This is a genomic window from Kribbella hippodromi, from assembly GCF_039531045.1.
Classification (GTDB): Bacteria; Actinomycetota; Actinomycetes; order Propionibacteriales; family Kribbellaceae; genus Kribbella; species Kribbella hippodromi.
On the sequence record NZ_BAAAPH010000039.1, the window covers coordinates 1 to 49,921 of the forward strand.

Consider the following 49,921-nt stretch of genomic DNA (forward strand, 5'->3'; position numbering starts at 1 on the left):
GGTGGGGTGGGGGCGAAGGGGCGGGTGGGGAGGTTGGTGGGGACGGGTTGGGTGGGGAACCAGTCGCCGGAGGTTGGCAGGGTGGTGAGTTGGGCGGCGGTGGGGCGGGACTCGGGGGTCTTGGCCAGCATCTGGAGGAGGATGCTCTCGAGCGGGCCGGCCAGTTCGGGGCGGAGCTGGCTGGGTGGGACGGGAGGGGTGTCGACGTGCTGGTAGAGGACCGCGGTCGGGTGGTCGCCGGTGAACGGGGGGCGGCCGGTGACCAGCTGGTAGAGCACGCAGCCCAGCGCGTACACGTCTGACTCCGGACCGGCCTGCAGACCCCTGGCGCGCTCCGGCGACAGGTAGTGCGGGGTGCCGAGGATCTGGCCGGTGACAGTCAGGTCGTTGGTTTCGCTGCCTTGTACGTGCGCGATGCCGAAGTCGGCGACCTTGACGCGGCCGTCCGCGCCGGCCATCAGGTTGCTGGGCTTGATGTCGCGATGGACGACGTTCTCCGCATGCGCGGCGGCCAGGCCCGCGGCAGCCTGTTCGACGATCTGGATCGCGCGCGCCCACGGCAGCGGCCCGTCCTCGGCCAGTTCGGCGGCGACCGAGCGGCCTTCGACCAGTTCCATCACCAGGTAGAACTTGTCGTTCTCCTGGCCGAAGTCGTACACGGCGACGATGTGCGGGTCGCTCAGCCGGGCGGCGGCGCGGGCCTCGCGCTGGAATCGTTCGGCCGCGGCCTTGTCCGCGCCGGACTTGAGCATGAGTTTGACCGCGACCTCACGGCCGAGCAGTTCGTCCGTGGCGCGATAGACCTCTCCCATCCCGCCGCGCCCCAAGGACACGCCCAACCGGTACCGCCGTGCAATCAGCATCCATCCCCCGTACCCATGGCAATCTGCCGGCAATCCGCAGGTCCGGATGCCAAGGAGCAAGGTTACTCGGTGTACAAGCTGTGACCTGACGCGCGCCTGCCGTCACCACGTCCGGTGCCGGAAATGGTCTGCGCCACCTTGGCGTTCGTGAGCCGGTCGCGGCGGAGCTCGACCCAGAAGAAGACCGACGCGGCGAGACCGAGCCAGATGTAGCTGTTGCCCGGGATCTGCTGCCAGAAGTTCCAGTCGTACTCGTGATCGCCGCTGTACGGCGGCCACCAGATCGGGGCGAGCGCGAACATGGCGTACCAGAAGACCCCGACGACGACCCGCCGGCGGCCGTGCACGGCGGAGACGAGCGCGATGCCCATCGGCAGCATCCAGACCCAGTGGTGGCTCCACGACACCGGCGAGCAGAGCAGGCTGATCAGCCCGGTCACGGAGACCGCCGCCAGCCGTTGGCCGGCCAGCCAGAGCGCGCGCGACAAGTACAGCCCCGCGAGGCCGGTGACGACGGCGACGGCGAGCCAGATCGGGCCGCCGCCGGCCGGGTCACCGGTGAGCCGGACCAGGAATCCGTTCCAGGATTGATTTCCGGTGTACGCGAGCGCGCCGATCCGGCCCGTGTCCCTGATCAGAGTGGTCCAATACCGCCAGGACGTGTCCGGCGTGATCAGGAATCCCAGCGCGACCGTTCCGGCGAACGCGGCCGAGGCCCGGGCGAGCATCTTGTACTGCTTGGTGACCAGCAGAAAACCGAGGAATACCAGCGGCGTCAGTTTGATACCGGCGGCGATTCCGATCCCGATCCCCCGGCCGCGATGCTTGAGATCCAGCGTGTCGTACAAAATCAGCGCGCACAGGATCAGATTGATTTGCCCGTACGACAAGGTTTCGCGCACCGGTTCGAGCAGAACGGACGCGGCGAAAAGCGCGAGCAGTACGGCGAATCGCGGCCGCACCGTGAACGAACGCAAACCGATCGCCCAAATCAGCCCCAACGCGATCAGGGACACCGCGATCGACGCTCCGTAGGTGAGCGCCCACGGTAAGAGAGCGGCCGGAATCATGACTACCGCGGCGAAAACCGGGTAGGTGAACGGCAACGAAATCCCGATCGGGTGTACGTCGTAGAGGTGCAACGGATCTCGCAGCAGCGCCAAACCACCGACCCGGTAAACCTTCAGGTCCGCACCGGTGTGATCCCACCCGAACGGCAACAACACTCCGAGCGCGACCAGAACCAAGGCCGCCACCGCCCACTGACGACCACTCCCACCCTTCAGCACCGCCCGATGATGCCACCAGATCAATCACAGAATTCGATCAGTCCGGTTGCAATATTCCATCACTGAAAACTGACCGGTAATTCAACGTATCATCACTTCTCCCGCAACCCGGCGAGCGCGGTGACGGCGGCGAGAACGGAAACGACGGCAGCGGTCAGCAGGCTCAGGCGAACGCCCGCGGGCAGGCCGGACGGCGTATTCAGAAAGGCCCCGAAGACCGCGACGGCGAGCGCGCCGCCGAGTTGCCGGCTGGTGTTGAAGATGCCACTGGCAGTTCCGGCGCGATGCACAGGCACCGCGCGCAGCAGCAGTGCGATCACCGGCGGGATCACGGTCGGCCCGGCGAATCCGACAAGCACCATCAGCACCGCAAGTACGCTCACGGGCGCCGTACGCGGCAGGAGCGCGATGCCCGTGAGTCCGAGCGTCATCGACGTGAGGCCGAGCAGTACGACCGGACGCGCGCCCAACCGCTCCACAACGCGCGGACCGAACGGTGTCAGCACGAGCCCGACGAGCATCATCGGCATGAACACGATGCCGGTGCTCAGCGCCGACAAGCCGGCTTGCTGTTGCAGGTACAGGCTCATCACGAAGGGCAGCCCGTAGTACCCGACCATGAACGCGAAGCCGATCGCGATCGCGGAGAGCACAGTCGGCGACGTGAACAGATCGGGCGGCGTCATCGGATGATCGGCTCTGCGTTGGACGGCGACGAAGGCCACGATCGCGACCGCTGCCAGCCCGGCGGCGATCAAGACGCGCGGGTCGGTCAGCCCGGCGGCGCCGGCCTCGATCGCGGCGAAGGTGAGCGCGGCCATCGCGGTCACGGCGAGCACCTGCCCGGTCCAGTCGAACGGCACGCGGTGCCGGCTGGAGCGGGCCGAGCGGGTGAGCAGCGCCAAGGTCGCGATACCGACGGGGATGTTCACCAGGAAGATCAGCCGCCAGCTGAGTACGGTCAGCGCGCCGCCGAGCAACGGGCCGGCCGACGACGCGACAGCGCCGCCCATCGCCCACCACGCGACCGCACGAGCGCGGCACGCTGGGTCCGGGTACGCCTGCGCGATCAAGGCCATCGAGGCGGGCATGATGACCGCCGCGCCGGCGCCTTGGGCGAAGCGGAAGATCACCAGTGCCGTCAGGCCGGGGGCAAGTCCACAGGCGGCGGAAGCCAGTACGAAGACGGCCGTGCCGATTCCGAATGCACGTTTGGCGCCGATTCGATCGACCAGCGAACCGGCCGACAGCAGGAAAGCGGCGAACATCAAGGTGTAACCGTCGACGACCCATTGCAGGCCTTGGATTCCGCCGCCGAGGTCGGTGCGGATGCGCGGCAGCGCGACGTTCACGATCACCGCGTCCAAGGTGACGAGGAAGAACCCCAGGAGCGCGGTCAGTAGGGTCAGACCGGACGCTCGGGTGCCGATGGTCAGGGGTTCTCGAGTTGTCACGCTCTCAAGGCAATCGGTGTCTTTAGTGCGGTACCAGACCGTGGTGGTCCAGGTAATACCAGGACCCCCCTCGCGGGCGTACGGCGTCGGACCGTGGGAGATGTGCCCGCGAAAAGCGATGAGGTCCGTGAGTTCCTGGCGACGCGCCGGGCGAAGATCACGCCTGAACAGGCCGGGCTGAGTCATTACGGCGGCAATCGCCGCGTACCTGGGCTGAGGCGTGAAGAGGCGGCTCTGCTTGCCGGGGTCTCGGTCGACTATTACACGCGGTTGGAGAAGGGAAATCTCGCCGGGGTTTCCGACAGCGTTCTCGACTCGGTCGCGACCGCTCTCCAGCTCGACGAGGCGGAACGGATTTATCTGTACGACCTCGCCCGCACCGCGAACGCATCCGGCCGCCCGGGCAAACCCGGCGGGTCGGGCAAACCCGGCGGGTCGGGCAACTCCGGCGGGTCGCGGCGGCGGCGCGTACGTGAGGTTCGGCCGACTGTGCAGCGGATTCTTGACAGCATGGGTGGCATTCCGGCGTTCGTGCGTACCGAGCGGCTCGACATCGTCGGAACGAACGCGCTCGGGCGTGCCCTCTACTCCCCTATCTTCGACAGCCCGACCAGGACCAGCGCTGTGTCGCCGCCCAACATCGCCCGGTTCAAGTTCCTCGACCCCGCCGCCGCTGACTTCTTCGCCGACTTCGACGCGTCGGCCGACACCACGACTCAGCTGCTGCGGGCGGCGGCCGGCCGCAACCCGCACGACCGCGACCTCACGGATCTCATCGGCGAACTGTGCACTCGCAGCGAGGACTTCCGTACCCGCTGGGCCGCGCACGACGTCCGCGTGCACCGCACCGGAACCAAGCGCTTCCGGCACCCGGTCGTCGGTCTGCTGACGTTCGGCTTCGAAGCCATGGAGTTGTCGGCCGACTCCGGGCTCACGCTGACCGCGTACAGTCCGGAGCCGGATTCGCCGTCCGAGGAGGCGCTCAAACTCCTCGCCAGCTGGGCCGCGACCTCAGACCGGACCGATAAAGTGAGCCGGTGACGAACTTTCGTGGGCTGACGCCGGGGCAGCGGTCGCAGGTTTGGGTTGGTGGGCCTGAGCTGGCCGAACCGGAGCTGGTGTTCGAGTCCGGCGAGCTCCTGGTCGAGGCGCCGAACTGGTCGCTGGACGGTGCCGCGCTGCTCGTCAACGGCGACGGCGAACTCTGGCGCCTCACCCTCGACGACACCACGCTGACCAAGCCGGCGCCTGGCGACGCCGGGCCGCAGCCGGCGTTGGCGCGGGTGCCGTTTGATGGGCTGCCGGGGATCAACAATGATCATGTGCTTGATCCGGACGGGCAGCATATCTATCTGTCGGCGATGGATCGGCACATCTATCGCGGGAGTCTCGACGGTGGCGCCGTACAGCGGGTGACGCCGGATGACGGGAAGTGGCACTTCTTGCATGGGGTTTCGCCGGACGGGAGCCAACTCGCGTACGTCGAGATCGGCAACTTCCCCGAGCCGGGGCGGCTCGCGGTGCTCACGCAATCAGCCGAACCGGTCATCGTCGACACCGGCACAGCACACATCGACGGGCCGGAGTGGTCGCCGGACGGGAAGTGGATCTACTTCAACACCGAAGGCTTCACCGACGTCCCCGGGCACGCGCAGCTCGCCCGCACCCCGGCCGACGGCGGCGCGGACAGCGGCGGCTCGGGTGGCGGCGCGACGGTGGAGCAGGTTGTGGTCAGCGAGACCGTTGACTGGTTTCCGCATCTCTCGCCCGATGGGCAGTACGCCACGTACATCACCTTCCCGCCCGGCACGCTCGGTCACCCGGCAGATCTCGACGTGGAGGTGCGAGTGGTGTCCACCACGGACTGGTCAGTCCCCCTGCAGCGATACCAGGTGTTCGGCGGCCAAGGCACGCTCAACGTGAACAGCTGGTCCCCGGACAGCACCCGGTTCGCCTTCGTCGCGTACCCGATGGACGCACGATGAACGGCCGTACGCTCGGCTCCACCGGGCTGACCGTCACCTCGGTCTGCGCCGGCGGCAGTGGGATCGGCAGCATGCCGGCGGTCTTCGGATACGACGTGCCCACCCGCCAGGCGATCGACGTCGTGCTCCGCCTCTTCGAGAGCCCGATCCGCTGGATCGACACCTCCAACGGCTACAGCGACGGCGAAAGCGAGCGCCGGATCGGGCTGGCGATCAGCGAGTACGGCGGACTGCCCGACGACTTCCTGATCGCGACGAAGGTCGACGCCCGCGACGGCGACTACTCCGGCGTACGGGTCCGCGCGAGTGTTGCCGAAAGCAAGGAACGCCTTGGGCTGGACGATCTGCCCCTGGTCTACCTGCACGACCCGGAGTTCCACGACTTCGACACGATGCGGGACGCCGTCGACACACTGATGCAGTTGCGGGCGGACGGCGAGATCGGGCATGTCGGACTGGCCGGTGGAGACACCGCCGAGCTCGGGCGGTACCTGGATCTCGGCGGATTCGAGGTGCTGCTCGTCCACAACCGCTGGAGCCTGGTCGACCACTCGGCCGAGGCCCTCATCCAGCGCGCCACCGGCGAAGGCATCGCGGTGGTCAACGCGGCCGTCTACGGCGGAGGCATTCTCGCGAATCCGCAAGGCGCCACGAAGTACGGCTACCGCGAAGCGCCGCCCGCCGTACTCGAGGCTGTCGCGGCGATGGACAAAGCGTGCGGCGAGTACGGGATCGACCTGGCCACCGCGGCGCTCCTGCACTCTGTCAACAATCTACAAATCACCGCGACCGTCGCCGGAATCAGCAAGCCGACCCGGGTCGACCAGCTGATCACGGCGCTCCAGACCGAGCTACCGCCGGAGCTCATCACCCGGCTCGACGAGCTCCTCCCCGACCAGCAGTACTGGATCGAGGGCCGACGGTAGTCTTGCGCCTCATGAGCGCAAAGCCGGGTGGTGCTGATCGGGCCTGATCAGCACCACCTCGAAGCACCGCCCCACCGGACCGCCGGGTTACACGTTGTTGGCGACGCCTTCGTCGACCTCGACGCCGCGGGCGTTGGTGATGACCGCGTAACTGATGCCCGCGATGGCCGCGCCGACGATCGGCGCGACGATGAACAGCCACACCTGGCCGAGCGCGCTGCTGCCGGCGAACCACGCGACACCCAGCGACCGAGCCGGGTTCACCGACGTGTTCGTGACCGGGATCCCGACCAGGTGGATGCCGGTCAGCGCGAGACCGATCGCGATCGGCGCGAACCCCTTCGGTGCCCGATCGTCGGTCGCACCAAGGATCACGTACAGGAAGAACGCGGTCAGGACCACCTCGACGATCGCGCACGCCAGCAGCGAGTACCCGCCGGGCGACCGATCGCCGTACCCGTTGGTGGCGAACCCGCTGGCTGACGCGCTGAAGCCATCCTTGCCGCTGGCAATCGCCAGCAGCACCGCGCCGGCCGCGGTGGCGGCGACGACCTGGGTGACGATGTACGTCGGCACCCATTTCCATTCGATCCGCTTCGCCACCGCGAGCCCGATCGTGACCGCCGGGTTGAAGTGACCGCCGGACACATGCCCGACCGCGAACGCCATCACCAGCACGGTCAGACCGAAGGCCAGCGCCACGCCGAGATAGCCGACGCCGACCGGAACCTTGTCCGGCGTGAGCACGACGCCGGCCAGCACAGCGGCACCACAGCCGCCGAAAACGAGCCAAAAAGTACCCAGGAACTCCGCACCGATCCGAGCCGCAGGAGTGGATGAGTCCACGACCGCCTCCTTTGTCGATGTGCCCCGTGAAGTACAGACACCACATCACAGTACGACATCAATCGCGTACATTCAGTGAATTCAGTGCCACAACGCGAGCAGAACCTTGCCGGAGGCATCGGAGTCGGCGGCGGTACGGAACGCCTCGACGGACCGCGCGGGCGGGTACTCATGGGTGATGACGGCTTCGAGCCCGGGGTCCTGGTCAAGCAACCGGATCGCGTGGTCGAGCTCGTGGTTGAAGCGCAGCGTGCCGCGGAGTTGCAGTTCGCGGGCGATCAGCGGCGCGAGATTCACCGCGCGCGGCTCGTTCGGCGGGATGCCGACCTGGACGACGATCCCACCGCGCCGGGCGGCCTCCAGCGCCGCACTGATCGCCGCCGGGACCGCGGTGCATTCGAGGACGACGTCGTACGCCATCGACGGCAGCTCGTCCTTGCCGACCTGGATCGTCCGATGGACCCCGAGCTCCCGCGCGCGCCGCAACGGCCCGGCGAGCACGTCTGTCGTGACCACGACTGCCGCGCCCGCGGCCAGCGCCGCCGCGGCGGTCAGCAACCCGATCGCACCCGAGCCGGACACCAGCACGCGCTTCCCGCGCACTCCCCCGGCGATCTCGATCGCATGCAGCCCGACCGCGAGCGGTTCGGCCAGCGCGGCGCGGCGCAGCGGCAACGATTCGGGCAGCGTACGCACCATGCCCTTCGCCACGATCAGGTACTCGCTCATCCCGCCCTGCGTATGCGGCCAGGTCGACGCGCTGCCCAGGTACGCACCGTTCGGCCACAGATGCGGCCGATCCTCGATCCCCGCCTCGGGCGTACCGAACGTGGCCGGATGAATGGTCACGGGCGTACCCGGCGCCAACTCCCCCGCCGGATCGAGATCGACCGTGCCGGACAGCTCATGCCCCGGAACCAACGGCTCCCGAAGTACGAACGCGCCGATCGCACCGTCCTGGTAGTAATGCAGGTCCGACCCACAAATCCCGCCGTACGCCATCCGCACCCGCACTTGTCCGGGCAACGGGCGCGGCGTCGGAACCTCGATCTCGGCGAGCTCCAGCTTTCGCCGGATGACGATCGCCTTCATCGCGCCGGCCGGTGCTCGGCGAGCTGATCGCGCCACCACGGCGTTTCGACGAATCCGCGTTTGAGGGACAGCAGCTCGACCGACGCGTTCCAGCCGATCACGCCGTCCATCCGGGCCAGCGTCTCGGTGGTGAACTCGAACAGGCTCCCGGTCGACTCGGCGATCACCTCGCAGAGCAGCGCGTTGCCGTCGAGCGTGGCGCCGAGGTACCGGACCGAGCGGTGCCGGGTCAGCGCGTCGGCGACCGTACTGAGCTTGGCCGGCTCGACCGTGATCCACATCAGCGTCTCTGCCTCCAGGCCGAGCGCCGGCGCGGGCACGATCGTGAAGATGGCCACGCAGCCGTCGTTGATCATCCGTTCGAACCGCCGCCGGACCGTACTTTCGTTCAGCTCCAGCTGGTCCGCGATCGTCTGGAAGCTGGCCCGCCCGTCCTCGCGGAGTCGTTCGAGGATCGCCAGGTCGACCTTGTCGAAGTGGTCCGGCGAGCACAGCGGTACCTCGGGCGGCTCCAAGTCCTTGCCGTCGAGCACCTGCTTGTACCAGTCGTGCGAGACCTTGTAGACGTGCAAGAGCAGATCGCTGTACCACCGTTCGACGCCGTTGATCTGCTGCAGCTCCAGCATCGTCCGCGGGTAGCGCGTCGGCCCCGAGTTCACCACCAGTTCGATGCCGATGTCGTACGTCCCGGTGATCATCGACGCCCACCGGACATCCGGCCTGGCCACCAGCTCGGCGGCGACGTCCAGCTGCGTACCCGGCCGGCAGCCGATCCGGGTGAAGAAGGTCTCGACCGGGCCGGTGCTGCCGAGACTGGACAGCACCGCGACCTTGAGCAGGTTGTCGGCGATCAGCTGCTGCGCCCGGCGCGCCACCGTGGGCACGGACGTGCCGCAGACCGCGGCGATAGAAGTCCAGCTGGCCCGGCCGTCGGCCTGCAACTCGAGGATGATCCGCCGGTCGAGATCGTCAAGGGTCCTCATCGAACGGGACAAACCTCCGTCAGGAATCGCCGTACCGCTTCCGTCCATGCCTCTGCCTCCTCGATCTGCGGCGAGTGCCCGGACTTCTCGAACACCACCAGCCGGGAGTCGGGGATCAGACTAGCGATCTGCTCACTGCACGCCACCGGGGTGATCCAGTCGGTGCGCCCGACGGTGATCAGCGTCGGCGCCGTCACCCCGGGCAGCTGCGGCTTGAGGTCGAAGCTCGGCATGTTCACCGAGAAGGCGTAATTGTGCGCTTCGTACCGGTACGGCGTGGCCTCGACCCGCGCCTCGACCGCGGCCGGGTCGTACGCATAGTCGTACAGCGGCAGGATCTCGCGCCAGCAGTCCCGCAGGTCAGCGTCGTCGTGGACCGTGCCGGCGAAGATCCGGTCCAGCTTCTCCCGGTCGATCTCCACCCGGGCATTCGCGAGCGCGTTGGCCAGGGCCATTTCCTCGTTCGAGTTGTCCGGTGAGGTGTCGCGCAGTACGAGCGCGCGGACGCGATCGGGATAGCGGATCGCGTACTCCATCGCCATGAACCCGCCGTACGATCCGCCTGCCATGATGATCCGCTCGGCGCCGGCCCACTCGCGCAGACCGTCGATGTCGGCGGCCCACTGCTCGTGGCTGAACGTCCCGTTCCCCTCGCTCTGGCCGGAGCCCCGCGCATCGAAGACGATCACCCGGTACGTATCGGCCAGCCGCCCGAAGCTCGCCCGCGGCTCCGCCCGCGACCCGAGACCCGGCGCGCCGTGATGCGCGATCAGCACCGGCGCGCCCGCGGGACCGAGCACCTCCACCGCCAGCCGGTTCCCGTTGATCTCAACCATCGTCGCCGTGGAGGTGGCGGCGGCGAACTCGGGTGACACGTCGTTCATCAAAAGGCTCCTAAATGATGCAGTCGTCGAGACTTCGGGGGTACGAGGTGAGCGGTCGCGCGCCGTCCTCCGTGACGAGCATCGAATCCGAGATCCGGTACCCGGCATGCTCCGGGACGTAGATGCCCGGCTCGTTCGAAACGATCATTCCGGGCTCCAGCACGGTCGAATCCCCGGACTCCAGCCACGGCGGCTCGTGCATGCCCAGCCCGATCCCATGACCTTGCCGGTGGCGCAGGTACTGACCAAGCCCGGCCTCCCGGATGACCGCGAGACACGCGTCGTTGGCGTCCCGGCACTCCACGCCCGGTTTGATCGCCTGGCCGCCAAGCTCCTGGGCCAGCCGGATGGTCTCGTGATACCGGCGCTGCTCGTCGGTGGGTTCGCCGAGCACGAAAGTCCGCTCCCCCTCGACGAACCGGCCGCCGACCGCACAGCCGAGCGAGAGCATGAACGTGTCACCCGGCTGCAGCCGATACCCCGACGGCAGACCATGCGGGTACGACGAGTTCGCGCCCGCGTACACGAGTCCGCCCGCGAGTGGCGAGACCACGACCACCCCGGAGTGCTCGGCGTACATCGTGCCGGTGCCGACGCGGGTGACGTACGCGGCGAGCTCGGCCTCGCTGGGCAACTCACCGCCGTCGCGCACCGCGTCCGCGACCAGTTCAACACCCCGGGTCAGCATCAGATCGGTGATCCGCGCGGCCTCTTGATGCAGCGCGATCTCTTCCGGTTCCTTGATGTACCGGGCGACCGTGACGAGATCCGTCGGTACGAAATCTGTACTGGACAGTGCGGCCGATGCGGCGCTCAGGCGGGCGTACGAGATCGAGGTGGTGTGTCCAGTCCGGCGATGCGCCGGGCCGATCGCCCGTGAGAGCAGTTCGAAGGGCGGTGTCGTGCCAGGGTACTCCGGGTAGTCGACGAGCTCCGCCGCCGCGTCCTGCGATTCGGCGTGCTCGCGCTCCAGCTCCGGCAGCAGCAGTACGCACCGGCCGTCGGTGTCCAGCCAGACCGCGACCGGCCGCTCGCACGGGTGATGGAAGAAGCCGGTCAGGTACGCAACATCCTCCGGATCGTCCGTGAGGATCGAATCGAAACCGACGGCGGCGACGCGCGTACGCACCCGCTCTTGCAGGCCGAGGTAGAACGAGCGATCGAGACGCTGCGGGAAGGTCATCCGTTCCTCCGGGGGTTGCGGGCGTCGTTGTACGCGGTTGACAGCAGCGTCGACGCGAGGACGAGCAGGAAGATCGCCAGCGACGGGAACAGTGGCAGCCACCACGCGGTCGACATCGCGCCGGCCTGCTGCGCCTCGTACAGGATCCGGCCCCAGGACCAGGTGTTCGGATCGCCGAGGCCGAGGAAGGCGAGCCCGGCCGCGGACAGGACCGCGCGGGACGAGGTCAGGACCACCGACACCAGGATCAACGGCACGACGGCCGGGATCACGTGCCGGCGGATGATCCAGAACGGTGAACTGGTCATCAGCCGGGCCGCGTCCACGTACGGCAACCGGACGATCGCGAGCGCCTGGGACCGGACGACGCGGGTCACCTCGGGCCAGGAGAACGCCGCGATCACGAAGATGATCGTCAGCGTGCTCGGCCCGGCGAGCGCCGCGACGAGGATCATCAACGGCAGCACCGGCAGCGACAGCGTCAGGTCGACGATCACGCTGATCACGGTGTCCAGGGTGCGGAAGTACGCACCGAGTACGGCGAGCAGCGTGCCGAGGACGATCGCGATCAGCGAGGCGGCCGCGGCGACGAGCAGACTCTGTCGAGCGCCCCAGACAACTTCGGCGAAGACATCCAGGCCGAGACTGTCGGTGCCGAACCAATGATCGCCGGACGGCGGCGCGAGCACGGCGTCACCGTAGCCGGACGGATACCCGGCGAGCAGCGGTGCCGCGGCCGCGATCAGCACCAGCAGTGCGAGCACGATCAACGCCGCCAGCCCGAGCGGCTCCCGCCGGAACCGCCGCCAGGTCAACCATCCCGCCCGCGGCGCCGGCGGGGTCACTGCCGACTCGACAGCCATATTCATCAGGAACCTGCTTTCACACGCGGGTCGAGGAGGCCGTAGACGATGTCGGTGATCATGTTGACCACCACAACCACCGCGGCCAGCAGCAGGAACGCGCCCTGGAGCAGCGGGAAGTCGAGCCGGACGACCGCGTCGTAGATCCCGCGGCCGATCCCCGGATACGCGTAGACGGTTTCGATCAGGATCACGCCGCCGACCAGGTACAGGCAGATCTGCAGGCCGATCAACGTTGTCGTCGGCAACAAGGCGTTCCGGAGCGCGTGTTTCCACAGCACCCGCCGGTACGGCAGGCCGTTCGCGCGGGCGAGCACCACATAGTCCTCACCGAGCGATTCGATCAACGTGGAGCGTACGGTCAGCACGTACGCCCCGAGCTGGACGAGCACCAACGACACGGCCGGCAGGACCAGATGGGTGAGCACCGACAAGTACCAGTCGCCGCCGTACGTGCCATCCGTGTACGCGCCACCGATCGGGAACAACCCGAGTCGTAAGCCGAAGACGTACAACAACAAGATGCCGACGCTCGGTACGAACAACGACTGCCCCGTCACGGCCACGACCTGCACGACGCGATCGACGACCCCGCCCGCACGGGAAGCGGCCACGACGCCGAGCGGGATGCCGAGCAGGATCGTCACCAGCAAGGACACTCCGACCAGCAGCAATGTCCAGGGCAGCATCTCCATCAGCGAGTCCGTCACGCTGATGTTCTGGCTGAAGGAGATGCCGAGATTGCCCTGCACCAGCCGGCCGAGGTACTTCACGTACTGCACCGGCAGCGACTGGTCGAGACCGTACTGGTTCAGCAGCCGGGCCCGGATCTCGGGCGTCATGTTCGTACTCGCGATCGCGAGCGCGGGGTCGCCCGGCAGCAACCGGAGCATCAGGAACGTCACCGTCACCGCGAACCAGAGGGTGAGTACGCCCCGGCCGATCCGGCGGAGCACGAACGAGAACAACGACATCCGGGGATCTCCCGCCCTACTTCGCGGTCTTGGTGGCGGACGCGACCGAGACCGGGTTGACGATGGAGAGCAGTTCGCTCGGCTTGACCGAGAACCCGCTCCACTCGCTGCGATGCGCGACGAACAGGTTCTGCGTGTACATCACGTTGTCGTACACGTTGTCGTGGACCAGCTTCGCCGCCTGTTGCAGGATCGGCACCTGCTCCTTCTGGTCGAACGTCACCCGCGCCTTCTCGATCAGCGCGTTCAGCTGCGGATCATCGACGTACGAGTAGTTGATCGCGCCCTTCGGCAGATAGGTCAGCGCCATGTTCGTCGCCGGGTCGTCCATGATCGCGAAGTTGCCGGCGTAGATGTCGAAGTCACCCGCGTTCGTCTTGGCCAGGTACGTATTGCGTTCCAGGCCTTGCAGCTGAATCGTCACCCCGGCCTTGGCGGCACCGTCCTTGACCAGGTTCGCCCACTGGGTGGTGACCGGGTCCTGCAGCGAGTAGATCATCCGGAACGTCAGCGGGAACTTCCCGTTGCCATCGGCAACGTATCCGGCCTGCTCCAATAGCATTCGGGCTGCGTCCGGGTTGTACTCGTACTCCTTGAGCGAGTCGTCGTAGAACGTCTTCAGCACCGGCATGATCGGGCTCGAACCGGTCGACACGGCCTGGTCCTGCAGCACCACCTTGCGGATCGCGTTGTAGTCGACGGTCTGCGCGAGCGCCAGCCGGACCTCCTTCTTCGCCAAGGCCGGCTTGGTCATGTTGTACGTCAGATGCGCGTACCCGAGACCTGGTACTTCCTCGACCGTGATGCCCGGCGAGCTCTTCAGGTTCTTCACCTGCGCCGGCGGCAGGGTGTTCGCGATCGCGTCCACATCGCCGTTCTTCAGGCTGAGGATCTCCGCGTTCACGTCCGGGTACACGCGGTAGACGACCTTCGCGGCCTTCGGCTTTCCGCCCGGGACCAGTGGATAGTTGTCGACTCGCTCCATCGTGTAGCTCTGCCCGCGCTGAACGGTCTTCAGTACGTACGGTCCCGCGCTGACCCAGCCACCGTTCTTGCCGTCGTTGGCGAACGAGGCAACCGATCCGGCCGGTTCGAACACGTGCTGCGGTACGACGTTGCCCCAGAACCCGATCTCCGGGATCAGCGAGGCATCCGGCTTCGACAGCTTGATCTCGACCCGGGTGTCGGACACCGCGGTCGCCGACGCGAAGTTGGTCAGCTGGCCGTACAGCGTGCCGGCCGGCGCGTCCTTCTTCACCGCGTTCAGCGTGTACGCGACGTCCTTCGCGGTCAGCGGCTTGCCGTCCGACCATTTCATCCCGGGCTTCAACTCGTAGAAGCCGGTGGTGCTGTTCACGTACCCCCACTTCTCCGCCAGCTCCGGAGCCTTTTGGCCGTCCGCGCCGATCGAGAGCAGATGCGGGTACATCAGGTTGGTGATCCAGTAGTCGCTGCGGCTGTTGCCGACCAGCGGGTTGAAGTTGACCACGTCGGTGGTGGTCGCAATCGTCAAAGTCGGGTCGGCGACCGCCTGGCCGCCGGTCCCTGCGTTGCTGCCGCTGCCCGGCGCCTCGGGGGCGCAAGCCGCCAGCGCGGCGATCACTGCGGTCGCGGCCGCAACTGCGGCCGCGACCCGCGAACGAGGTGTCACACCCAGACCTCCTTCAGAACTCGTAGCGTGTTGCCCCCGACAACCTTGCGGATCTCGTCGTCGCTGTAACCGTGGCCGACCAGCCAGCCGATGATGTTGAAGAAGCCTTCGGCCGGGTTCTCCAGTCCGTCGACGTACGGGACCTTCTCGAACTCGACCCCGCCGTGCGCCTGGCCCAGCGACAGGTTCGCGGCGAACGCGTCGTGCAGTCCGACGTGGTCGCCGAACAGCGTGTCCGGGCCGAAGCTGACGTGGTCGATACCGACCAGGTCGACGCAGAAGGTGAAGTGATCCATCACCGACTCGAGCGAGTGCAGCGGGTGCTTGCGGGACAGCGTCGTGTGCGGCGCCGCCTCGATCCCGATCACGCCACCGCGCTCGGCGCAGGCCTTGATCGTCTCGTCGTCCTTCATCCGGTTCGTCGGCCAGACGGTGCGCGAACCGGCGTGCGTGATGAACACCGGCAGCGCCGACTTCTTGATCACGTCGAGGCCGGTCCGGTCCCCCGAGTGCGAGATGTCGATCGCGATCCCGAGCTTGTTCATCCGCTCGACGGCGCGGTCCCCGAGGTACGTGAGGCCGCCGTCGCCGCGTTCCTTCAGGCCGCCGCCGAGCAGGTTCGCCTCCGAGTACGCGATGCCCATCTGGCGGACGCCGAAGCCGTACAGCACGTCCAGCCGGTCGATCTCGTTCTCGATCGGGGTGGCGGCTTCGAGCGCGAAGATGTGCGCGACCCGGCCGGTCTCGGCGGCGTACTCGATGTCCTTGATCGACTCGGCCTTCATGACAAAGTCCTGGTGCGCCAGGTCGGCCATCCGGACGCCCAGGTCGAACAGCACGTCCTGGTACTTCCAGCCGGCGTCGGAGCTGATGCAGCAGGTGCCGTCCATCCCGTTGTCGAAGACCGCGGTCAGGCCGGAGCGCGACAGCCCTTCGTACCCGGTTGGTTCCCGGCCGCGACGGATGTGCTCGCGCAGGTCGGTCATGTCCTCGGGGAACACCTGCACGTGTTCGTGCAGCGAGATGACGGTTTCCTCGGCGAGCAGCCGGCGGGTTCGTTCTTCCTGCTCGGCGGAGAGTTCGAGGCCCTGGTACGCCGGGACGCGGCCGAGCTGCTGGGCGTACGTGAACTCTCGGTAGTCCTTGCCTGCCTCGAGGTAGTCGTAGGCGGTGTACCCGGTGTAGCGGGGAGCGGGCTCCAGCACGCTGGGCCTCCTGTCTGCGCGGATTTTCGGCGGTCACCGGTTGACGTTGCCGGTGAGATGCCTCAGAGTTTCATCACTATCCGGCGCCGATGTCAACGGTTGCTTCAAAACTCGGCATCTCGGCAATCTTCGTGAAACTTACCGGCAACACGGTGGTGTGAGGATGGAGCTTGTGAACGCATCTCCCGACGCTCTGCGGGTGCGTGGCCTGTCGGTCTCGTTCCGGATCGACGGCGCCCAGGTGGACGCGGTCCGGCACGTCGACCTGGACGTACCGCGCGGCCGGCTGGTCGCTCTGCTGGGCGAATCCGGCTCGGGCAAATCCGTCACCGCACGGGCCGTGATGGGCCTCAGCGGCAGCGCCGCGACGGTGACCGCCGACGAGATCAACCTGGCCGGTACGGACTTGCTGACCGTCGATCCGCAGACGTTGCGCGGGCGGCGGATGAGCCTCGTACTGCAGGATGCACTGTCCGCCTTGAACCCGGTGCTGACGATCGGCGATCAGGTCGGCGAACTGTTCCGCGTCCATCAAGGCGCTTCGCGACAGACCGCCCGGAATCGCGCCGCCGAGCTGCTCGGCCTGGTCGGAATCCCCGCACCGGTGCAGCGGCTGGCCGACTACCCGCATCAGTTCTCGGGCGGGATGCGGCAGCGCATCCTGATCGCGATGGCGATCGCGCTCGAACCCGAATTGCTGATCGCCGACGAACCGACGACCGCGCTCGATGTGACCGTTCAGGCCCAGATCCTGGATCTGCTCGCGGACCTGCGGTCACAGCTGGACATGGGCGTCCTGCTGATCACCCATGATCTCGCGGTCGTCAGTGAGGTCGCGGATCAGCTCACGGTGATGTACGCCGGTCGGGTCGTTGAGACCGGTGATGCGGATGTCGTGCTCGCGCATCCATCGCACCCGTACACGGAGGCTCTGCTGCGATCGGTTCCGCAGCTTGAGCAGCACGGTGGGGACCTGTTCACGATTCCCGGTTCGCCGCCGCATCCTGCTCGCGTACCTCATGGGTGCGCGTTCCACCCACGGTGTCATCGGGTCGTCGATCAATGCTCGACGGTACGGCCGGAGCTTCTGTCCATCGGCGGCCGCGGGGTCGCCTGCCACCAGTCGGAGGTGCTGCTCGGTGAGCAAGTCTGAGGTCGCGCAGGCAAGCGCCGAGGTGGTACTTGAGGCGGACAGTCTCGTCCGCACGTACGCGGTCGGTTCGGCGTTGCGGCGCGGGCGGGTCTCCGCTGTCGACAACGTGAGTTTGACGCTGCACCGCGGTGAGATCGTCGGGGTCGTCGGCGAATCCGGCTGCGGCAAGTCGACCCTTGCCCGGATGCTGGTCGGGCTCGAACGACCGGACAGCGGAACATTGTCGTACCTCGGTCGCGATGTGACTGCCGGCGGGCGGCGCGAACGCAAACTGCTGCGCGACGGGGTGCAGATGATCTTCCAGGACCCGTACGCGTCACTCGATCCGCGGATGACCGTCCTGGACATCGTGGCCGAACCGCTGGCGGCGAACGGAACCGGCACGCGCGCTTCCCGCCGCGACAAGGTCGGCTCGCTGCTGGAAGTGGTCGGGCTGGCGCCTGATCTGATGAACCGCTTCCCGCATCAGTTCTCCGGCGGGCAGCGACAGCGGATCGGCATCGCGCGGGCGCTCGCGCTCGACCCGGCCGTCCTGATCGCCGATGAACCGGTCTCCGCGCTGGACGTGTCGGTGCAGGCCCAGGTGATCAATCTCCTGGCCGACCTGCGCAAGCGGCTTGACGTCACGGTCGTGTTCATCGCGCATGATCTGTCGGTCGTACGCCATCTGGCCGATCGGGTCGCGGTGATGTACCTCGGGCGGATCGCCGAACTCGGTCCCACTGCCGAAATCTACGATGCGCCCACCAACCCGTACACGCAGGCGCTCTTGTCGGCGGTCCCGTCACCCGATCGCAGCGCCCGCGGCACGCTGACTCGCCGCCGCAAGCTCTCCGGCGAACCACCATCACCACTCGATCCCCCATCCGGCTGCCGCTTCAACCCCCGCTGCTGGCTCGCCGAAGACCGCTGCCGCACCGAAACCCCCACCCTCCGCCTCCTCACCACCCACCACACGGCCTGCCACTTCGCCGAATCCCTCACCTCCCCCTAAGGGTTCTCCACCCGCGTGGTGGGTTCTCCACTGGTACACCGGTGGAGAACCCACCACAGCAGTGGATATCCACGCGGGTTAGCGGCGGGGGATGTGGAGGAGTTGGTTGGGGGTGGTGGGGGTGGGGATGCCCGTCAGGGTGTTTTTGAGGGCGGTGGTGGTTAGGGCGGTGGAGACTGCGGCGGGGGTGCGGCGGGGGTTGTTGCTGAGGTAGAGGGCGGCGGCGCCGGAGGCGTGGGCGGCGGAGACGTTGGTGCCTTCCTGGGTGGTGATGCCGCCGCCGGGTGCGTCGGTGGGGATGTCCACGCCGGGCGCGTACAGGTCGAGGCCGGCGCCGTAGTTGCTGAAAGCAGCGACCTTGTCGGCGCAGTCCGACGAACCGACGGTGATGGCTTCCGCGACCCGCGCGGGTGAGGTCGTACTCACGTCGTGGGTGCTCGCGCCGGCGGACAGCACGTACGTGACGCCGGACGCGATCGAGTTGCGTACGGCATCGTCGAGCGCATCGCTCAACGTGTACCCGATGACGAAGTTGGCGACCGCGGGCTTCTTGGCGTGCGCGGTGATCCAGTCGAGGCCCGCGATGACTCCGGCGAGCGTGCCGCCGCCGTCCGCGTCCAGCACCTTGACCGAGATCAGCGTCGCCTTCTTCGCGACGCCGTACTTGGTGCCGGCGATGACGCCGGCCATCGCGGTGCCGTCACCGTTCTGGTCACTGCCGTCACCGCCGAACGCGTCGAAGCCGGCTTTGGCGCGCGGCGCGAGATCGGGATGCCGGTAGTCGATCCCGCTGTCGACGAGATAAACGTTAACCCCGGCACCTGCGCTCTGCGGATACCTGTACACACCGTCAAGCGGCAACGAAACCTGGTCGAGGCGATCCAACCCACACGGCACCGCCGAAGCCGCCGGCGCCACACCCGCCCCCGCCGCCGTCGCGGAGTGCGCCGCCGCCGAGCGCGGTAGCTGGTCGTGCGATGCGCTGTGCACCTTGGTGTTCTGTTCGACAAAGCGCACCGACGGGTCGGCCGCCAACTGCCGGGCCTGTTCTTCATCGGCCGCAACCAGCACCGCCGGCAACGCACTACTGAACCGTTCCAGCACCTGCGCGCCGTACTTCGCGGCGACGTCCGGCGGCGCGCCGTCCTTCAGCACCACCAGGTAACTGCCGCTGACCGCATCGGCACTACCTGCGTTGACGATCTTCCCCACTGGTTCGGCGTACGCCGGTGTGGTCGACAGGACTGTCGACGCCACGGCGAGCACCAAGGCGACAGTACGCACGACTTCTCCTTGTAGTGTTACAGGGCGGATTTCAGGGGGCGGATTCCACGACGCTGTCTTCTTCTGGGATCGCGTGCTCGCGGAGCCGGGGCTGCTTGGACCCGGACGGCCACTCGCGGAAGCGCCGGAAGACCATCGGGACGCCTTTCGCGGTCTCGAGGTCAGAGGTGTTCGTGAGCTGGACATGGACATGCGGCTGGGTCGAGTTGCCGGAGTTGCCGCAGCTCGCGACCTGTTCGCCGGCCGTCACCTGCTGCCCGACGACAACGCGCAACGAACCGCGCCGCAGATGGCACAGCGTCGCGTACGCCCCACTGTCCCGCAACGCGATCACCACATGGTTGCCGGCCAGCCCCGGCACGCCGTCGCGCAACCGGCCGGCCTGACCGAGCATGTACGGAATCAGCGCCAGCCGGGATCGGCGTGCTTCGTGGTCGAGCTCGCCGTCGTGGATCGCGACCACCGTGCCGTCGCCGGGAGCCAGCACCGGAACGCCGAACGCGAAGAAGAGTTCCGGTGGCTCGGTCGCGAACATCGTCCGCCAGTTGCTGCTTCCGGCCGTGCGGTGATGTTCGTCGACTCCGACGAAGTCGATCGCATAGCTGGAGCCGAACAAGTTCGTGCCATGGCTCGGCACCTGGCGGGCGGGGCTGTTGCGGACCGACCAGCGCCCGGCGAACGGCAACAAGATCTCGACCGCATCCAGACCAGGGCTCGGTGGGCGTGGCGGTCCGGCCATCGACTCCGCGGTCGCGAGCGCGGCCACCGTCGTACTCCCGATCGCGACCGTACGAGCCACGAACACCCGCCGGGACATGTCCGGATCCGTCGCGGTTGTTACCGATCCCGCAGGCGTGATCTCACCGCCGCGATCCACTCCCCCACGATCACCGGCGTCAGCGTTCTCGGCGCCGCGATCCGCGCCACCAGACTCTGGCCTGCGCGGTGATCGGGCCGCCCGGCGAGCCAGTGCGTTGCGAAGGATCGGTCTGATGATTTCGCCGATCAGCAGGGCGATCGTCAGGTACAGCAACGGGGTCAGCCACAGCACTCCCGGCACCGCGAGCACCCGCGACAACTCGAACGGCGCTTCATAGGGACCGGCTATCAGCACCGCGATCGTCGCAGCCAGCAACAATCCGAGCAGCACCGCTCCGGCCCGCCGCCACCAGCCGAAAGACACGTCGGCAACCAGTCGGCGGTACAGGTAGCGGTGCACGACGATCACCACGGCGAGAATTGCAACAGCGTTCAACAACAGGAGGGCCATGGGGCGGTATCCCCTTCTGTACAGGGCATTCGAAGCAGCTCGGCAGTTGCACGCGACCGGATTTGCCTGCCCGGCCGCCCCTGCGGCATAACTGAGTGTATGCCGCCCACCGCCGATTCGTCGCCCCCAGCCCGAGCCAAACAAGTTGCTTCGGGCCACAAAACCGTCTCACGTGGCAACGGCTCCGGCCACGCCGCCAGCGCGCTCTCGAAGCGCTTGGTCACCGACGAGTTGTGGTCGGTCGTCGCCCCGCTGCTGCCGTCCTTCAGCTCCCGGCCGCAAGGCGGCGGGACCGCGCCGATCGATGCCCGCACCGTCTTCACCGCCGTCGTCTACGTGCTCACCAGCGACTGCGCGTGGCGGCAGCTGCCACCCACGTTCAGCATCTCGCAGGCCACCGCGCACCGGCATTTCCACGCCTGGACGAAGTGTGGGCTGTGGTCCCGGCTGCGCAAGACCGTCCTCTCCAGCGGCGACCGCTGCGATCCGGCCTGGACGCTGGAGATCGTTGCCGCCGCTCTGGACCGGTCCGGAACGGCCGATCGAAAAGCGTGAATACTTTTCAGTAAAATGCCGCCACCAGCAATTTCGCAGTGACCACGTGAGACAGTTACGAAATGGGCAACAAGTTGCGTACGAAACAATCCTCCGGGTGATTTGAGAGTTGACGGAAAGCACCGACGCGTATCACGATACGGAGCGACGCCGGCTCCGCCCCGAGCTCGGTCCCCCCAGCCAAAGCCGCGTCACCTGTGCACTCCACAGGGATTGGTCATCGAGGACGCCCTATGACGATTGGATTCGTTCCGCCGCCGCCACCGTCGAGTCGCCGGCCGGCCGGGCCGCTCCGTGCCGCCAGTGCCCACAGCGATCTCAAGTCTTCCACCGCTCGCTGCCACGTCGGGCCGCGGGACCATCGCGGCCGTACCGCCTCCCGCCGGCGCCATCGGCGCGCCGCGTTCCGGACCGCCCGCTGGTCCGCGACGGATTGGGACACCGATCGGCATCAGGGCACGGACCGCAGCCTGCGGTAGGCCCGGGAACCTCCATTCGCAGTCACCGCGGAATTGCCTCGTTCGTCCCGCTCCGGACACTTCCGCGACCATTGTCTGCTCCTTTCCAGGCACAGATCTGATCACCAGATCGCTCGCACCGAATCGCATTCGTCCGCGGCCGGTCCGGGTGATTCTTCGGGCTGCCCGAATGCATCGGCACGCCGAAACCAGGACGTCTCGCCACCCTGATTCCGGAGGAATACGGCTGTGAGCACCCATGACGCCTCGACGTACCCGCTGACGCCCGCTCAGCAGGGAATCCTCTTCCAGTCCCGCGGCCGGTCCGGCCTTTACCACGTCCAGAACGTGTACGACCTGGCCGGCGACCTCGAGCTCGGTGCCTTTCGCAACAGCTGGGCGTACGCCATGCGCCGCCACGCAGCGCTCCGCACCGCCTTTCACGCACCGTCCGGTGACGAGCCCCGGCAGGTGGTCGGCAGCGCGGATCTCGTTCCGCTCGAACAGGTCGACCTGCGAACGCTCGCCCCGGATCAACAGGCCCGCGCACTCGCGGCCCGCCGGAAACTCGATCACGAACAACGCTTCGTACTGTCGAAGGCGCCGTTGTGGCGATTGCACATTGCCCGGCTGGAAGACACGCGCTGGCAGGTGCTGTGGAGTTTGCACTACGCGTTGCTGGACGGACCGAGTCAGGCGATCGTCCTTCGGGACGTCGAGCGGGCGTACGCGCGGCTGATCGCCGGGGAAGCCGTCGACGAAGGACAAGTGACGCAGTTTCAGGAATACGTCGACTGGTCCAGCCGACAGGATCTCCAAGAGGCGGAATCCTTTTGGCGCAAGGAACTCCGGGGCGCGGCCGCCGCGAGTCCACTGCCGTTCGAACGCAAGCCGGACACCGGCGAGACGCCGGCCTGTGCGGCGTACGCGCAGCAGACCGTCGTACTCGACGACGACGAGACCGCCGCGTTGCGCGCCGTCGGTCAACAGCATGAGCTGACGCTGCAGACGATCATCCAAGGCGTCTGGGCGACGTTGCTGAGCTGCTATCAGAGCACCGGCGACGTGATCTTCGGAGTCACCAACCCCGGCCGATCCGCTGACCTGTCGGGGATCGAGGACATTGCCGGCCTGCTCGTCAACACGCTGCCGTTGCGCATGTCAGTACCGCCATCGATGGGCTGGACGGGGTGGATGCGTGGCCTGCATCAACAGTACGAGGAAGTGCAGCGGCACGAGTACGCTCCCCTGCTGCGGATTCAGCAGTGGAGCGGGATCGGGCCGGGCGAGGAACTCTTCCAAACGGTTGTGACGGTCGAGAAACCACAGTCCGGCGGCCGGATGGTCAAGAGCTGGGAGGAGAGCCACGCGGCGTACCCGTTGAGCATCGTGGCGACGACCGGCGATCGCCTCACGCTGACAGTGCACTACGACACCGCACGGTTCGATGCGCCGGCGATCGCCCGGCTGGCCGGACATCTCCGTCAGTTGATGGCCGAGCTGGTCCACAAACCGCAGGCGTTGCTCGGTGAGCTAACGGTGCTCACGCCGGCCGAGTCGACCGAGATCGTCCGCAAGTGGAACGACACGGACACGCCGTACTCGCAGCAGCTTTGTATCCATCAACTGTTCGAGCAGCGGGTGGAAAAGGAGCCCGAAGCAACGGCTTTGCTCTTCCAGGACGAGGTGTGGACCTACCGACAGGTCAACGAGCGCGCGAACCAGGTGGCGCATCACCTGAAGGAGCTCGGACTGGGGCGCGGCGACCAGGTCGCGATCGTGATGGAACGATCGGCCGAGATGGTGCCGGCGCTGCTCGGGATCCTGAAAGCCGGCGCGACCTACGTTCCGCTGGATGCCAACGCGCCGGTCAAGCGCTGGCACTGGATTCTCGACTCGTTGCAGATCAAGTGCCTGCTGACACAAGAAGCTCTCGTATCGCGGGTCCGGTCGGCTGATCCGTTGCCGGCGCTCGCGCAGGTCGTCTGTATCGACTCGGCGGCTGTGCTCGATCGAATGCCGATCGGGAACCTGCCATTGCGCGGCCGGCCGGAGGACATCGCGTACATCATCTTCACCTCCGGCTCGACCGGGTCGCCGAAGGGCGTTGCGGTCGCGCACTTCCCGGCGGTGAACCTGATCGAATGGGTGAACAACACGTTCTCGGTCGGCGCCCGGGATCGGATGCTGTTCATCACCGCGCTGACGTTCGACCTGTCCGTGTACGACATCTTCGGCATCCTCGCGGCCGGAGGATCGATCCGCGTCGCGACTGGCGAGGACGTGCAAGAGCCGGCGAACCTGCTGGCGTACCTGACCGGTGAGCCGATCACGTTCTGGGACTCGGCGCCGGCGGCGCTGATGCAGCTGGTGCCGTTCCTGCCGACCGATGCTGATGGATCGATCGAACCGGCGTCGCCGGCGCTGCGGCTGGTATTCATGAGCGGCGACTGGATTCCGGTGCAGTCCCCCGAGCTGCTCAAAGCGGCGTTTCCGAACGTTAACGTGATCGGCCTCGGCGGCGCGACCGAAGCGACGGTGTGGTCGAACTTCTTCCCGATCGACGTGGTCGACCCGGCGTGGTCCAGCATCCCGTACGGGAAGCCGATCCAGAACGCGCGGTACTACGTACTCGACGGGAGCCTGCGTCCTTGTCCCCTGGATGTACCAGGCGATCTGTACATCGGTGGGCCTTGTCTGAGCGACGGGTATGCGAACGAGCCGGAGCTGACCGCCAGCAAGTACATCGCGTCGCCGTTCGCGACCGTACCGGGTGAGCGGATCTACCGGACCGGTGACCTGGCGCGATGGCGACCGGACGGGAACCTGGAGTTCCTCGGGCGAACCGACTTTCAGGTCAAGATCCGCGGGTACCGGATCGAGCTTGGTGAGATCGACAGTTTGCTGACCGAGCATCCGGTGGTGCAGGACGCGGCGACCGTGGTCCGCGAGGACGAGACCGGCAACCGGTCGCTGGTGTCGTACCTGGTGCCGCATCCGCAGCGCGCGCGGTCGGTGGTTCAGCGGCGGACGGACTCGCTGGCCGAGCGGCGGGTCGATCGGTGGCGGGAGGTGTACGACGCGTTCGATCCGGCGGCAGGCCTCTCGTCCGAGGACGGGAACGACTTCTCCGGGTGGAACAGCAGCTACACCGGGCAGGCCATTCCGGTTGAGCAGATGCGGGCGTGGCAGGACAGTACGGTGGCGCTGATCCGCGGGTACGAACCGCGGCGCGTACTGGAGATCGGCTGTGGAACCGGGCTGCTGCTGTTCCCGTTGGCGGAGCACTGCGAGCGGTACTACGGAACGGACTTCTCTGACTCTGCACTGGACGCAGTCCGAGCCCGGCTCACTGAGGAACCGGTCGTGTTGCATCGGTGCGAGGCCGATGACCTGAGTGGCCTCACCGCTGAACCGGTTGACACGGTGGTGATCAACTCGGTCATTCAGTACTTCCCCGGCGCTGACTACCTGCGTCGCGTACTGGACGGTGCGCTCGACCGGGTGACCGACGGCGGGCGCATCATCGTCGGCGATGTCCGGAGCTTTCCGTTGCTGGAGACGTTCCACGCGAGCGTCGAGATCAGCCGGGCGCCTGGTAGTACGACGCGCCAGCAACTGCGGCAGCGCGTGCAGCACCGCGTACAGCAGGAAGAAGAGCTGACCGTCGCGCCGGCCTTCTTCCGTGAGTGGGCGGCGCGTACTGGCCGGGTGTCGCGCGTGGAGGTCCGGCCGCACACCACCCGCGACGCCAACGAGATGGCCATGTTCCGGTACCAAGTGGTGCTGCACGTCGGCGAGCCGGGTGACGGTGCAGGCGAGGACGTTCCGGAGATCGACTGGAGCGCCGAGCAGCTCACGCTGGATGAGCTGTGTACGCGGCTGGCGACTGATCTGCCCGAGCGACTGCGCGTGGTCAACGTGCCGAATGCGCGAGTTGAGGAGGCGGTCGGCACACTGCGCTGGTTGAAGGGGGGTTCCGGGCTCGAGACCGTCGAGGCCTGGCGTGCGCAGTCCTTCGAACCGAAGGGCGTCGAGCCGGAAGACCTGCTTGCGGCGCTCGCGGCGCTCGGCTACCCGAGCAGAGTCGACTGGAGCCGTCATGGCGCGGATGGCAGCTACACAGTCGTGATCAGCCGAGGCGACTACATCGAAGATGACCTGGTGGCGGCCGTTGATGACTGGACAAGTCTTGCCAATGAGCCGCTCAAAGGCGAGATTCAGCAGCTGCTGTTGCCTCAGGTGAAGACCTACCTGGAGGAGCGGCTGCCGGGCTACATGGTGCCGAGTGAGCTAGTGGCGCTGGACGCGTTGCCGGTGACCGCAAGTGGGAAGCTTGACCGGAACGCGCTGCTGTTGCCGCGGACGCCGGCCGTCGCCGAGTCCGCCACTCTGGTCCCGGCACGCAACACCACCGAGGCGCTGCTGGTCTCGATCTGGGAGCGCATCCTGGCCCGGTCGCCGATCGGAGTGCTCGACAACTTCTTCGACCTCGGCGGGCACTCCCTGCTCGCGGTCCAGCTGGTCACCAAGATCCGCCAGGTCTTCGGCATCGAACTCCCGGTACGGCTGTTGTTCGACCTCCCCACGATCGCCGAAGTGGCTCTCGAACTCCAGCAACGCCAGGTGGCGGCTCTGCCCGTACCAACCCGCCCGCTCGTCGCCACCCCACGCGGCGGTCCGCTGCCTGCCACGTTCGACCAGCAGCGCCTGTTCTTCATCGACCGCCTCAGCCCGGGCACCACCTCGTACACGGTGAACTGGCTGATCCCGCTGCCGACGTACATCGAGCCGGCGATCGTCAGTACCGCCCTGCACGAGCTGATCAAGCGCCACGAGCCGCTGCGTACGACGTTCCGCGAGGCCGACGGTCAGGTGTGGCAGGTGATCGCACCGGACTGCCCCATCACCCTGCCCGAACTCGACTTCTCCGACCTGTCCGAGGCGGAGTGCGAGCAACGCGCCAAAGCCGAGATCCGCGAGTGGTGGGACCAGCCGTTCGACCTGTCCACCGGACCCCTGCTGCGCGCCGAGCTGATCAAGTTGTCCAGCACCGATCAGGTAGTGGTACTCAGCGCGCATCACACCGTGTTCGACGGCTACTCGATCGGTGTCTTCGGACAGGAGTTCCTCCAGCTCTGTAGAGCACTGGCCGACGAGGTCCCGGCTGCGCTACAGCCGCTTCAGGTCCAGTACGCGGACTATGCGGTGTGGCAGCAGCACTGGTTGCAGGAGGACCTGCTCGACTTCCACCTCGACTACTGGAAAGAGCAGTTGGCCGATGCGCCGGAGCTGCTGACGCTGCCGACCGACTTCCCTCGGCCGGAGGAGCAGCGGTTCACCGGTGAGTTCCTGAATCGGCAGTTGTCCGCTGAGTTGACCGAGCAGCTCGCGCAGCTCAGTCGCGAACACCAGGTGACGCAGTACATCACCATGCTGAGCAGCTTCGCGGTACTGCTGTCGCGCTACAGCGGGCAGGACGTCGTGGTGATCGGCGTACCGATCGCGGACCGGTACCGCGCCGAGCTGCAGCCGCTGGTCGGCTTTCTGGTCAGCACAGTGGCGCTCTGCGTCGACCTGCGCGGCAATCCGAGCTTCGAGGACGTGCTGGATCAGGTACGGCGGAAGCTGTTCGACGCGCAGAGCCACCAGGACATTCCGATCGAGCGGCTGGTCGAGGCGCTGCGCCCGGTTCGGAGCCTCGGTCACAACCCGGTGTTCCAGGTGATGTTCGCCGATGAGAGCCTGCCGATGCTGGATCACGCGTCCGCGCTCGCGCAACCGCAGCCGTGGATGCGTGAACTGGCCGAACAGGGCATGAGCGTCGGGGTCTCCCGGTTCGACCTGACGCTGATGATCCAGTCCGCGCCGGAGGGACTGCGGTTCGGGTTCGAGTACAGCACCGACCTGTTCGCGGAGCCGACCGTTGCCCGGATGGCCGACCACTTCGAGTTGTTGCTGCAGTCCGTACTGGTGCACCCCGAAAGTCGCGTACAGCACTTGCCGATGATCGATGCGGCCGAACGCCAACAGCTCACCGCTGCCGCGCAGGGCACCCGGACCGAGGCATCCGTCAAGCCGGTGCATCACCTCTTCCAGGACTGGGCCGAGCTACGCCCGGACCAGGTCGCTGTGGTCTTCGGCGACCACCAAGTCACATACGAGGCGCTCGAACAGCACTCCAACCGGATGGCTCACCTGCTGCTCGGCTGTGGTGTCGGCCGGGAGAGCCTGGTCGGGTTGTGCATCGCCCGCTCGGAGGAGCTGATCATCGCGACGCTGGCAGTACTGAAAGCCGGCGGCGCTTACGTACCGCTGGACCCGTCTTATCCGCGTGATCGGCTGGCGTACCTGGTCGACGACGCGGCGATGTCAGTGGTGCTCGCGCAGCAGTCCGCTGTTGACGTACTCCCTGACTCCGACGCGACGACCGTGACGATCGAGGACGCCTGGGCGGAGCTCGCGCAACTCCCCGCGACGCCGCCGGCGGTGGACAGCACTACTGACGACTTGGCGTACGTGATGTACACGTCCGGCTCGACCGGGCGGCCCAAGGGTGTTGCTGTTACGCACGCCGATGTCGCGTCCCTGGCGCTGGACAGCCGGTTCGAGAAGCACAAGTGCGTGCTGCTGCATTCACCGCAGGCGTTCGACGCGTCGACGTACGAGCTGTGGGCGCCGCTGCTCTCCGGCGGGCGGGTGGTGCTCGCGCCGCCCGGCGCGGTCAGCCCGGAGTTGTTGCGCGGTCTTGTACCGACGTACGCGATCTCGGCTGTTTGGCTGACTGCTGCACTGTTCCATCTGTTCGCTGAGGAAGATCCTGGGTGTCTGGCTGGGCTGGACCAGGTCTGGGCCGGTGGCGATGCGGTGCAGGCCGATGCGGTACGCCGGGTACGCGCGGCCTGCCCCGAGCTGACGGTCGTGGATGGGTACGGACCGACCGAGACGACGACGTTCGCGGCCAGCTTTCGGATCGCGCCGGACGATGATGTGCCTTCGCTGATTCCGATCGGGCGTCCGTTGGACAACATGGCTGGGCTCGTCCTCGATGCCGGAATGGAACCGGTGCCGGTTGGGGTCGCCGGTGAGCTGTACCTCGGTGGCGCCGGGCTGGCGCGCGGGTACTTGCGACGCCCGGATCTGACTGCTGAGCGGTTCGTCGCCAGCCCGTTCGGCGTCCAAGGCAGTCGGCTGTATCGGACCGGTGACCTGGCTCGGTTGCGCCCGGACGGGAACATCGAGTTGCTCGGGCGTGCCGACGACCAGGTCAAGATCCGCGGTTTCCGGGTCGAGCCCGGTGAGATCGAGGCCACCCTCGCGCAGCATCCCGAGGTCCGCGAGTGCGCCGTCCTCGTTCACGGCCCGACCAAGCGGCTGATCGCGTACGTCCGGCCGCGGGACACCCTCGTGATTGAGAACCTGCAGTCCTTCCTGAGCGAACGCCTGCCCGACTACATGGTCCCCGGCGTGTACGTCCCGGTGCCGGCGCTTCCACTCAGCCCGAACGGCAAGGTCGACCGGAAGGCCCTCGCCGAAGTCCCTTGGGAGGACCACTCCGCCGGCGGCCGCGAGTACGTCGCGCCGCGGACCGCCGTCGAACGGCAGCTCGCGCAGATCTGGCAAGGCGTACTCGGCGCGCGCCAGCCGATCGGTGTCCACGACAGCTTCTTCGCGCTTGGCGGCGACTCGATCCTCAGCTTGCAGGTGGTGTTCCGCGCCCGGCAGGCCGGACTGCATTTCGCCGTCAAGCACCTCTTCCAGTACCAGACGATCGCCGAGCTCGCTCCGATCGCCCAGCAACAGCAAGCACCGGACCTGCGAGCCGAGCAAGGGCTGGTGACCGGTCCGGCCGAGCTCACTCCGATCCAGCGCTGGTTCTTCGAGCAGGACCTCAGCAACCCCAACCACTTCAACCAGTCCGTGCTGATCGACGTACCGGCTGAGGTCGATTGGGAGCGTGTACTCCGCCAACTGCTCGAACACCACGATGCCCTGCGCACCCGCTTCCAGTACGACGGAACCGAGTGGAAGGCTGAGATCACCGGCCTCCCCGACGCAGTGCCCTTCCAGGTACACCAACTCGACGATCTGCCCGAGGTCGCCGCACAGGTCCAGGCCGACCTTGACCTCGCCGACGCGCCACTCCTGCGGGCCGTCCTGTTCACCGGCGAACAGTCGAAGCTGCTCCTCGTCGTCCATCACCTGGTCGTCGATGTCGTCTCCTGGCGCATCATCGTGGAAGACCTCCACACGTTGCTGCGCGACGAGCCCTTGCCGCCCAAGACGACCTCTTGGCCGCAGTGGGGCAGCAGACTCGGCCAGGCCGTCGTGCCCGGCGAGCTGGCCTACTGGACCGAACAAGCCACGCCCACCCGGCCAATCCCCCTGGACCGGCCCGCAGACAGCAACCCGATCGGCCGCAGCAGTGTGTACGAGGCCGTACTCGGCGTGGACGAGACCGACGCACTGCTGCACGAAATCCCGGCCACCTTCAACACCCAGATCAACGACGTCCTACTCACAGCGGTCGCTGCCGCGATCGGTGCCTGGACGCAGGACGATCACGTCCGGATCGACCTCGAAGGACATGGCCGCGAGGACCTGTTCGACGACGTCGACGTGACGCGTACGGTCGGGTGGTTCACGACCATCTCGCCGGTCCGGCTGCCGGTACCCAGTGACCTCACCCGCGGGCTCAAGCAGATCAAGGAACTGCTGCACGACCGGCCGCGCCGTGGCATCGGGGACGGGCTGCTTGCCTATGGCACCGACTTCGATCGGCCGGCTCCGGCGCAGATCAGCTTCAACCACCTTGGTCAGTTCGAGCATGCGCTCGGGTCGGCCGGTCCGGACTGGGACGCCGGCAACCAGCGCCCGTACCTGATCGACATCGTCAGCCACCTCCGCGACGGCCAGTTGCACGTGCAGTGGACGTACAGCCAGGCGCACAACGAACGCACTATCAAACGGGTTGCCGAGCAGACACTGGACACGCTCCGGCAGCTCACTGCCGAGACCACTCGGGCCGACGTCAACGGCTACAGCCCGTCGGACCTTCCGCTGAGCGGTCTGTCCCAGGCAGGTATCGACAGCCTGTGCAACGAGCTGCGGGTCCATCCAAGGTGGGCGGCCGCCCGGAGACCGCTTGAGGACTGCTACCCGCAGACACCTATCCAGCAAGGGCTCTGGTTCCAGAGTCAGCTCGCCGAGGGTGAGGGCGTCTACCACGTTCAGCTGATCCTGCGGTTCGAACACCCGAGCCTGGACCTCGCCGCGTTCCGCCAGAGCTGGTCGCAGGTCATGCGCCGGCACCCGATCCTCCGCACCAGCTTCTCCGGTGCAGACGCGGACCGGCCGCTGCAACTCGTCTGGGACACCCTCGACGTGCCGTTGCAGACAGAGGACTGGCGTACGGACGATCAGCTCGCCACCTACCTAGAACAGGATCGGGCACGGGCCTTCGTACCGGAGGATGCACCGCAGTGGCGCCTGCTACTGGCTCGCACCGGCGAGAGCAGCTATCAGCTGGTGTGGAGCGCGCACCACGCGATCCTGGACGGCTGGAGCATCCACCTGATCCTGAATGATGTCGCGCACTACTACGAGGCGAACAGGACCGGTGAGCGGCCGGCGACCCCGCCGTACCGTGACTACGTCGCCTGGTTGCAGCAGCAGGACCTGCAGGAGGCAGAGGCGTACTGGCGCCAGACTCTGGAAGATCTAGCGCCGCCGACTCCCCTGGCCACCCGGACCGCTGCAACCGGCCAGGCGCGAGCGGACCGTCGGCTGAGCCCTACGTTGACAGCTGAGCTTCGTGAGTTCGCACATCGTCACCAGCTCACGCTAAACACCGTGCTGCAAGGCGCGTGGGCGTTGCTGCTCAGTAGGCAGACCAACTCCACGGACGTCACCTTCGGCACCATCACCTCGGGGCGTCCACCCCAGCTGCCGAGCGTCGAGAACATGGTCGGTCTGTTCATCAACACGCTGCCACTGCGCATCCGTACGCCACACCAGTCCGGCGTACTCGACTGGCTGCATCAGCTTCAGCAACGCAACGTGCACATGCGGCAGTACGACTACACACCGCTCAACCAGATCCAGCAGTGGGCCGCACTGCCGGCCGGTACGCCGCTCTTCGACACGCTGTTCGTGTTCGAGAACTATCCGGTCGGCCGGGACGACACAGCGGCCTTGCAGTTCGAGCTGGTTGATTCCGAGGAGCGCAGCAACTACCCGCTGGCTCTGGTCGTGGCGATCGAGGAGACGGTCGCGCTGTCGGCGCAGTACGACACCGGGCACTTCGACGAGACCACGGTCAATCGCCTGCTGGCGCAGTTCGAGCAGATCTGTACGCAGCTGGTGCGGCAGCCGGCCCTCCGCCTTGGCGAGATCACTGTACTGACCGACGAAGAGCGGCGGCGCGTACTGGATCAGGGCAGCACCGACCTGACCACGTACCTGGACGGGATCGCGAGCGGCGAGGAGCGGTTCATCCTCGAACAACTGCTCGCGGAGGTACAGGCCAGTACCGATCGAGAGGAGTCGGACAAATGAGTGAATCCCTTGCCCAGCGAGTCGGGAACCTCTCGACCGAGCAGCAGACCGCACTGCGGCAGCGGCTCGAACAACTCCACCGTCCGGCGCCCTTCCACGAGCTGTTCCGGGAGCGGACCGAGCGCTACCCGGACCGGGTCGCCGTCGCGTACGGCGGGCACCAGCTGACCTACGGAGCACTGGACGAGTGGTCCAACCGGCTGGCGCACAACCTGCAGGCCCGCGGAGTGGGCCGGGAGAGTCTGGTCGGCCTGTGCATCTCGCGATCACTGGAGATGGTGATCGGCCTGCTGGCCATCCTCAAGGCCGGTGCCGCGTACGTACCGCTCGACCCGGCCTACCCGCGCGAGCGGCTCGAGTACATGGTCACCGACAGCGCTACGTCGCTGGTGCTGGCGCAGCGCGGCACGGTCGACGTACTGCCGGCCAATGCAGCCGCTGTGCTGACCATCGAGGAGCTGTGGGAGCAGCTCGACCGACTGCCCGGTGAGGCGCCAGCGTCGGACAGCAGCCCCGACAACCTCGCGTACGTGATCTACACGTCCGGCTCGACCGGCCGGCCCAAGGGTGTGGCCGTGACGCACCGCGGGTTCCGTGCACTAACCCAGTGGCAGCAGCGGAACTACGGCTTGGAGACACCGCAGCGGGTACTGCAGGGGACCTCACTGAACTTCGACATCTCGGTCTGGGAACTCGCCATGGCCCTGCTGTCCGGCGGCACGCTGGTCCTGCCGCCACCGGACCTGCCGATGATGGGTCCGGCGCTGGCCGAGCTGTTACTCGAGGAGTATGTCGAGAACGTCAGCCTGACGCCCTCCGCGCTGTCCACCCTGCCCGAGGACTCGCTGCCGTCGGTGCACTGTCTCACCGTCGGCGGCGAGGCCTGCCCGCTCGACCTTGTCCGCGCCTGGGCGAACGGCCGCATCTTCGTCAACGGCTACGGCCCAACCGAAACGACTGTCGGCGTGTGCCTCGCGCAGTACACCCCGGAGCTGGAGCGGATACACATCGGCCGGCCGCTCACCGGGACAAAGCTGTACATCCTGGACGACAGCCATCAGCCGCTGCCCGAAGGCGTCGCGGGCGAGCTGTACGTCGGGGGCGCCGGGGTGGCTCGTGGGTACCTCGGCCGGCCGGATCTGACCGCTGAACGGTTCGTCGCGGACCCGTTCAGCGGCGACGGCGGACGCCTGTACCGGACCGGTGACCTGGCCCGGATGCTCCCGGACGGCAACCTCGAGTTGCTCGGGCGGGTCGACGACCAGGTCAAGATCCGCGGCTTCCGGGTCGAACTCGGCGAGATCGAGGCGACGCTGGCGCAGCATCCGGACGTACGCCAGGTTGCTGTCCTGCTGCACGAGCAGAAGCGGCTGATCGCGTACCTCAAGCCGCGGGACACACTTGATGTGGACGAGCTGCGGTCGTTCTTGAGCGATCGGCTGCCCGAGTACATGATCCCGGCCGGCTTCGTCGCGCTGGACAGCCTGCCGGTCACGACGAACGGCAAGATCGACCGGAAGGCGCTGACCGCCGTACCCGTTGACCCTGCGGCCGCGAGCCGGGACCACGTCGCGCCGCGGACTCCGGTCGAGCAGCACCTCGCGGAGATCTGGCAGTCGGTACTGGGCCTCGATCAGCCGGTGGGAGTGCAGGACAGCTTCTTCGCACTCGGTGGCGACTCGATCCTCAGCCTGCAGGTGGTGTTCCGCGCGAAGCAGCTCGGGCTGCACTTCACCGTCAAGCAGTTCTTCCAGCACCCGACCATCGCCGAACTCGCGCCAGTCGTGCAGGAGCGTGCCGCGACGACTCTCGACGCGGACCAAGGACTAGTCACCGGTCCGGTCGAGCTGACGCCCATCCAGCGCTGGTTCCTGTCGCAGGAGCTCACCAACCGCAATCACTTCAACCAGTCGGTACTGGTCGACGTACCTGCCGGCGTCGACTGGCCCCGGGTACTGCGCGGTCTGCTCGAACAGCACGACGTACTGCGGACCCGCTTCCACCAGGACGGTGACGACTGGCGGGCCGAGATCATCGACGTACCCACTGAGCTGCCCTTCCAGGTGCACGAGCTGGACGACCTCACGGACGTCGCCGGACAGGTGCAAGCCAGCCTGGACGTTGGCGAGGCACCGCTCATGCGGGCAGTCCTGTTCTCCGACACCAAGCTGCTGCTGGTGGTCCATCACCTCGTAGTCGATGTCGTCTCCTGGCGCATCCTGCTCGAAGACCTGCGTACGCTGATCAGCAACGAACCGCTGCCGCCGAAGACCACCTCCTGGCAGCACTGGGCCGCTCGGCTCGCACGGCACGTACCAACTGATGAGCAGGACTACTGGACAGCACAGACCCAACCAGTACGACCACTCCCCCTCGACGGACCCACCGAACAGAACACCGTCGACCGAAGCCGCGTCATTGACACGGTTCTGACTGTCGCTGAGACCAACGCGCTGCTGCACTCCGTTCCGGCCCGGTTCAACACGCAGATCAACGACGTACTGCTGACTGCGGTGGCGGCCGCGGTCGGCGTCTGGACACAGGACAGCAGCGTCCGGATCGACCTCGAAGGGCATGGTCGCGAGGACCTCTTCGACGAGGTGGACGTGACCCGTACCGTCGGCTGGTTCACCACGGTCTCGCCGGTACGGCTGCCTGTCACCGACGGGCTCAGCGACGGCCTCAAGCAGACCAAGGAGGTGCTCCGGAAGCGCCCACGCAACGGCATCGGGTACGGACTGCTGGCCGACCGCACCGACCTGCCCGCGGAGATCAGCTTCAACTACTTGGGCCAGGTCGACCAGTCGTTCGGATCGGTTGGACCGGATGAGGACGGGCGCAACAACCGTCCGTACCTGATCGACATCATCGGCCACCTCCGCGCCGGCCGGCTGCGGCTGCGGTGGGTCTACAACCACGGCGCACACCGCCGGGCCACTGTTCGGCGGGTAGCAGACCATGCCCGCGACGTGCTGCGCCAGCTCGGTGAGGAGGCGACCCGGCCGGAGATCCACGGCTACTCCCCCGCTGATCTCCCGTTGAGTGGAATGAACCAGGACGCCGTCGACACCCTCATCGGCGAGCTGCGGGACCACCCGGCGTGGACCTCGGCGCCACGTCCACTGGAGGACTGCTACCCGCAGACACCCATTCAGCAAGGACTCTGGTTCCACAGCCGGTACGCGCAGGGTGAAGGCATCTACCACGTTCAGTTGATCGTACGGATCGACCACGACCTGGATGTCGCCACCTTCCAGCAGGCCTGGGCGTACGTGATGCGCCGCCACCCGATTCTGCGCACCAGCTTCCGCGAGATCGATCAGCTTGTGTGGAGCACCCTCGACGTACCGCTCCGGACCCAGGACTGGCGTACCGGCAATGCCGACGAACTGCTCCAGGAGTACCTCGGCCATGATCGCGAGCGCGGATTCGTACCGCAGGATGCGCCGCAGTGGCGGATGCTGCTCGCCCGTACCGCGGAGAGCTCCTACCAGCTGGTGTTCAGCGCTCACCACGCGATCCTCGACGGCTGGAGCATCGGCCTGGTCCTGAACGACGCCGCCGAGTACTACGACGCGCTGGCCGCCGGTAGCCACCTGACGAACCTGCCTGCCCTTCCGTACCGCGAGTACGTCGCCTGGCTGGAGCAGCAGGACCTGCACCAGGCCGAGACGTACTGGCGCGAGGCCCTCCAGGGACTCGAACCACCCAGTCCGCTCGGCTCCCGCAGCACCGACGGTCCGGAGGTTTCGCAAACTAGAACCGACTTCTTCCTGACCGCCAGCGAGAGCACCCGCCTCCGGGACTTCGCGCAAAAGCACGGGCTGACGCTCAACGTCGTACTGCAAGGTGCCTGGGCGCTGCTGCTCAGCCGGTACACGCGGACGGATGACGTGGTGTTCGGGACAGTCAGTGCGGGCCGGCCGGGTGATCTCGATGGGATCGACCGGATGGCCGGTCTCTTCATCAACACGTTGCCGCTCCGCGTCCAGGTGCCTCGGAGTACGTCCGTAGTCGAGTGGCTCGGCCAGTTGCAGGAGCAGACCGTACAGCTGCGCCAGTACGACTACAGCCCGCTCGGGCAAGTGCAGCAGTGGAGTGAGCTGCCGCCGGGTACACCGCTCTTCGACACGCTGTTCGTCTTCGAGAACTACCCGGAGGACAACCGGCGTACGGGCGGACTGCGGCTGCAGGCGATCAGCTCGCGGGAGCAGACGCACTACCCGTTGAACGTGGTGATCACGACCGAAGCGCGAATCGGTGTCAACGTCTTCTACGACCCGCAGCGCTTCGACGATCCGTCCATCGAGTCGCTCTTCGCGCACCTGCGCCAGATCTGCCTGGACCTGGCGACGACATCGGACAAGCCGCTCGGACAGGTCGCGATGGTCACCGACAACGAGCACAGCCTCGCGGTAGAGGTGTGGAGCAGCGAGAGCACCTCCGACGACGGACCGACGTACCTGCACGAGCTGTTCCGCGAGCAGGTACGGTCCACTCCGGACTCGGTCGCAGTCGTGTACCAGGACCAGCAGCTGAGCTACGTCGAGCTGAACAGCCGCGCCAACCAACTGGCGCATTGGCTGCGCGACCAAGGCGTCGGACCGGAGACCCTCGTCGGACTGTGCCTCGAACGCTCGGTGGAGAGCGTGATCGGCCTGCTCGCGGTGCTCAAGGCAGGTGGTGCGTACGTCCCGATCGACCCGCGCTACCCGCTGGAGCGGATGTCGTACGTGGTGCGCGACGCCGGCCTCGTACTACTGCTGACTCAATCTCGCCTGCTGCCGAAAGTGCCCGCCGACGATCTGCCCACGCTCTGCCTGGACACGGACTGGGCGTCAGTGGCGTCGGACCGGACCGAGTCGCCGGTGAGCGGGCTGACTCCCGAGAACCTCGCCTACCTCATCTACACCTCCGGCTCGACCGGCAAGCCGAAGGGCGTGATGGTCGCCCACGAGTGCCTCCAGCACGTCGCGCCGTGGATTCGCCGCAACGCCTGCTTCGACCGGCGCCAGAACGTCCTGCAGGTGGCATCGCTCAGCTTCGACTTCTCGGTCTGGGAGATCCTGCTGCCGCTGATGACCGGCGGCACCCTGGTCATCCCGCCGGAGGGTCTGCGGATGATCGGCGACGACCTGCACAGCGTCCTGACCGAGCGCGCCATCGAGAGCCTGAACTTCACCCCGGGCGCGTTGGCCACGCTCCCGACCGAGCCGCCGCTGCCGCATCTGCGCACGCTGGTCGTCGGCGGCGAGGCGTACCCGGCGGACCTGATCCGGACCTGGGCGCCCGGGCGCGACTTCTTCAACGTGTACGGACCGACCGAGACGACGATCTTCGCCACCGGCACGCACACCGACGAGCAGCTCGACGTCATCCACATCGGCCGGCCGATCACCAACGCGCGCATCTACGTCCTCGACTCCACCCTGCAACCGGTCCCGCCGGGCGTACCCGGAGAGCTGTACATCGGCGGCGCCGGCCTGACCCGGGGCTACCTGAACCGGGCCGGACTGACGGCCGAGACGTTCATCGCGGATCCGTTCGGCCCGGAGCCCGGCGGGCGGCTGTACAAGAGCGGTGACCTGGTCCGGTACCTGCCGGACGGGAATGTCGAATTCGTTGGCCGCACCGACAACCAGGTGAAGATCCGCGGGTTCCGGATGGAGCTCGGCGAGATCGATGCGGTACTGGATCAGCATCCGCTCGTACACAGTTGCGTCACGCTCGCGCAGCCGGACGGTTCGAGCCGGCGGTTGGTGGCGTACGTCGCCGCGTACGAGCAGCCCGACGACCTGACCGAACTGCTCCAGGCGCACCTGCGGGAACAACTGCCCGCGTACATGGTCCCGTCGACCTTCGTGGTGCTGGATCGACTGCCGCTGAACAGCAACGGCAAGGTGAACCGGAAGGCGCTCCCGCTGCCCGGCGACAGCCCGGCTGCGCGGATCGGTGGTACTCCCCCGCGCAGTGCGACCGAGGCACAGCTGGTGGGCATCTGGGAGGAGGTGCTCGAACAGCGGTCGCTGGGTGTCTTCGATGACTTCTTCAGCCTCGGCGGGCACTCCCTGCTGGCGACCAAGGTGGTTGCCCGGGTGCAGCAGACGTTCTCGGTGCAGTTGCCGGTTCGGGTGATCTTCGAGCAGCCGACGATTGCGCAGGTCGCGGCCGAGGTCGACGCACTGGTGCAGCTCGATCAGGCCGGCGGGGCTGTTCCACTCGTCCCGGTACCGCGCGGCGGCCGGATTCCGGCGACATTCGATCAGCGCCGGGTCTGGTACTTGGAGCGGCTGCACCCCGACAGTCCGCTGTACACGGTCGGCTGGCTGCTGCACCGCACCAGCGCGGTCGACCCCGAACGGCTGCGCCGTGCGCTTGGTGAACTGATCGAGCGGCACGAGACGCTGCGCACCACCTTCTACGAGTCCGACGGCCAGCTGTGGCAGAAGATCGCCGACACCGGCACGGTCATGCTGTCAGTGGCCGACCTACCGAGGTATGACGAGCAGTCGGTGCAGGCGCTCACCCACGAGCTGTGGACCGAACCGTTCGACCTGAACGCCGGACCATTGTTCCGGGTGCTGCTCATCCGGCTCACCGGCGACGAGGCAGTACTGGCGTTCAGTGCGCATCACGCGATCGTCGACGGCTACTCCGTTGGAATCCTCAACCACGAGCTGTTCGCGCTGTACAACTCGGAGACACTCGACCCGCTGCCGATCCAGTACGCCGACTACGCCGTTTGGCAGGAGCAGTGTCTGCAGGAGGATCGCGTACGGCCGCATCTGGAGTACTGGAAGGAGCAGCTGGCGGATGCACCGGCGCTGATCTCCCTACCGACGGACCACCCGCGGCCTGCCGTACAGACCTATGCAGGTGCCAACCTGACCTGTCTGTTGTCGGCAGAGCTCACTGACCGGCTGGACACGCTCAGCCGGGAGACGCGGTCGACGCACTTCGTCACAATCCTCGCCGCGTTCGCGGTGCTGCTGTCTCGGTACAGCGGTCAGGACCAGGTGGTGATTGGCATCCCGATCGCCAACCGCGGCCGGGTCGAGACCGAGCCGCTGATCGGCTTCCTGGTCAACACGGTCGCGCTCTGCGTGGATCTGAGCGGCGAGCCGGACTTCACTGCTGTACTCGACCAGGTCCGCCGGAAGCTGCTGGAAGCGCAGAGCCGGCAAGAAGTACCGTTCGACCGGATCGTCGAGGAGCTTCGGCCTGAGCGCAGTCTGAGCTACCAGCCGGTGTTCCAGGTGATGTTCGCCGGGCTGGACGAGCTGTTCGAGGACACCGCGGATGATCAGCCGGCGTGGATTCACGACGTGACCCAGACCGGCGTCGGGGTGTCGAAGTTCGACCTCGGCCTCAGTCTGCAACGGCGGAGCGGTCGGCTGCAGTTCACGTTCGAGTACAGCACCGCGCTCTTCGAGCAGAGCACGGTTGCGACGCTCGGCGAGCACTTCCAGACGTTGCTGGCAGGCATGGCGGACCAGCCGCGTAAACCGGTCGCGCAGCTGCCGCTGCTGCAAGCCGCCGAGCGGGAGCACATCCTGTCCGAGCGCAACGCGACCAACGACGTCGCGATGCTTCGGCCGACCACACTGCACCACCTGTTCGAGGAGCAAGTACGCAGCTGTCCCGACCGGATTGCCCTGTCCTTTGAGGACAGTCAGTTGACGTACGCCGCGTTGGACGCCCGCGCCAACCAGCTGGCCCGCACGCTGCAGCAGCACGGGGTCGGTCCGGAGACACGGGTCGGCGTCTGCCTGCAACGCTCGCTTGAGCTTGTCATCGGACTGCTGGCGATCCTCAAAGCAGGCGGCGCGTACGTACCACTCGACCCGTCCTATCCACAGGACCGGATCGCGTACATGGCCGCGAACGCACAACTGGGTATCGCACTGGTCGAACCGGGTCAGCTGTCGTTCCTCGACGACGTACGACTGATCGAGGTCCGTGACGATCACGCGACCAGTACGGCTCCGCTGGACGTGGAGATCAGCCCGGACAACCTGGCGTACGTCATCTACACGTCCGGCTCCACCGGCCGGCCGAAGGGCGCGATGTTGTCGCATCGCGGCATCTGCAACCGGCTGCTCTGGATGCAGAGTGAGTACGAGCTGCGCGCGCACGACCGGGTCTTGCAGAAGACGCCGTTCAGCTTCGACGTGTCGGTGTGGGAGTTCTTCTGGCCGCTCATCACCGGTGCACACCTGCACCTCGCCCGGCCCGACGGTCATCGCGATCCGGCCTACCTGGCGGAGCTGATCGAACGGCAGGGCATCGGCGTACTGCACTTCGTACCGTCCATGTTGGAGGCGTTCCTCCGGCAGCGCACGGTCCGCGAACGCTGTACGGGCCTCCGGGATGTGGTGTGCAGTGGCGAGGCGCTGCCGCTCGACGTACAGGAGCAGTTGCAGGAGGCGCTGCCGGGCACGCGGCTGCACAACCTGTATGGGCCGACCGAGGCGTCGGTCGATGTGAGCTTCTGGGAGTGCACGCCCGGTGCGACCACCGTTCCGATCGGCCGGCCGGTCGCGAACACTCAGCTGTACATCCTGGATCGGGCGATGGCACCGGTGCCCGACGGGGTGATCGGTGAGCTGCTCATCGGCGGGGTGCAGTTGGCCCGCGGGTACTTGGCTCGACCCGATCTGACCGCAGAGCGGTTCGTCGCGAACCCGTACGGTCCGGGACGGCTGTACGCGACCGGCGACCTGGCGCGGTTCCGGGCGGACGGCGCGATCGAATACGCCGGGCGCAAGGATCACCAGGTCAAGATCCGCGGCTACCGGATCGAGATCGGCGAGATCGAGGCGGTACTGATCGACCATCCGGCTGTTCGGTCCGCGGTGATCGTGCTGCACGAAGTGACGGCCGCGGACAAGCGGCTGGCGGCGTACCTCACGACGGTGCCGGGCCGCCCCGCGACGGAGGACGAGCTGCGGTCGCATCTGCTGGAGCGGTTGCCCGAGTACGCCGTGCCGACGTACTTCGTGGCGTTGGACGAGCTGCCGCTGTCGGCCAACGGCAAGGTCGACCGCAAGGCGCTGCCGGACCTGTCCGAGATCGTCGAGCAAGCCCGGACCGGCGACAGTTACGCGCCGCCGACGACCCCGACCGAGGCCGTGCTGACCGAGCTCTGGGCGCGGCTGCTGAAGCGCGATCGCGTCGGAATCCACAGCGACTTCTTCGGGCTCGGCGGCCATTCGTTGCTGGTGGCATCGATGGCGACCGAGGTCCAGGAGCGCTGGGACATCTCGCTGATGCTGCCGATGGTCTACCAGAACCGGACCGTCGCCCAGCTGGCCGTGGCCGTCGACGAGCTGATCGCCGGCGGCGAGGACGACCGCCCGGACGCTTCCGAACTGTTCGACCTGTCATGACCCGCGCGACGGACAAGGAGCCGCGATGAAGTTCGTACCTGAGACATCTTTGCTGAGTCCGCGGATCGCCAAGGTCACGGACGCGGCCCGTACCGGTGACCTGACGGCGCTGGACGAGTTCTGGCGGGACCTGGACACCGCCGGGTCGCCGCTGATGGAACAGCTCGGCGAGGAGGGGCAGACGCTCGTCACCTTCGTCTGGCGCGATCCCGGCGACACCGAGAACGTCCTCGTCGTGCTGTACAGCGCACCGAGCGAGGGCGATCTCAGCCGGTACACGATGAAGCAGGTCGAGGGCACCGACCTCTGGTACGTGTCGTACCTGCTGCCATCCGATCTGCGGACGACCTACCTGCTGTCGGTGAACGATTCGCTCAAGCCGTACACGTCGTACGCGGAGGTGCTGGAGCGGTTGCCGTTGTACCAGCCCGATCCGTTGAACCGGCGCGACTACCCGATCTTCGGGAACGAGCAGAACAAGTACGTGGTGTCCGTACTCGAACTGCCTGACGCACCGGCGCAGCCGTGGAACATCGCGCGACGCGGCGTACCGATGGGCAAGAGCCAGTTGCACACAATGGACAGCGCCGCTTTGGGTACGCAGCATCACGTCAGCGTGCACGTACCGGCTGGGTACACCCCGAACGGCGATGACTACAACATCTTCCTGCTGTTCGACGGTTGGGCGTACTACAACTTCGCCGCGGTCACGACGGTGCTGGACAACCTGCAGTACACCGGCCGGATCCCTCCGTATGTGCTGGTGATGCACAGCAATCTGGATCAACAGGTTCGAGCGCGGGAGCTGCCCTGTCATTCGCCGTTCCACGACTTCCTCCGGGACGAGCTGATGCCGTGGCTGCGCCGGAACTACAACGTCACCACCGATCCAGCGCGTACGGTCGTCGGCGGATCGTGCTTCGGTGGACTGGCCGCCGCGTACGTCGCGTACCGGTCGCCGGACCTCTTCGGCAACGTGATCTCGCAATCCGGGTCGTTCTGGTGGCCGGGGAAGAACAGTGAGCTCGAGGACCAGTGGCTGACCGAGCAGTACCGGAGCAGCCCGAAGCTGCCGATCCGGTTCTCGATGGAGATCGGCAGCCTGGAAGGGCCGATCGGTGAGTACGACCCGATGGGTACGCACCGGGCGATGCGGGACGTACTGCTGGAGAAGGGGTACGAGATCGACTACTCCGAATACATGGGCGGCCATGACCTGATCTGCTGGCGCGGCTCGCTCGTCGACCGGCTGCTGTCCTTCCACGCGAAGGTGGCGGCCCGATGAACGCGGTGATCATGGTGCTGGCCGGCGACGGCACCGGTCCGGAGGTCACGGATCAGGCGGTCGAGGTACTGGAAATGGTTGCCGAACTGTACGGGCATCGCTTCATGATCCGGACCGGGCTGGTCGGGATGGATGCGATCGAGGCGTACGGCACGGCCATCTCGGAGGACACGCTCGCCGGCTGTGCACAGGCTGACGCGATCCTGTTCGGGGCGGTTGGTGGCGTTGCGCAGGTCGGGGACGGTCCGCGGCCGGAGCAGGCGCTGTTCCGGTTGCGTACCTCATTCGAGCTGTTCGCGAACTTGCGGCCGGTGCGTCCGTTCGGGGCGTTGGTCGACGCTTCGCCGTTGAAGCCTGAGTACCTCAAGGGCACGGACTTGCTGTTCGTACGCGAGTTGTCGGCCGGGTTGTACTACGGGCATCTGGAGACGGTGCCGGGGAAGCCGAGTGAGATCCGGCGGCGTGGTGATCGGATCGAAGCGATCGACACGCTGTTGTACACCGAGGATGAGATCGAACGCGTTGTCCGTAGTGCGTTTGAGCTCGCGGGTGCGCGGCGGCGGCATGTCACGTCGGTGGACAAGGCGAACGTGCTCAGTTCGTCGGTGCTGTGGCGACGGGTAGTTGAGCGGGTCGGGCGGGAGCATCCTGAGGTGAGCTGGGAGCACCTGCTGGTGGACACCTGTGCGATGCGGTTGATCCGGAACCCGGCTGAGTTCGATGTGATCGTCACGGAGAATCTGTTCGGCGACATCCTGACCGATGAGGCGTCGATGCTTGCCGGGTCGATCGGGATGTTGCCGTCGGCCAGTCTTGGTTCGCGGCGGACGCCTGGTGGGGTGTTCGGGTTGTACGAGCCGGTGCACGGGTCGGCGCCGGACATCGCGCGGCAGGATCGTGCCAATCCGATCGGGGCGATCTTGTCGGCGGCGATGTTGTTGCGGCATTCGCTTGGGTTGGCATCCGAGGCGGCGGCGGTGGAGGCGGCTGTCGAGGCGGTGCTTGCGGACGGGTTCCGGACCGAGGACATCGCGTACGACGGGGGGACTGCGGTTGGGACCGCTGAGCTTGGTCTGCGGGTGCGGGAGCAACTGGCGATCACGGACCAGCAGAACCAGCGGTGGCGGCGATGGTAACCGGCGACTCAACTGCCGGCCTGGAGGAACAGCGCCGGATAGTCCGGCAAGCCCGCACTGAACTGCTGCAACGCCATCGGACAGGTAGTTCTGGTGTTGGGGTGGAGCCGCCTATTCGGGTGATGGCTCGGGTTGTTCAGGAGCTTCGGCGGGAGTGTGCGGCGCGGCGGTTCGACCCGGCGGCGGCGCGGCTGGAGATCGTCGACCGGACGATCGGCGACGTCAACCTCCGCCTGGTCACCGAATGCGAAGGCCCCGAGGGCGGGCCCGGTGACTACCGGATGCTCGCCGACGAACTCGGCATCGCCCTGCCCGGCGAAAACCTGAACGGCTACGTCGCCACCGGCGGCGTCTACCGCTGGCTCCGCGACCGCATGACCACCGCCGAACGCGAACTACTTGCCGCCGGCTACGACCCCCGCATCTACGACATCCACGGCATCGGCAACCCCATCCTCCGCGACTGGCTGGCCGACGACCTCCGCCCCTGGGGCTTCACGCTCTCCGCCGCGAACATCGCCCTCGGACTGGGCGCAACCGACTGCATCGACAAGGTCCTCCGCGGCCTCGCCCACCACAAAACCCCCGGCGCCATCCTGTTCGCCACCCCCGGGTTCAACATGCCCGAGCTGCAAGCCACCGCGTACGGCTACCGCCTGCACCCAGTCCGCACCGCCCCCGAAAACAACTTCAAACTCACCGCCGACCTACTCGAGCAAGAACTCGCCACCAACCCCGACATCACAGTCGTCTATCTCACCATCACCAACAACCCCACCACCTTCGCGTACACCCCGGACGAGCTCTCCGAACTGCAGTCCGTCCTCAGCAAGGCACAGGTCTACCTACTAGCGGACCTCGCGTACGTAGGCACCGGCCCACCGGACGACGACCGGGAGCGCATGCGCCGCCTCACCGCGGACACCGACCTCACGCCGTACCTGATCTGCGTCGGGAGCTTCTCCAAGACGCACACCTTGACCGGCGAGCGGTTCGGCTGGGTGGCATTCGGCGACACCGCGTTCGCCGCCGCAATGGGTGCGAGCTGGACGAACAGCGTCGGCTCCCTGCCCGGTGACTGGCAGCTGCGCTACATGGCGTACCACACGCTGTTCCGCCGTGATCCCGGACTGATTCCGAAGATCCGGGCCTTCTACCGGCTCCGCCGGACCAGCCTGCGCGAGCAGTTGCGGCAGTACGACGCGGAGCACGGACTGTTCGACCACATCTACCTCGACGACGACGCGACCATCTACAACTGGAGCCGGCTCAGACCCGGAGCCGATTGTTTCGAGGTGCTCGAGAAGACCGGCATCGCCGGCATCCCGGGCTCGACTTTCGGCTACTCGGACGACTACATCCGCTTCTCGGTCGGGATCTCGCCGATCAGCTTCGACGGGAGCCACCCACGGACGCATTGTGAGGCTGGACATGACCTGCATTGACGTACCCACGAACTTCAACTGGAACAGCGACGAGAACCCGATCGCCCCGATGCCGGCCGCGATCGCCGCCGAACCACCACCCGAAGCGGTCGCCCGGACGGTGCTGCTGTCCGAGTGCCTGCGCGACGGCCTGCAGGGCGTCCCCCGGTACCCGTCGACCGAGCTGATGGTGCGATATCTGCATCTGCTGGACGACTTCGGCATCCGCCAGGCGACAGTCGGCATCTACCCGGGCAACGCGGACTCGCTCGACTCCGCGATGAAGGAACTACTGGCCCGGATGCGCGATGAGGTCCCGTCAATCGTGCCGACAGTGCTGTCACTGTGCACCGACGACTCGCTGAAGTGGACCGCCGAATGCCGGCAGATCCACCCGGCGCTGGAGTCGCTGGTGTTCATGGGCACCGCTCCGTCCCGTCGGCTCGCGCAAGGGTGGGGCATCGGTTTCGTACTGGACAAGCTCGGTACGTACATCCGCCGTACGACCGAACTGGGTATTCCGGTGATCGCCGGCACCGAGCACACCACCCAGACGTGTCCCGAGGAAGTGCGGGCGATCCTGAACGCACAGGTCGCCGCCGGGGCGTACTGCATCGCGCTCGCCGACACGATCGGCGTCATCCGGCCGCTCGGGACGTACCGGCTGGTGTCGTTCGTCCGGGAAGAGCTGGCGGCGATGGGTACGCCAGAAGTGCGACTCGACTGGCACGGGCATCGTGACACCGGCAACGCACTGGCAAACGCGATGGCCGCGATCTCCGCCGGGATCGACCGCGTCCATGTGGTGTCCCGCGGTGTCGGTGAACGCTCCGGCAATGCGGCGCTCGAAGAGGTCGTGCTGAATTTGGCGGCGATCCAGCAAGAGGCCGGCCTGCCGGTGCCGTGGAAGCTGGACCGGCTGCTCGAACTGATCTCGTTCTACCAGGACATGGTCGGCGTACCCACGCCCGAGCACGGCGTCCTCGGCCGCCGGTACAGCCACACCTCGTCCGGGATCCACGCGGACGCGATCCTCAAGGCGCACGGTCTGGCCGACAACGCCCGCGCGGACCAGGACTTCGTCCTCGAAACGAAGCTTCGGGAGATGGCCCGCACGGTGTACTCGGCGGTCGACCCGGCCACGATCGGCGGCGTCCAGTCGGTCGGCGTCAGTCCGTGGAGCGGGCACAGCACGGTCAAGCTCGCGTACCTGAACAGCGGCCGCGACCCGCGCGAGCTGACGCCGGTGCTGATCGAGCGGGTCCTTGCCCGCGCCAACGAACTCGGCCGGGAACTCACCCCCGCCGACCTGGAAGCCTGCTACCGCGAAGGGAAGGCGATTCATGAAGTCCAGTGACCGGCCGCGGACGATGTTCGACAAGATCTGGGACACCCACCTGGTCCGGGACGTACCCGGCGAGATCCCGATGCTGTACATCGATCGGCACCTCACCCACGAGGCCACCTCGCCCCAGGCCTTCGCCGGGCTCCGCGTCCGCGAACTACCGGTGCACCGGCCGGAAACCGTGGTCGCGGTCGTCGACCACAACGTACCGACGCTGCCCGGGCGCCGGTTGATGGACGTGGTCGACCAGCCGAGCGTGCTCTGCATCGAGACGATGGCCGAGAACGCGCGCGACTTCGGCGTGACGTTGCTGGACATGGATCATGAGGACCAGGGCATCGTGCACGTGATCGGTCCCGAGCTGGGGCTTTCGTTGCCGGGGACAACGTTGGTGTGTGGGGACTCGCACACCTCCACGCACGGTGCGCTGGGGATCTTCGCGATCGGCATCGGGACCAGCGAGGTGGAGCATGTGCTCGCCACCCAGTGCCTGCTGCAGCACAAACCGCGCACGATGAACATCCGCATCGAGGGACGGCTCGCCGACGGGGTGTCCGCCAAGGACATCGCGCTGGCCCTGATCGGCCGGCTCGGTACGGACGCGGGGACGAATCACGTCATCGAGTTCACCGGGTCTGCCGTGGAGGCGCTGTCGATCGAGGGCCGGATGACGCTGTGCAACATGGCGATCGAGGCCGGTGCCCGGGCCGGCATGGTGGCACCGGACGAGCACACCATCGAGTACGTCCGCGGCCGGCGGTTCGCTCCCGCGGGCGAGCTGTTCGAGCGGGCCGCGGCGCAGTGGCGGGAGCTGGCTGCCGATCCCGGGGCGGTGTACGACGTCGTACACCGACTGGACTTGGCGGACCTTGCGCCGCAGGTCACCTGGGGTACGAACCCGGGCATGGTCACGGGCGTGACCGGGACCGTACCCGATCCGGAGGTGATTCGGGATCCGGAGGCGCGTGCGGGGGTGCGGCAGGCGCTCGAGTACATGGGGCTGACCGCCGGGCAGCGGATTCAGGACATTCCGGTGGACACGGTGTTCATCGGGTCGTGCACGAACTCGCGGCTCGAGGACCTGCGGACCGCGGCCGGGCAGGTCAAGGGTCGGCGGGTCGCGGACGGGCTGCGCGCGATCGTCGTACCGGGCTCGATGAACGTCCGCCGGCAGGCCGAGGACGAAGGGCTGGCCGACATCTTCCGCGACGCCGGGTTCGAGTGGCGGGCGGCCGGCTGCAGCATGTGCATCGCGATGAACGGCGACCGGCTGTCGGCCGGCGAGCGGTGCGCGTCGACCAGCAACCGGAACTTCGAGGGCCGCCAGGGACGCGGCGGCCGGACTCATCTGGTCAGCCCGGCGACCGCGGCGGCGACCGCGGTCGCCGGGCACTTCGCCGACGCGCGGCAGCTGTGGTGGAAGGAGATCCGGTGAAACAATTCAGTACGCATGACGGGCTGGTCGCACCGTTGCCGCGGGCAAACGTCAACACCGACGACATCATTCCGGCGCGGTACCTGAAATCGATCCGGCGAACCGGGTTCGCGGCCGGGCTGTTCGGGAACTGGCGGTATTTGCCGGACGGCGCGACACCCGATCCTGAGTTTGTGCTGAATCAGGCTCGGTATCAGGGCGCCAGCATTTTGGTGAGCGGCGACAATTTCGGCTGCGGGTCGTCGCGGGAGCATGCGCCGTGGGCGTTGAACGAGTACGGCTTCCGCTGCATCGTCGCGCCCGGGTTCGCGGACATCTTTCACAACAACTGCTTCAACAGCGGGATTTTGCCGATCACGCTGGAGTCTGCCGAGATCGACGTACTGGTCAAGTCGCTAGATGTTCCCGGTGCGCGGTGGTTCGTGGATCTGCCCGGGCAGACGGTGGCGGACGGCTTCGGAAATACGTTTGCCTTTGGCATCGACGCGTTCAAGAAACGGTCGTTGCTGGCCGGGCTCGACAACGTCGACTGGTCGTTGTCACATCGCGGCGACGTGCTCGCGTACGAGGAACGGCGCCGGGCCGAAGCGCCGTGGCTGTTTTCCTGATTCTTGTGCAATCCGACAAATGGAGATGAGGCAATGGACGACACCGAGGTGAAGAAGGTTCTCGTCAACGACGAGGAGCAGTACTCGCTCTGGCCCGACTACCTGACCGTACCGGCGGGCTGGAAGGAAACCGGGGTGAGCGGCTCGAAGGACGACTGCCTCGCGTACGTGAACGAGGTCTGGACGGACATGCGCCCACGCAGCCTTCGCGTCCAGATGGACGGCACCCACACCGCCTAGGAGGACACTCTCATGGACCGTCTCGTCGAACGCCTCAGCGTCGAAGGACAGGACATCGTCGTCGGCGGACCCTCGCCGTCGGTCGAGGAATTCCATCACCGGCTGACCGAACTCAAGTACGTGTTCCTCAAGTTCACCGGTACCCGTGGCGGCACCGATCTCGGCGTCCGCGTCGACGACGCCACCGACCTCGGCACCGCCGACTTCACCACCGCGACCGGCAACGTCCACGTCGAGGGCACCCTGACCCTCAACTTCCAGCCCGTCCGCTGCATAGCCGACATAGACCTCACCACCCTCACCGGCACCGGCCACCTAACCCCCGCCGACTGACCCCCCAACCGCCGCGGCCGGGACTCCCTCTCAGCAGCCCCGGCCGCGGCCCCTCCCCCTACACGCGCCCCCTCACCCCACACTGCCTCTACGCGCCCCGCCACACCCCACGCCGCCTCTACCCGCCGCGCTGCCTCTACGCGCGGCCCCTCACCCCACACTGCCTCTACGCACCCCGCCTCACCCCACACTGCCCCTGCGCGCAGCCCCTCACCCCACACTGCCTCTACGCGCACCCCGCCTCACCCCACACTGCC

General features: G+C 67.0%; 30 protein-coding genes. 16 read left to right on the forward strand and 14 right to left on the reverse strand.

All coding sequences use genetic code 11. The annotated features are described in order from the left end of the window. The 3 genes from ABD260_RS36315 to ABD260_RS36325 form a co-directional block, all read right to left on the reverse strand. The coding region (locus ABD260_RS36315; RefSeq protein ID WP_344241327.1) for a serine/threonine-protein kinase at positions 1–863 on the reverse strand (863 nt) is incomplete at its 3' end. A 62-nt stretch (positions 864–925) separates the two neighbouring features. Continuing rightward, positions 926–2,152: a glycosyltransferase 87 family protein gene (locus ABD260_RS36320; protein WP_344241329.1), complete on the reverse strand. Its 1,227-nt coding sequence runs from the start codon at positions 2,150–2,152 to the stop codon at positions 926–928. A 92-nt stretch (positions 2,153–2,244) separates the two neighbouring features. Next, positions 2,245–3,606 (reverse strand): MFS transporter, encoded by a 1,362-nt coding sequence (locus tag ABD260_RS36325; protein ID WP_344241331.1) that lies wholly within the window; start codon positions 3,604–3,606, stop codon positions 2,245–2,247. A gap of 102 nt (positions 3,607–3,708) precedes the next feature. Between ABD260_RS36325 and ABD260_RS36330 the strand changes: the two genes are divergently transcribed. Genes ABD260_RS36330 through ABD260_RS36340 form a run of 3 tightly spaced genes read left to right on the forward strand, consistent with a single transcriptional unit; the run spans position 3,709 to position 6,517 of the window. Next, on the forward strand, positions 3,709–4,647 hold the full coding sequence (locus ABD260_RS36330; protein WP_344241333.1) for a helix-turn-helix transcriptional regulator: 939 nt from the start codon (positions 3,709–3,711) through the stop codon (positions 4,645–4,647). After that, positions 4,644–5,591: a TolB family protein gene (locus ABD260_RS36335; protein WP_344241335.1), complete on the forward strand. Its 948-nt coding sequence runs from the start codon at positions 4,644–4,646 to the stop codon at positions 5,589–5,591. Before ABD260_RS36330 ends, ABD260_RS36335 begins: the two co-directional genes overlap by 4 nt. Continuing rightward, positions 5,588–6,517, forward strand: a complete 930-nt coding sequence (locus ABD260_RS36340; protein ID WP_344241337.1) for an aldo/keto reductase — start codon at positions 5,588–5,590, stop codon at positions 6,515–6,517. Before ABD260_RS36335 ends, ABD260_RS36340 begins: the two co-directional genes overlap by 4 nt. Positions 6,518–6,604: 87 nt before the next feature. Here the strand turns inward: ABD260_RS36340 and aqpZ are convergent, their stop codons facing one another. The 9 genes from aqpZ to ABD260_RS36385 form a co-directional block, all read right to left on the reverse strand. Continuing rightward, a complete protein-coding gene (aqpZ, locus tag ABD260_RS36345) occupies positions 6,605–7,363 on the reverse strand; it encodes an aquaporin Z (RefSeq protein WP_344241339.1) in 759 nt (252 codons plus the stop codon). Positions 7,364–7,444: 81 nt separating this feature from the next. Beyond that, on the reverse strand, positions 7,445–8,455 hold the full coding sequence (locus tag ABD260_RS36350) for a zinc-binding dehydrogenase (protein ID WP_344241341.1): 1,011 nt from the start codon (positions 8,453–8,455) through the stop codon (positions 7,445–7,447). Further along, entirely contained in the window at positions 8,452–9,438 is a 987-nt protein-coding gene (locus ABD260_RS36355) for an Lrp/AsnC family transcriptional regulator (RefSeq protein WP_344241343.1), read from the reverse strand. The genes ABD260_RS36350 and ABD260_RS36355 overlap by 4 nt, the downstream gene beginning before the upstream one ends. Further along, positions 9,435–10,322, reverse strand: coding sequence for an alpha/beta fold hydrolase (locus ABD260_RS36360; protein WP_344241345.1), 888 nt, complete (start codon positions 10,320–10,322; stop codon positions 9,435–9,437). The genes ABD260_RS36355 and ABD260_RS36360 overlap by 4 nt, the downstream gene beginning before the upstream one ends. Before the next feature lie 10 nt (positions 10,323–10,332). Continuing rightward, complete coding sequence (locus ABD260_RS36365; RefSeq protein WP_344241347.1) at positions 10,333–11,505, reverse strand: M24 family metallopeptidase; 1,173 nt, start codon at positions 11,503–11,505, stop codon at positions 10,333–10,335. Continuing rightward, positions 11,502–12,374: an ABC transporter permease gene (locus tag ABD260_RS36370; protein WP_344241349.1), complete on the reverse strand. Its 873-nt coding sequence runs from the start codon at positions 12,372–12,374 to the stop codon at positions 11,502–11,504. Before ABD260_RS36370 ends, ABD260_RS36365 begins: the two co-directional genes overlap by 4 nt. Then, the gene (locus ABD260_RS36375) at positions 12,374–13,342 is read right to left on the reverse strand and encodes an ABC transporter permease (protein ID WP_344241351.1); all 969 of its coding nucleotides are present in this window, start codon (positions 13,340–13,342) and stop codon (positions 12,374–12,376) included. Before ABD260_RS36375 ends, ABD260_RS36370 begins: the two co-directional genes overlap by 1 nt. A gap of 16 nt (positions 13,343–13,358) precedes the next feature. Continuing rightward, on the reverse strand, positions 13,359–14,993 hold the full coding sequence (locus ABD260_RS36380; RefSeq protein ID WP_344241353.1) for an ABC transporter substrate-binding protein: 1,635 nt from the start codon (positions 14,991–14,993) through the stop codon (positions 13,359–13,361). Then, complete coding sequence (locus ABD260_RS36385; RefSeq protein ID WP_344241355.1) at positions 14,990–16,198, reverse strand: dipeptidase; 1,209 nt, start codon at positions 16,196–16,198, stop codon at positions 14,990–14,992. Before ABD260_RS36385 ends, ABD260_RS36380 begins: the two co-directional genes overlap by 4 nt. 163 nt (positions 16,199–16,361) lie before the next feature. Between ABD260_RS36385 and ABD260_RS36390 the strand changes: the two genes are divergently transcribed. Then, a complete protein-coding gene (locus tag ABD260_RS36390) occupies positions 16,362–17,351 on the forward strand; it encodes an ABC transporter ATP-binding protein (RefSeq protein ID WP_344241357.1) in 990 nt (329 codons plus the stop codon). Continuing rightward, positions 17,338–18,345 carry an ABC transporter ATP-binding protein gene (locus ABD260_RS36395; RefSeq protein WP_425553491.1) on the forward strand — a complete coding sequence of 336 codons (1,008 nt, stop codon included), beginning with the start codon at positions 17,338–17,340 and terminating at the stop codon, positions 18,343–18,345. Before ABD260_RS36390 ends, ABD260_RS36395 begins: the two co-directional genes overlap by 14 nt. 78 nt (positions 18,346–18,423) lie before the next feature. Here ABD260_RS36395 and ABD260_RS36400 read toward each other — a convergent pair whose 3' ends face one another. Both ABD260_RS36400 and ABD260_RS36405 read right to left on the reverse strand, forming a co-directional pair. After that, positions 18,424–19,629: a S8 family peptidase gene (locus ABD260_RS36400; RefSeq protein ID WP_344241359.1), complete on the reverse strand. Its 1,206-nt coding sequence runs from the start codon at positions 19,627–19,629 to the stop codon at positions 18,424–18,426. 31 nt (positions 19,630–19,660) lie between these two features. Further along, positions 19,661–20,899, reverse strand: a complete 1,239-nt coding sequence (locus ABD260_RS36405; protein ID WP_344241361.1) for a M23 family metallopeptidase — start codon at positions 20,897–20,899, stop codon at positions 19,661–19,663. A 99-nt stretch (positions 20,900–20,998) separates the two neighbouring features. On the opposite strand from ABD260_RS36405, the gene ABD260_RS36410 reads away from it, so the two are divergent. From ABD260_RS36410 to ABD260_RS36460, 11 genes are all read left to right on the forward strand, one after another. Then, positions 20,999–21,454 carry a transposase gene (locus ABD260_RS36410; RefSeq protein WP_344241363.1) on the forward strand — a complete coding sequence of 152 codons (456 nt, stop codon included), beginning with the start codon at positions 20,999–21,001 and terminating at the stop codon, positions 21,452–21,454. A gap of 707 nt (positions 21,455–22,161) precedes the next feature. After that, entirely contained in the window at positions 22,162–32,469 is a 10,308-nt protein-coding gene (locus ABD260_RS36415; RefSeq protein WP_344241365.1) for an amino acid adenylation domain-containing protein, read from the forward strand. Further along, positions 32,466–41,858 (forward strand): amino acid adenylation domain-containing protein, encoded by a 9,393-nt coding sequence (locus tag ABD260_RS36420; protein WP_344241367.1) that lies wholly within the window; start codon positions 32,466–32,468, stop codon positions 41,856–41,858. The genes ABD260_RS36415 and ABD260_RS36420 overlap by 4 nt, the downstream gene beginning before the upstream one ends. 25 nt (positions 41,859–41,883) lie before the next feature. Further along, a complete protein-coding gene (gene fes / locus ABD260_RS36425; protein WP_344241369.1) occupies positions 41,884–43,143 on the forward strand; it encodes an enterochelin esterase in 1,260 nt (419 codons plus the stop codon). After that, on the forward strand, positions 43,140–44,279 hold the full coding sequence (gene leuB, locus ABD260_RS36430; protein ID WP_344241371.1) for a 3-isopropylmalate dehydrogenase: 1,140 nt from the start codon (positions 43,140–43,142) through the stop codon (positions 44,277–44,279). Before fes ends, leuB begins: the two co-directional genes overlap by 4 nt. A gap of 122 nt (positions 44,280–44,401) precedes the next feature. Continuing rightward, positions 44,402–45,724, forward strand: coding sequence for a pyridoxal phosphate-dependent aminotransferase (locus tag ABD260_RS36435; RefSeq protein ID WP_344241373.1), 1,323 nt, complete (start codon positions 44,402–44,404; stop codon positions 45,722–45,724). After that, the gene (locus ABD260_RS36440; RefSeq protein WP_344241375.1) at positions 45,711–47,060 is read left to right on the forward strand and encodes a hypothetical protein; all 1,350 of its coding nucleotides are present in this window, start codon (positions 45,711–45,713) and stop codon (positions 47,058–47,060) included. Before ABD260_RS36435 ends, ABD260_RS36440 begins: the two co-directional genes overlap by 14 nt. Beyond that, positions 47,047–48,483: a 3-isopropylmalate dehydratase large subunit gene (gene leuC, locus ABD260_RS36445; RefSeq protein WP_344241377.1), complete on the forward strand. Its 1,437-nt coding sequence runs from the start codon at positions 47,047–47,049 to the stop codon at positions 48,481–48,483. Before ABD260_RS36440 ends, leuC begins: the two co-directional genes overlap by 14 nt. Further along, positions 48,480–49,091: a 3-isopropylmalate dehydratase small subunit gene (gene leuD / locus ABD260_RS36450; RefSeq protein WP_344241379.1), complete on the forward strand. Its 612-nt coding sequence runs from the start codon at positions 48,480–48,482 to the stop codon at positions 49,089–49,091. The genes leuC and leuD overlap by 4 nt, the downstream gene beginning before the upstream one ends. A 33-nt stretch (positions 49,092–49,124) precedes the next feature. Next, on the forward strand, positions 49,125–49,331 hold the full coding sequence (locus ABD260_RS36455; protein ID WP_344241381.1) for an MbtH family protein: 207 nt from the start codon (positions 49,125–49,127) through the stop codon (positions 49,329–49,331). 12 nt (positions 49,332–49,343) lie between these two features. Beyond that, on the forward strand, positions 49,344–49,664 hold the full coding sequence (locus ABD260_RS36460) for a hypothetical protein (protein ID WP_344241383.1): 321 nt from the start codon (positions 49,344–49,346) through the stop codon (positions 49,662–49,664). Positions 49,665–49,921 lie beyond the last annotated feature (257 nt).

Excerpts from the sequence above, each read along its gene's own strand:
- ABD260_RS36350 (WP_344241341.1), bottom strand. The coding sequence starts at position 8,455 with ATGAAGGCGATCGTCATCCGGCGAAAGCTGGAGCTCGCCGAGATCGAG.
- leuB (WP_344241371.1), top strand. The coding sequence starts at position 43,140 with ATGAACGCGGTGATCATGGTGCTGGCCGGCGACGGCACCGGTCCGGAG.
- ABD260_RS36440 (WP_344241375.1), top strand. The coding sequence starts at position 45,711 with ATGACCTGCATTGACGTACCCACGAACTTCAACTGGAACAGCGACGAG.
- ABD260_RS36455 (WP_344241381.1), top strand. The coding sequence starts at position 49,125 with ATGGACGACACCGAGGTGAAGAAGGTTCTCGTCAACGACGAGGAGCAG.
- ABD260_RS36420 (WP_344241367.1), top strand. The coding sequence starts at position 32,466 with ATGAGTGAATCCCTTGCCCAGCGAGTCGGGAACCTCTCGACCGAGCAG.
- leuC (WP_344241377.1), top strand. The coding sequence starts at position 47,047 with ATGAAGTCCAGTGACCGGCCGCGGACGATGTTCGACAAGATCTGGGAC.
- ABD260_RS36365 (WP_344241347.1), bottom strand. The coding sequence starts at position 11,505 with ATGACCTTCCCGCAGCGTCTCGATCGCTCGTTCTACCTCGGCCTGCAA.
- ABD260_RS36370 (WP_344241349.1), bottom strand. The coding sequence starts at position 12,374 with ATGAATATGGCTGTCGAGTCGGCAGTGACCCCGCCGGCGCCGCGGGCG.
- ABD260_RS36390 (WP_344241357.1), top strand. The coding sequence starts at position 16,362 with ATGGAGCTTGTGAACGCATCTCCCGACGCTCTGCGGGTGCGTGGCCTG.
- ABD260_RS36355 (WP_344241343.1), bottom strand. The coding sequence starts at position 9,438 with ATGAGGACCCTTGACGATCTCGACCGGCGGATCATCCTCGAGTTGCAG.
- ABD260_RS36435 (WP_344241373.1), top strand. The coding sequence starts at position 44,402 with ATGGCTCGGGTTGTTCAGGAGCTTCGGCGGGAGTGTGCGGCGCGGCGG.
- ABD260_RS36340 (WP_344241337.1), top strand. The coding sequence starts at position 5,588 with ATGAACGGCCGTACGCTCGGCTCCACCGGGCTGACCGTCACCTCGGTC.
- ABD260_RS36405 (WP_344241361.1), bottom strand. The coding sequence starts at position 20,899 with ATGGCCCTCCTGTTGTTGAACGCTGTTGCAATTCTCGCCGTGGTGATC.
- ABD260_RS36360 (WP_344241345.1), bottom strand. The coding sequence starts at position 10,322 with ATGAACGACGTGTCACCCGAGTTCGCCGCCGCCACCTCCACGGCGACG.
- fes (WP_344241369.1), top strand. The coding sequence starts at position 41,884 with ATGAAGTTCGTACCTGAGACATCTTTGCTGAGTCCGCGGATCGCCAAG.
- ABD260_RS36460 (WP_344241383.1), top strand. The coding sequence starts at position 49,344 with ATGGACCGTCTCGTCGAACGCCTCAGCGTCGAAGGACAGGACATCGTC.
- ABD260_RS36410 (WP_344241363.1), top strand. The coding sequence starts at position 20,999 with ATGCCGCCCACCGCCGATTCGTCGCCCCCAGCCCGAGCCAAACAAGTT.
- ABD260_RS36375 (WP_344241351.1), bottom strand. The coding sequence starts at position 13,342 with ATGTCGTTGTTCTCGTTCGTGCTCCGCCGGATCGGCCGGGGCGTACTC.